General features: G+C 63.7%; 54 protein-coding genes and 1 pseudogene (1 of these 55 cut by a window edge). 13 read left to right on the top strand and 42 right to left on the bottom strand.

The genetic code is table 11. The features are described from left to right. The 3 genes from ftsH to A985_RS0116300 all read left to right on the top strand — a co-directional run. Positions 1-1524, top strand: partial view of an ATP-dependent zinc metalloprotease FtsH gene (ftsH, locus tag A985_RS0116310; RefSeq protein ID WP_017234470.1) — the 3' portion only. Its footprint begins 423 nt before the window's first position; the window shows 1524 of its 1947 coding nt (coding positions 424-1947); its start codon lies beyond the left edge, outside the window; its stop codon occupies positions 1522-1524. After that, complete coding sequence (gene ppk2 / locus A985_RS0116305) at positions 1496-2302, top strand: polyphosphate kinase 2 (RefSeq protein ID WP_017234469.1); 807 nt, start codon at positions 1496-1498, stop codon at positions 2300-2302. Before ftsH ends, ppk2 begins: the two co-directional genes overlap by 29 nt. Before the next feature lie 201 nt (positions 2303-2503). Next, positions 2504-4120, top strand: a complete 1617-nt coding sequence (locus A985_RS0116300) for a methyl-accepting chemotaxis protein (RefSeq protein ID WP_017234468.1) — start codon at positions 2504-2506, stop codon at positions 4118-4120. Positions 4121-4154: 34 nt separating this feature from the next. Here A985_RS0116300 and A985_RS0116295 read toward each other — a convergent pair whose 3' ends face one another. The 10 genes from A985_RS0116295 to A985_RS0116250 all read right to left on the bottom strand — a co-directional run bounded on the left by A985_RS0116295 (position 4155) and on the right by A985_RS0116250 (position 13386). Further along, on the bottom strand, positions 4155-4361 hold the full coding sequence (locus A985_RS0116295) for a dodecin family protein (RefSeq protein ID WP_017234467.1): 207 nt from the start codon (positions 4359-4361) through the stop codon (positions 4155-4157). A gap of 165 nt (positions 4362-4526) precedes the next feature. Beyond that, positions 4527-5180, bottom strand: coding sequence for a nitroreductase family protein (locus A985_RS0116290; RefSeq protein WP_017234466.1), 654 nt, complete (start codon positions 5178-5180; stop codon positions 4527-4529). 164 nt (positions 5181-5344) lie between these two features. Beyond that, on the bottom strand, positions 5345-7150 hold the full coding sequence (locus tag A985_RS0116285; RefSeq protein WP_017234465.1) for an adenosylcobalamin-dependent ribonucleoside-diphosphate reductase: 1806 nt from the start codon (positions 7148-7150) through the stop codon (positions 5345-5347). Positions 7151-7166: 16 nt separating this feature from the next. Next, entirely contained in the window at positions 7167-7670 is a 504-nt protein-coding gene (locus A985_RS0116280) for a BCAM0308 family protein (protein ID WP_026132038.1), read from the bottom strand. 246 nt (positions 7671-7916) lie between these two features. Next, a complete protein-coding gene (locus A985_RS0116275; protein ID WP_026132037.1) occupies positions 7917-9185 on the bottom strand; it encodes a putative glycoside hydrolase in 1269 nt (422 codons plus the stop codon). Further along, a complete protein-coding gene (locus A985_RS0116270) occupies positions 9178-9987 on the bottom strand; it encodes a polysaccharide deacetylase family protein (RefSeq protein WP_017234462.1) in 810 nt (269 codons plus the stop codon). The genes A985_RS0116275 and A985_RS0116270 overlap by 8 nt, the downstream gene beginning before the upstream one ends. Continuing rightward, the gene (locus A985_RS0116265; protein WP_017234461.1) at positions 9984-10361 is read right to left on the bottom strand and encodes a TraR/DksA family transcriptional regulator; all 378 of its coding nucleotides are present in this window, start codon (positions 10359-10361) and stop codon (positions 9984-9986) included. The genes A985_RS0116270 and A985_RS0116265 overlap by 4 nt, the downstream gene beginning before the upstream one ends. A 13-nt stretch (positions 10362-10374) precedes the next feature. Continuing rightward, positions 10375-10725, bottom strand: coding sequence for a YqjD family protein (locus A985_RS0116260; RefSeq protein ID WP_232424650.1), 351 nt, complete (start codon positions 10723-10725; stop codon positions 10375-10377). Between the two features lie 173 nt (positions 10726-10898). Beyond that, positions 10899-12689, bottom strand: coding sequence for a DNA polymerase/3'-5' exonuclease PolX (gene polX, locus A985_RS0116255; RefSeq protein ID WP_017234459.1), 1791 nt, complete (start codon positions 12687-12689; stop codon positions 10899-10901). Between the two features lie 70 nt (positions 12690-12759). Further along, positions 12760-13386, bottom strand: coding sequence for a phosphoribosyltransferase (locus A985_RS0116250; RefSeq protein ID WP_017234458.1), 627 nt, complete (start codon positions 13384-13386; stop codon positions 12760-12762). A 366-nt stretch (positions 13387-13752) separates the two neighbouring features. On the opposite strand from A985_RS0116250, the gene A985_RS0116245 reads away from it, so the two are divergent. Beyond that, positions 13753-14538, top strand: a complete 786-nt coding sequence (locus A985_RS0116245) for a helix-turn-helix domain-containing protein (protein WP_017234457.1) — start codon at positions 13753-13755, stop codon at positions 14536-14538. A 64-nt stretch (positions 14539-14602) separates the two neighbouring features. Here A985_RS0116245 and A985_RS0116240 read toward each other — a convergent pair whose 3' ends face one another. Further along, positions 14603-15250, bottom strand: a complete 648-nt coding sequence (locus A985_RS0116240) for a response regulator transcription factor (protein WP_017234456.1) — start codon at positions 15248-15250, stop codon at positions 14603-14605. A gap of 465 nt (positions 15251-15715) precedes the next feature. On the opposite strand from A985_RS0116240, the gene A985_RS28240 reads away from it, so the two are divergent. After that, complete coding sequence (locus tag A985_RS28240) at positions 15716-15880, top strand: hypothetical protein (RefSeq protein WP_017234455.1); 165 nt, start codon at positions 15716-15718, stop codon at positions 15878-15880. A 64-nt stretch (positions 15881-15944) separates the two neighbouring features. Further along, positions 15945-16289 (top strand): hypothetical protein, encoded by a 345-nt coding sequence (locus A985_RS0116230; protein ID WP_017234454.1) that lies wholly within the window; start codon positions 15945-15947, stop codon positions 16287-16289. Between the two features lie 51 nt (positions 16290-16340). Here A985_RS0116230 and A985_RS0116225 read toward each other — a convergent pair whose 3' ends face one another. Beyond that, positions 16341-16769 (bottom strand): Hsp20/alpha crystallin family protein, encoded by a 429-nt coding sequence (locus A985_RS0116225; protein WP_017234453.1) that lies wholly within the window; start codon positions 16767-16769, stop codon positions 16341-16343. Between the two features lie 125 nt (positions 16770-16894). Next, positions 16895-18145 carry an MgtC/SapB family protein gene (locus A985_RS0116220; RefSeq protein ID WP_017234452.1) on the bottom strand — a complete coding sequence of 417 codons (1251 nt, stop codon included), beginning with the start codon at positions 18143-18145 and terminating at the stop codon, positions 16895-16897. Between the two features lie 167 nt (positions 18146-18312). Between A985_RS0116220 and A985_RS0116215 the strand changes: the two genes are divergently transcribed. Further along, a complete protein-coding gene (locus A985_RS0116215) occupies positions 18313-19272 on the top strand; it encodes a universal stress protein (protein ID WP_017234451.1) in 960 nt (319 codons plus the stop codon). 61 nt (positions 19273-19333) lie between these two features. Here A985_RS0116215 and A985_RS0116210 read toward each other — a convergent pair whose 3' ends face one another. From A985_RS0116210 to A985_RS0116200, 3 genes are all read right to left on the bottom strand, one after another. Next, positions 19334-19795, bottom strand: a complete 462-nt coding sequence (locus A985_RS0116210) for a universal stress protein (protein ID WP_017234450.1) — start codon at positions 19793-19795, stop codon at positions 19334-19336. 55 nt (positions 19796-19850) lie between these two features. Then, positions 19851-20324, bottom strand: a complete 474-nt coding sequence (locus tag A985_RS27135; protein ID WP_017234449.1) for a pyridoxamine 5'-phosphate oxidase family protein — start codon at positions 20322-20324, stop codon at positions 19851-19853. 66 nt (positions 20325-20390) lie between these two features. Further along, positions 20391-21044 (bottom strand): BON domain-containing protein, encoded by a 654-nt coding sequence (locus A985_RS0116200; RefSeq protein ID WP_017234448.1) that lies wholly within the window; start codon positions 21042-21044, stop codon positions 20391-20393. 314 nt (positions 21045-21358) lie between these two features. On the opposite strand from A985_RS0116200, the gene A985_RS25835 reads away from it, so the two are divergent. Then, on the top strand, positions 21359-22186 hold the full coding sequence (locus A985_RS25835) for a universal stress protein (protein WP_157211495.1): 828 nt from the start codon (positions 21359-21361) through the stop codon (positions 22184-22186). A 62-nt stretch (positions 22187-22248) separates the two neighbouring features. Here A985_RS25835 and A985_RS0116185 read toward each other — a convergent pair whose 3' ends face one another. The 6 genes from A985_RS0116185 to A985_RS0116160 form a co-directional block, all read right to left on the bottom strand. Continuing rightward, positions 22249-23562: an NRAMP family divalent metal transporter gene (locus A985_RS0116185; protein WP_157211494.1), complete on the bottom strand. Its 1314-nt coding sequence runs from the start codon at positions 23560-23562 to the stop codon at positions 22249-22251. 74 nt (positions 23563-23636) lie between these two features. Further along, complete coding sequence (locus A985_RS0116180) at positions 23637-24674, bottom strand: nitroreductase family protein (protein ID WP_017234444.1); 1038 nt, start codon at positions 24672-24674, stop codon at positions 23637-23639. 203 nt (positions 24675-24877) lie between these two features. Beyond that, positions 24878-26020: an ABC transporter permease gene (locus A985_RS0116175; RefSeq protein ID WP_017234443.1), complete on the bottom strand. Its 1143-nt coding sequence runs from the start codon at positions 26018-26020 to the stop codon at positions 24878-24880. A gap of 31 nt (positions 26021-26051) precedes the next feature. After that, positions 26052-27137: an HlyD family secretion protein gene (locus tag A985_RS0116170; protein ID WP_017234442.1), complete on the bottom strand. Its 1086-nt coding sequence runs from the start codon at positions 27135-27137 to the stop codon at positions 26052-26054. Beyond that, positions 27134-27841, bottom strand: coding sequence for an ABC transporter ATP-binding protein (locus A985_RS0116165; protein ID WP_017234441.1), 708 nt, complete (start codon positions 27839-27841; stop codon positions 27134-27136). Before A985_RS0116165 ends, A985_RS0116170 begins: the two co-directional genes overlap by 4 nt. 86 nt (positions 27842-27927) lie before the next feature. Then, positions 27928-28437, bottom strand: coding sequence for a hypothetical protein (locus A985_RS0116160; RefSeq protein ID WP_157211493.1), 510 nt, complete (start codon positions 28435-28437; stop codon positions 27928-27930). Positions 28438-28860: 423 nt separating this feature from the next. Between A985_RS0116160 and A985_RS0116155 the strand changes: the two genes are divergently transcribed. Both A985_RS0116155 and A985_RS0116150 read left to right on the top strand, forming a co-directional pair. After that, positions 28861-30465, top strand: a complete 1605-nt coding sequence (locus A985_RS0116155; RefSeq protein WP_017234439.1) for a thymidine phosphorylase family protein — start codon at positions 28861-28863, stop codon at positions 30463-30465. Beyond that, positions 30462-31370 (top strand): ribose-phosphate diphosphokinase, encoded by a 909-nt coding sequence (locus A985_RS0116150; RefSeq protein WP_017234438.1) that lies wholly within the window; start codon positions 30462-30464, stop codon positions 31368-31370. The genes A985_RS0116155 and A985_RS0116150 overlap by 4 nt, the downstream gene beginning before the upstream one ends. Positions 31371-31423: 53 nt before the next feature. Here the strand turns inward: A985_RS0116150 and A985_RS0116145 are convergent, their stop codons facing one another. Both A985_RS0116145 and A985_RS0116140 read right to left on the bottom strand, forming a co-directional pair. Then, complete coding sequence (locus A985_RS0116145; RefSeq protein WP_017234437.1) at positions 31424-32458, bottom strand: zinc-dependent alcohol dehydrogenase family protein; 1035 nt, start codon at positions 32456-32458, stop codon at positions 31424-31426. A gap of 24 nt (positions 32459-32482) precedes the next feature. After that, positions 32483-33325, bottom strand: a complete 843-nt coding sequence (locus A985_RS0116140; RefSeq protein WP_017234436.1) for a universal stress protein — start codon at positions 33323-33325, stop codon at positions 32483-32485. 229 nt (positions 33326-33554) lie between these two features. On the opposite strand from A985_RS0116140, the gene A985_RS27130 reads away from it, so the two are divergent. Continuing rightward, positions 33555-35540: a PAS domain-containing sensor histidine kinase gene (locus A985_RS27130; RefSeq protein WP_017234435.1), complete on the top strand. Its 1986-nt coding sequence runs from the start codon at positions 33555-33557 to the stop codon at positions 35538-35540. A 6-nt stretch (positions 35541-35546) separates the two neighbouring features. On the opposite strand, the gene A985_RS0116130 is transcribed toward A985_RS27130, so the two are convergent. The 6 genes and pseudogenes from A985_RS0116130 to A985_RS25825 all read right to left on the bottom strand — a co-directional run bounded on the left by A985_RS0116130 (position 35547) and on the right by A985_RS25825 (position 39304). Then, the gene (locus tag A985_RS0116130; RefSeq protein ID WP_039830436.1) at positions 35547-36539 is read right to left on the bottom strand and encodes a zinc-dependent alcohol dehydrogenase family protein; all 993 of its coding nucleotides are present in this window, start codon (positions 36537-36539) and stop codon (positions 35547-35549) included. Between the two features lie 36 nt (positions 36540-36575). Continuing rightward, the gene (locus A985_RS29850) at positions 36576-36950 is read right to left on the bottom strand and encodes a helix-turn-helix domain-containing protein (protein ID WP_369751585.1); all 375 of its coding nucleotides are present in this window, start codon (positions 36948-36950) and stop codon (positions 36576-36578) included. A 36-nt stretch (positions 36951-36986) separates the two neighbouring features. Further along, positions 36987-37364 (bottom strand): annotated as a pseudogene (locus A985_RS29845) (cyclic nucleotide-binding domain-containing protein); the annotation flags it as partial. 151 nt (positions 37365-37515) lie between these two features. Further along, a complete protein-coding gene (locus A985_RS0116120) occupies positions 37516-38160 on the bottom strand; it encodes a response regulator transcription factor (RefSeq protein WP_017234432.1) in 645 nt (214 codons plus the stop codon). Positions 38161-38328: 168 nt separating this feature from the next. Beyond that, positions 38329-38796: a universal stress protein gene (locus tag A985_RS0116115; protein WP_017234431.1), complete on the bottom strand. Its 468-nt coding sequence runs from the start codon at positions 38794-38796 to the stop codon at positions 38329-38331. 4 nt (positions 38797-38800) lie between these two features. Next, entirely contained in the window at positions 38801-39304 is a 504-nt protein-coding gene (locus A985_RS25825; RefSeq protein WP_017234430.1) for a universal stress protein, read from the bottom strand. A gap of 285 nt (positions 39305-39589) precedes the next feature. Here A985_RS25825 and A985_RS0116105 point away from each other — a divergent pair, with 285 nt between their 5' ends. Further along, on the top strand, positions 39590-41047 hold the full coding sequence (locus tag A985_RS0116105) for an MBL fold metallo-hydrolase RNA specificity domain-containing protein (protein ID WP_017234429.1): 1458 nt from the start codon (positions 39590-39592) through the stop codon (positions 41045-41047). Next, positions 41037-41336: a DUF1488 domain-containing protein gene (locus A985_RS0116100; protein ID WP_017234428.1), complete on the top strand. Its 300-nt coding sequence runs from the start codon at positions 41037-41039 to the stop codon at positions 41334-41336. The genes A985_RS0116105 and A985_RS0116100 overlap by 11 nt, the downstream gene beginning before the upstream one ends. Before the next feature lie 56 nt (positions 41337-41392). On the opposite strand, the gene A985_RS0116095 is transcribed toward A985_RS0116100, so the two are convergent. The 12 genes from A985_RS0116095 to A985_RS29370 form a co-directional block, all read right to left on the bottom strand. Beyond that, entirely contained in the window at positions 41393-42421 is a 1029-nt protein-coding gene (locus A985_RS0116095; protein ID WP_017234427.1) for a zinc-binding dehydrogenase, read from the bottom strand. Positions 42422-42467: 46 nt separating this feature from the next. Continuing rightward, positions 42468-43148 (bottom strand): DUF4286 family protein, encoded by a 681-nt coding sequence (locus A985_RS27125; protein WP_017234426.1) that lies wholly within the window; start codon positions 43146-43148, stop codon positions 42468-42470. 38 nt (positions 43149-43186) lie between these two features. Continuing rightward, a complete protein-coding gene (locus A985_RS0116085; RefSeq protein WP_017234425.1) occupies positions 43187-44557 on the bottom strand; it encodes an aromatic acid/H+ symport family MFS transporter in 1371 nt (456 codons plus the stop codon). A gap of 25 nt (positions 44558-44582) precedes the next feature. Beyond that, entirely contained in the window at positions 44583-45725 is a 1143-nt protein-coding gene (locus A985_RS0116080) for a porin (RefSeq protein ID WP_017234424.1), read from the bottom strand. Between the two features lie 187 nt (positions 45726-45912). Next, positions 45913-46824, bottom strand: a complete 912-nt coding sequence (locus tag A985_RS27120; RefSeq protein WP_017234423.1) for a LysR family transcriptional regulator — start codon at positions 46822-46824, stop codon at positions 45913-45915. An 82-nt stretch (positions 46825-46906) separates the two neighbouring features. Next, on the bottom strand, positions 46907-48175 hold the full coding sequence (locus A985_RS0116070) for a nitrate/nitrite transporter (RefSeq protein WP_017234422.1): 1269 nt from the start codon (positions 48173-48175) through the stop codon (positions 46907-46909). Positions 48176-48185: 10 nt separating this feature from the next. Further along, positions 48186-48989 (bottom strand): peptidylprolyl isomerase, encoded by an 804-nt coding sequence (locus tag A985_RS0116065; RefSeq protein ID WP_017234421.1) that lies wholly within the window; start codon positions 48987-48989, stop codon positions 48186-48188. 73 nt (positions 48990-49062) lie between these two features. Further along, positions 49063-49746 carry a respiratory nitrate reductase subunit gamma gene (narI, locus tag A985_RS0116060; protein WP_017234420.1) on the bottom strand — a complete coding sequence of 228 codons (684 nt, stop codon included), beginning with the start codon at positions 49744-49746 and terminating at the stop codon, positions 49063-49065. A gap of 24 nt (positions 49747-49770) precedes the next feature. Next, entirely contained in the window at positions 49771-50496 is a 726-nt protein-coding gene (gene narJ, locus A985_RS0116055; protein ID WP_017234419.1) for a nitrate reductase molybdenum cofactor assembly chaperone, read from the bottom strand. Between the two features lies 1 nt (position 50497). Beyond that, positions 50498-52024 carry a nitrate reductase subunit beta gene (narH, locus tag A985_RS0116050; RefSeq protein WP_017234418.1) on the bottom strand — a complete coding sequence of 509 codons (1527 nt, stop codon included), beginning with the start codon at positions 52022-52024 and terminating at the stop codon, positions 50498-50500. Next, positions 52021-55782: a nitrate reductase subunit alpha gene (locus tag A985_RS0116045; protein WP_017234417.1), complete on the bottom strand. Its 3762-nt coding sequence runs from the start codon at positions 55780-55782 to the stop codon at positions 52021-52023. The genes narH and A985_RS0116045 overlap by 4 nt, the downstream gene beginning before the upstream one ends. 317 nt (positions 55783-56099) lie before the next feature. Continuing rightward, positions 56100-56637 (bottom strand): ATP-binding cassette domain-containing protein (locus A985_RS29370; RefSeq protein WP_232424649.1); only part of this gene is annotated, 538 nt, incomplete at its 5' end.

Here is a 56637-nt window from a genome sequence, read left to right as displayed (position 1 = left end):
CGCGTCGGCGGCGCCGCGGGGGGCATGATGGAGATCGGAAAGAGCAAGGCCAAGGTCTACATGCAGCAAGAGACTGGCGTGACTTTCGCCGATGTCGCCGGCATCGACGAAGCGAAGGACGAACTCGCCGAAATCGTCAACTTCCTGAAAGATCCCGACCGCTACCGGCGCCTCGGAGGCAAGATTCCCAAGGGGGTGTTGCTGCTTGGCGCCCCCGGCACCGGCAAGACACTTCTGGCCAAGGCGGTCGCGGGCGAGGCGGCGGTCCCGTTCTTCAGCATCAGTGGCTCGGAGTTCGTGGAGATGTTTGTCGGCGTCGGGGCGGCGCGAGTTCGTGACCTCTTCAACCAGGCCGAAACCAAGGCCCCCTGCATCATCTTCATCGATGAACTCGACGCGCTCGGCAAGACCCGTGCCCTTGGCACTTTTACGGGCAACGACGAACGCGAACAGACGCTGAACCAGTTGTTGGTCGAGATGGATGGCTTCGATACCAACAAGGGCGTCATCATCATGGCGGCAACCAACCGGCCCGAGATTCTGGACCCGGCGCTGTTGCGCCCCGGGCGCTTTGACCGCCATGTTGCGCTGGACCGCCCCGACCTCAAGGGTCGCGAGGAAATTCTCAAGGTTCACGTCAGGCACGTCGTCCTGGCGCCCACCGTCGAGTTGTCCGTGCTCGCGGCGCGCACCCCCGGCTTCGCTGGCGCCGAACTCGCCAACCTTGTCAACGAGGCCGCGCTGCTGGCCGCGCGCAAGGGCAAGGATGCCGTAGAAATGGTCGACTTCGACGAGGCGCTGGACCGCATCGTCGGTGGCCTGGAAAAGAAAAATCGCGTGATGAACGCCCAGGAGAAGGAGACCATCGCTTACCACGAAGCCGGTCACGCCATTGTGGCGGAAATGCGCCCCCATGCCGACCGCGTGTCGAAGGTGTCCATCATTCCACGTGGCGTGTCGGCGCTCGGCTATACCCAGCAGACACCTACCGAGGATCGCTATCTGCTCAAGCAAAGTGAGCTGCTCGACCGGCTCGACGTGCTGCTCGGCGGGCGCATGGCTGAGCAGATTGTTTTCGGCGACGTGTCCACCGGGGCCCAGAACGATCTACAGCGCGCGACGGATATTGCGCGCCAGATGATTACCCAGTTCGGCATGAGCGAGCCGCTTGGGCTGGCCACTTACGAGGATATGCCGAATCCGCTCTTCAACGGCATCGGCATGATGCCGCACGAGCGCAGGGCGTGCAGCGAGGAAACCGCGCGACTGATCGACGCGGAGGTTCGGACGATTCTGGCGCAGGCCAGCGCCCGGGTGCGACAAACGCTTCAGGCCTGTCGCCCCAAGCTCGACGCGTTGGCTAAACGCCTCCTTGTCCAGGAAGTCGTAGGCCGCAGCGAGCTTGAGCTCCTGCTGTCCGAAAAGGTGACTCAGTTATCGCCCACGAGGCCGTCGGGGCCCGTGGTGTCCGTGCAGCGCGAATCGGGGCACCCGCATGAAGACGAAGACACGCGATCATCCTGACGAGGCGGAGGTCAGTTCCGTCACGGCGGACGACTACGAGCGGGAGCTGCGTTTGCTGCAAATTGAACTGGTCAAGCTGCAGCGGCACTTCCTCAGTCATGTGAACGAAAGAATTCTGGTGATCTTTGAGGGGCGCGACGCCTCCGGGAAGGACGGCACCATCAAACGGATCGTCGAACATCTGAGCCCGCGGGAGACACGCGTGGTCGCGCTTGGAAAGCCCTCCGACCGCGAACGTGGCTCGTGGTACTTCCAGCGGTACGTTGCCGAACTCCCCGCCCCCGGCGAATTCACGCTGTTCAATCGCAGTTGGTACAACCGCGCAGGCGTCGAGCACGTCATGGGGTTTTGCACCAAGACGGAGCATGAAGAATTCATGTCGAGCGTCGGGGCATTTGAAGGCATGCTGGTGCGCTCGGGAATACGCCTTATCAAGTATTACCTCGACATCACCAAGGACGAGCAGCAGCGGCGCATTGCGTCGCGGCGTCGGGACCCCCTCAAGCAGTGGAAGGTCAGCCCCATCGATGAACAAGCGGTAGCGCTGTGGAAGAAATACAGCAAGGCGAGAAACGAGATGTTCTCCCGTACGAACGACAGCGTGCCGTGGAATGTGGTCAGCGCCGACGACAAGCGGGTCGCGCGCCTCAATGTCATCAAGGACCTGCTCACGCGCCTGCACTACGCCGGCAAGGACACGAAGCTGATTCGTCCGAATCCGGACATCGTGTTTCCTTATGCCGAGGCGCATCTGCTGAGCGGCGCGATCGCGAAGTAATGCGGCGCCAGTGACGACGTGGGCGTCCGCGCCCCCGGCAATTCAGTCTATGAGCGAAAACACCCGCAGACGTTTGCGTCACCTGTCGATAGAGTGTCGGCCAACTGACTTGCAAAGCGTCCGCCATTCGTGGCGCGCCATCGCGATGCCGCGCTCCCAAAGTCAACCTCTTGTCCCCCACTGCCAGTCCTGGAGGTAGTCGTGCACCGTTTTACCCTGAACACCAAACTGTTGTTGGCCTTGGGCCTGATGTGGATCAGCCTCCTGGTCATTTGCGCCTGGGGCTCGATCAACACGCGTCAGACCATGTTCGCGGAGCGCGAACTCGGCCTCAAGAACGTCGTGGATTCCGCGACCAGCGTGATCAAAAGATATGCAGATGCTGCCGACAAAGGCACGCTCACCAAAGCCGAAGCACAGCGCGATGCGATCGCCGAAGTGCGCGCCATGCGCTTTGGCGACAGTGGCTACCTCTCCATTTCCGACACCCACGCCAACGTGGTGATGCATCCCATCAAGCCGGAATTGGATGGCAAGAACCTCTCCGACTTCAAAGATTCGTCGGGCCAATACGTGTTCCGGGAGATCTCCAACGTCGGCCGGGCCGGAGGGGGGTACTTTACTTACCAATGGCCGAAGCCTGGTCACGATAAGCCGGTTGGCAAGATCAGCCGTGTCGGATACTTCGCGCCGTGGGACTGGTGCATTACAGGCGGGGTCTACACCGACGACATCAACGACGCCTTTTACCGCTCTCTCGCCGAATGGGCCGGACTGCTGGTCGTGCTCGGCGCCATTGTCTCGGCGGCGATGTTGTTGATCATTCGCAACATCAAGAAGAGCCTGGGCGGAGAGCCGCACTACGCCGTTGAGATTGCCGGGCGCATTGCCCAGGGCGATCTTGCCATGACGATCGAAACGCAGCCCGGCGATACCACCAGCCTGCTTGCCGCCATGCGCGCCATGCAGGAAAGCCTCTCGTCCACGGTCGACCGTATTCGCGGCGGTACCGAATCGATCACGTCGGCCGCACGCCAGATCGCCGCCGGCAACACCGATCTGTCGGCGCGTACCGAAGAACAGGCGGCGTCGTTGGAGGAAACGGCATCGTCCATGGAGCAACTCACCGCCACGGTCAAACAGAATGCCGACAATGCGCGGCAGGCCAGCGCGCTGGCGGTGAATGCCTCGGAAATCGCAGAGCGCGGCGGAAATGTCGTCGGACAGGTCGTCGGCACGATGCACGGCATCTCGGACAGTTCGGGCAAGGTCGTCGACATCATCAGCGTGATCGACGGCATCGCGTTCCAGACGAACATTCTTGCCCTGAATGCCGCCGTGGAAGCGGCGCGCGCCGGCGAGCAAGGCCGCGGCTTCGCCGTGGTGGCCGGCGAAGTCCGAACCCTCGCCCAGCGCAGCGCTGCCGCCGCCAAGGAAATCAAGGCGTTGATCGAGAGTTCCGCTCAGCAAGTCCGCGAAGGCTCGGTGCTGGTCGGGCAAGCGGGCCAGACCATGACGGACATCGTCCAGGCAGTGAAGCGAGTCACCGACATCATGGGCGAGATCTCCGCCGCCTCCAGCGAGCAAAGCCGGGGCATCGAACAGGTCAACCGTGCCGTTACGCAGATGGATGAGGTGACGCAACAGAATGCCGCCCTGGTCGAAGAGGCTGCCGCCGCCGCCTCGTCCATGGAGGAGCAGGCAACGCGCCTGCAAGAGGCCGTAACCGAGTTCCAGATCGCGCCCGCGCCCGCCTCCGCAGCGCAGCGAATCACCGAGCGCCCCTATCTGGTTGGGGATAAAAGGCTGGCAGCGTGAGGCCGGAGGTCGTCCAGGCAAGCTCGCCCTGCCACTACTCGAGTTTGAAACTCAGCTTTGCGGTGATTCGATAGTTGACGATCTTGCCGTCGGCCACCTCGGCCGAAAAGTCCTCGATGTAGATGGATTTGACATCGCGAAGGGACTTTTGGGCCGCGGCGACGGCTTTCGTCGCCGCATCCTCCCAACTCTTGGGGGATTCGGCGAGCACTTCGATAACTTTGACGATGTTTTTTGACATGACGGCTCTCGCAAAGGTGCATGGCAGCTCGTGGGATGTCTCCCGGCCAAGGTGTGCGACTGCCATGAGCCAAGCATGGTCGCTGGCGCATGCGCCGTGTTGACCGATGTCAAACGCATCCGCTCGCCGCTTCCCCGCCCAGCAACGCCAGCGACACGGATTGCGTTATCCCGTCACCCTCGGATGGCCCACCGTCTGGGCCAGCACCGGTATCTCGTCTTCGTTGAGCGACATGGCGTTGGCCAGCATTCGATGATTCAACCAACCGCGCACGACGCACGCCAGTCCGGCTGACGCACAGTACAGCGACACGTTCTGCGCAATCGCGCCCACGGCGATGCCGGCGAACGAATCCCGTTGTGACTGAGGAAACGCGTCGGCGCGGGCGTGATTGACTACGTACACCAGATCGAGCGGCGCCTGACCGACAAAGTCCTGGTAGCCGGTGAGATTGCGCGCATCGACGGCATGCTTGAGGTGCAGTTGGTGCGACGCCGGGTCATAGCGATACACGCCCTCGGGCAGGGCGACGTACACGTCGATCTCGTTCACGCCGCGCGCCGACGGCGCAGTGCGCCCGCCGGTATCAGCGCGATTGACGCCGTCCGCCGCCCACAGCAGATCGCCGAGTTGCTGGCGGGAAAGCGCGGTCGGCGCAAAGTCTCGCACGCTCTTGCGACGTGCCAGTGACATCATCAAGCTGGCGCCGCCTTCGAGACTCGGCGGCGGCAGCGCTATGAGCGGCAGTGACTCACTGGCGAGCGGAACAGGAGATGCATTGCGCACGACGGCGTACGCAGGAAGCTTGGCCTCATTCATCGTGGGAACCCTCGAAAGACCGATGGCGGGCAGTCATGCCCGGCTGTTTCGAGCATAGGCAGTCGATCTCGGTCGGCCTTGATACGGGTCAACGAGCGGCGAAGCCGCAGCGGGCTCCGGGCCGCGGATTGCACCGTTAGCGCATTCGGTTCATTCAGTGTCGCTCAGCAAAAGCATGCCGGGCGCCCTGCCGACGCCGGCAACACCGAAAGCACCTCGTCCGCACCAGGCTCAGGCCGGAAAATCGTCACGCCTTTGAGTCCGAATTGCCACGCACGATAGAGCAGATCTCCGACGCGCTCGCGTGACACCCCGCTGGCGACCAGCACCGTCTTCGAGATGCCGGCATCGATGAACGGTTGTATTGCCGCCACCATGCGCAGGTGATCGTCGCCGCTCACCTGACTGGCAGTGACGAAGTAGTCCGGCAATGCCGCCGACTCGCCACACAAGGCACGGAAGCGTCGGTAGGCGTGATTCTCGATACGGTATGCGCGCGGTGCCTGATGCCGCAAGCGCAACTGACGCTGGTACGCCAAGGCGAAGGCCGGCTCGATACCGCTTGAGCAGTTGCCGCCGAACGCCAGACTGACGCTGCCTGTGGGGGCTATCGACAGCAGATGGCTATTGCGCAGCCCATAACGCGCAATCTCGGCGCGCACGGCATCCGGCAACGCCGACGCAAAGCTTCCCGTCGACAGGCTGCGCTCGCCGCTGAACAGCGGATACGCCCCGCGCTCGCGCGCCAATGCCGCCGACGCCGCATAAGCGTTGTCGCGCAGGCATCGCCCGATGGCGCTGGCGAGGTCCCTGCCCTGCGGCGCGTCGTAACGCACACGCATCATCGTCAGCGCATCGGCCAGCCCTGTGACGCCCACACCGATCCTTCGCTTGCTTCGGGCTTCGTGTCCATGCTCCGGTAACGGCCATCGCGTGACGTCGATTGCGTTATCGAGCATTCTGACCTGGACATGGACGAGCCGTGCCAGACCCGCAAAGTCGAACGTCGGCATTCCCCCCACGCCGAACGGATGCCTGACTCGCCGCGACAGATCGATCGGACCGAGCACGCAACTCCCCCACGCCGGGAGCGGTTGTTCACCGCATGGATTCGTCGCGGCAATCGATTCGATGTCGGCAAGGTCATTGGATTCACGGATCGTGTCGATGAACAGCAAGCCCGGCTCGGCGCTTCCGTGGGCCGCGTCGACGATCCGCGCCCACAATTGCCGTGCGGGGACCCTGGCGTAGCACCAGTTGCCGTTATCGAGCAAATGCGCGCCCGCCGCCAGTCGTTGCCGATTGGGGGCCGCACGATGCTGAAGCCGCCACTCGGTATCGCGGGCAACGGCGTGCATGAACTCGGCGGTCGCCGCCACCGACACATTCAATGTCGCCCAGCGCCGGCGTCCGCGCTTGGCATTGATGAATTCGTCCAGATCGGGGTGATCGCAGCGCAACACCGCCATCTGCGCGCCGCCGCGCGTATCGGTCAAGGCCAACGATTGGCAGGCCAGATCGAACCGATCGATAACGTCGCAAACATCGCCCGTGCCATGATCCGACGCACACACCAGTGCGTCGGCGGGCGCCACTGACGAGAAGTCGTACCCGACACCACCGCCCATGCGCAGGGTCGTCGTGGCCTGCGCGAGCGCGCGCGCGATGTCGGTCTGACGCGCCACGGGCACGTCCGGACCGACGATCGGGTGCACGAAGCAGTTCACCATCGTGGCGTTTTTGCCGGTGCCCGCATTGGCCATGATCCGGCCCGCGCCGATCGCGCCCCGCAGCATGTTGCCGTAGAAGTGCCGTGCCGCATCGCCACGTCGATCCGGTGGCTCGGCCTCGGCCAGCGCGCGCGCTACCCGTCGGAAGACATCGTCGCGCGCCGCCTCCCCCGGCGCAAGATAGCGATCCGCCAGCACCGCATCGCAGACCGTCGACGCCGAATCGTGAATGACCGGCATGGGGATGGCTCCTGCGTCAGGATCGATGCCAGCGCACGTGAAGTTCCGATTCCGCGTGCCCGTAGTCGAGATCGAGCTTCCCGCCATAGGCATGGTGAATGGCATTGCCGATATCGCGCGCAATGTGCATTCCGGTGGTCGTGATCGCCGTACCGTCCTCGCCCGACGTGATCGCCATCACGCGCTCCATCGGATGCTCCCGGTGCAGCCGCTGCGCGCGGTGATTCACCAGACCGAGAATTTCCTGTCGATGCGCGGCCTCGAAGGTGCCATCCAGTACCAGACGGGCCGCGGGCACGCCGTCGGCGCTTCGATGACAGGCCGAGCAAGTGACGGTGGCCGCATCGGGCGGCACGGCGCGCCATTGCCAATGCCCGCGCAGGTAGACGGCGTGACACACCGGGCAAGCCGCGAGTGCGGGGGACGCTGAGGGTTGCTTGTAACTGTCGGGGACGTGCTCGTCCGGAAAACGATCCCACCTTGTGGGCCGGACCATGGCAGACCTAGCTCTGACTTTCATGTTGTGACTCCTTGAAACGCTGGCGCAGGCTCGTGTCGAATGTGCGTCCGCCGCAGACGCCACCGGGACATGCCAGGCGGTCGACATCAACGCGACTCGCCATGAGTGCCCGCCAGATATAGATACAGTAAGCGGTTGCGCGCGCGAGAACTTGGCCTGGATCAAATGGCGCGACATCTCTCGCGACGCCTCGTCATGCGAGCGCCTAGGTCCCTCTCGCATGGACCATCGGCACACGCGGCGCCTTCAGCGCGGCAAGGTCATCGGGTCGTATCGATTGCGTGGATTCCACAACATCCACCCGTCGGTCCCCGCCGCCTCGGCCGCATCGATTTGGGCACGAATCTCGGCCGCGCCGAAATTACGACGATCGAAAGCATAGTCCCGAAACGCTTGCAGCCAGGGGCGGAAACGCACGCCGGGCAATCCGGTGCGGCGCATCGCCTGCGCGAGAGAGCGCGACACGATCTCACCCGGATGGTCGGTCGGCGGGTCGGATCCCGGAAGTCCCCGGGTGAATCCTGACGGGTAGAGCATGGGGGACACGTAATCGACCTGCTCGGCGAGGGTTTCGAGCTGCTGCCCAATCGCCGTGTCGTTGAGGTTCCAGCAGACGTAGCCGAAGATATCGACCGACAGGTAGACGTTATAGCGCAGCAAACGCTCGCGCGCAGCGCTCAGGAAGCCGGTGATGGCGCCGACCCGATGTTCGGCGGTGTTGGTCTCATGAAATTGCAACCCGGGTGCGTCCGGGAATCGCAGGTAGTCGAATTGGATCTCGTCGAACCCCATGCGCGCCGCCTCCTCGGCGACGTCAAGATTGTGCGTCCATGCGGCGGAAATCGTCGGATCGATCCATCGGAGCTGTTCGCGGTCACGCCACACGTTGCCCTCGGCATCGCGCACCGCCCACTCCGGATGGGCTCGCGCCAAAGGATCGTCCTTGAAGACCACGATGCGGGCAATGAGGTACAGGCCGCGATCGTGCAGCGATTTCACCAGTGCCGGCAGATCCTTGACCCGTGGCGTATTCGCGGGCACATGCGCCTGCGCACCGATGCCTTCCCGCGCAGGACTGCGATACGGCGTCATGCCGCGATCGCCTTTGACATCGATGACAAGCGCGTTAATGGTGCTACGTTCGGGCAACGCCAGCACGGCATCGAGCAATGCACGGCTCGCGATGCCGTACACGGAGAGATAGACGGCTTTGGGGTGGATGCGCGTCATGGCAACGCTCGCGCGACCTCCCCCGCGCAGCGAGGCTTGCACTCTCGCATACCCCGGCGCGCGCACCGAGACGGCCATCGGCGCCCCCGGCGCCATATCGGGGAGCACGATCTCGCCTTTGCGGTCGCTTATCCAGGCGCGGTCCCCGCTCACGAGCGTCGCGCCCGCAATCGGCTCGCGGGTCGCCACATCGACGACCGTCGCTGCGACGGTGTCTGCCGTGGCCGGCGGCACGGGTTGCAGGCACAGGAGCGAAAGGCTCCAGACGATCCATCGGCTAATCATGATGCGTTTGTGCATTGCGCAACATGCCGCGCAGGCACTTCATGCCGCAGTGCTGCGTCATGAGGTATCGCGGCAACGCCATGGCATTCGACTGCGGCGTGACGGGTTTGGCATCGAGAGAGAACCCATTCGTGTAGCCCTCGTCGCGCGCCATGGCCGCTAATTCAGTATCGTAAATGCCAAACGGCCACGCCAGTAGACGAACGGACCGATGCAGTTCGGCCTCGATCCGATCGCGGGAACGGCGAAGCTGATCGTGCACGAAGCGCCGGTAAGCCGCAGGCGCCAGCCGCGCGCGCTCTGTCTTGAAATTGGGATGCCATTCGGTGTGAGACTCGATGTCGAAAGTCCCCGATTGCGCAAGCGCGCGCAACTGATCCCACGTCATGGCATAGGACGCATTGGAGATGGCCGACGGGTAGACGAAGAGTGTGACGGGTACCGAGCGCCCCTTCAACATCGGCCACAGCACCTCGTAGACGGACCGGTGGCCATCGTCCACGCTCAGGACGAGTGCGCGCGGCGGCAGGTTGTCCTGCCCGCCGGCATGCCAGGCGATGACGTCGGCCAGCGGTACCACCCGATAGCCGTTCTCCTCGAAAAAGCGCAGTTGCGACGCGAAGGTCTCCGTGCGCACCGTGGTCGAATCGGTGACGCGCTCCGCGAAGCGGTGATAGACGAGAATCAGGACGTCATGTTGCGCGGGGGCGGCATTCGTGATGCCAGCACACGTCAAGCCCATCAGCCCGCCGGCCAGGAGGGCAAGCGCGCGGCGGCGAGCGCCCCTGCGCACGCCGGTCACCTCGCGTGATCGATCGCGAAAAGTCGCTCGTGGCGATGCTGACATGCGGCACATCGCTTCGCCGTCGGATACGCCTTCAGCCGGGCATACGGAATACTCTGGCGGCAATCGATGCAGATGCCATATTCGCCACGGCGTATGCGATCCCGTGCCGCTTCAATATCCGAGAGCTGTTGGCGAAAGCGATCGAGCATGGCATCTTGCACGCGTTCGGCGGTTTCCTCGTTCGCGAGGTCGGCGTCGTCGTGGGACTCCGATGCCGAGCGTTCGCCGAGCGGCGATTCGGTGGTGGCCATCACGCTTTGAATGCGTTTTTCCTCCGTATCCATCAGCGTCTCCAACGCGCCAAGTCCCGGGTTTTTGAGGCTTTCCATCGTTGGTCTCCCATCAAAGGCGCAGGTCGGCATCCGACGGCGTACGCCGGCCTCGAGCGATCATGGGGGCCACCACCGCGCCCGCGACGGCCGCCAACGCGGCGATGGATGCCGCGGCCGCTACACTCTGCCAGGGATGGTCGTGCACGTAATGGTCAGTGGTTCGCGCCCATCCCGACACGCGCTGCCGGCTCGTTGTGCGCAGCGTATCGAGCTGTGCGGTCAGTTGCTGAAGCCTGGCAGTGAGTGCGGGACGCGCTTCATCGGACGCCGGATTGGCTTCGTCGGCAATATCACGCAGCAACGCCTTGATATCGGCAAGGAGGGCCTCAGCGTCGTTGACCAAGGTCTGACGGTGATTCATGAATTCAGTCCGAATGTCGTTCATCTCTCGCTCCCATCGAATTCGACAATGCGCCGCCGTGGTCGGCGCGGGCCAGGTTCACTATAGCCATCTGCGCACGGCGTGCCATGACATGGCGCAAATCGGCGTGATCTTCGTGTATGAGGTTCAGGGTAGACGCCCGCCCGCCACGGCTACATCGTCTTTTTGAGCATGGCGCGCAGCCGGGGCAGCGGGCGGGTGTTGAGGACGTCGGCGGCCTCGAGCCAGCCGCGTCTGGCCTGCATGAGGCCCAACGCCAGATGGTTGAAATCGGCCGTGCGGTGCGCGTCCGACGCAATGCTCACCCGCACACCCATCGACTTCGCCAGCCGGCAGCCGGTGTCCCACAGGTCCAGCCGGCGCGGCTGTGCGTTGGCTTCCACGAAAGCACCGCGCTCGGCAAGCGCCTGGAGAACGCGGGCGGCGTCGAACCGGCAAGCGTCGCGCTCGCCGATCAAACGAGCAAAGGGATGTGCGAGGATGCTGAAGTGCGGGTGGTCAATCGCCCGTAACAGCCGCGCGGTCTGCTTGTCGGCGGGTAAATCGAAATGGCTGTGAACCGCGCCAACGACCAGATCGAGCCGCCCCAGCACAGCGTCGGGAAGATCGAGCGATCCGTCTTCCAGGATATCGACCTCGACGCCCTTGAGAATCCCCGGCAATCCGCCCTTTGCATTCAGCGCGTCGATGGCGTCCGCCTGCGCGGCGAGACGGCTGGCGCTCAACCCATGCGTGATGCCCAGACGCGGCGAGTGATCCGTGATGGCCAGGTACTGAAGCCCTTGACGGCCGGCCGCTACGGCCATGGCTTCGAGTCTGTCGACACCGTCGCTTTCGTTCGTGTGGACGTGAAGATCGCCCCGGATCTCGCGGGCTTCGACAAGGCGCGGCAAGGTGCCATCGCGCGCCGCCTCCAGTTCCCCGGTGTCCTCTCGCAACTCCGGCGCAATCCATGGCAGATCGAGCGCTTCGTAGATCGACGCCTCGTCGCGGCCAGCGATTTTTCGCCCTTGCCGGAACACACCATATTCGTTCAGTTTCAGCCCGCGTGCCTGCGCCATCTTGCGAAGCGCCACGTTGTGCGCCTTCGAACCGGTCAGATAAACGAGCGCCGCGCCATAGCTCGACGCGGCCACCACTCTTAGGTCGACCTGCATGTCATTCATCAGCACCGTGCTTGCCCGCGTGCTTCCGGCGGAGATCACCGATCGCGTCTGATCGTAGGCGAGGAACGCGTGAATCACGGCTTGAGGCCGGCCAGACGCCACAGCGATGTCAAGGTCCCCCACCGTATCCCTGCCCCGCCGGTAGCTGCCCGCGACCGCCATCGCCTGCGCGGTGCCGGTCTCGCGCAGATACGCCATGAGGGGATCGACGGCGCGCATCGCGATATCGAGGCTGAAGCGGCGGTGCCGGTCGAGCCGCGCCTGCACGGCGTCAAGCAGGCGCTGTTCCGTGCGCTGCCCGAATCCGGGCAGCGTACCAATGCGGTGTTCACGGGCTGCGGCGGCCAGATCCTCCATCGTATGCACGTCCAGGTCGTGCTCCAGCCTGTGTACACGACGCGGCCCCAGCCCCGGCAGACTGAGCAACGATTGAATCTGTCCAGGCGTTTCGCGGCGCAGGCGCGTCAGTAGTTCGCTTGCGCCGGTTTCAGCGATCTCGCGCATCTTTCCCGCGAGATCGGCGCCGATGCCCGGCAGTGTCGTGAGGTCGATGCCGCGCGCCAGCAGGACGCCCACGTCCTCGGTCAGCGCACCGATCGTCCTGGCCGCATTGCGGTAGGCCCGAACCCTGAACGGATTCGCATTTTCGACGTCGAGGAGGTCGGCGATTTCGTCGAAGATCGCAACGATCCGGTCGTTGGTCACGCCCGCGCGCGGTACCACGGTGGCGGCAATTTCCTTCGCGATGATTTCAGGCTTTTCGGAGGGTTCTCTCACGCCTTGACTCCAGCAGACATGCGGCGCGACACGCAGGACACCGGGTATTGCACAGGCGCGGCGTGGGCCATTAGCGCGAGCGCAGGCAAGCGACGACCTCGTCATCGCTGACTTGGGGAAATTTTCGGTAGAAGGCGCCCACCGCGCTGAAATCGGCCGGTGTCTCCAGACAGATCACTTCGTCGGCATAGGGCGCGATGTCGCGCAAGGCATCTGGCGGGGCCACCGGCACTGCGCATATCAATCGTGCTGGCCCAAGCTGTCGCACCGAGTGCAAGGCCGCGATGATCGATGCCCCCGTGGCGATGCCGTCGTCCACGATAATCGCCAACCGCCCGTCAGCGCTCGTCCGCTGTCTTCCCGGCGTAAAGCGGGCCCGGCGACGCCGGAGGGTGTCGAGTTGCACCATTCGTTCGTGTTCGACATAGGCACTCTCGCCGCCCGCCAGCTTCGCGTATGGCGTCAGGTACGTCCAGCCGCTCTCGTCCACGGCGCCGACCGCCAGTTCAGGATTGCCAGGGGCGCCCAACTTCCTAACCAGCACAATGTCCAGATCGCCGCCGAGGGCATCGGCCACGATGGCGCCAATCGGAACCCCACCGCGTGGCACGGCCAAAATCAACGGGTGCTTGCCCGAGTACGCGTTGAGTGCCTTGGCTAGCTGGCGTGCGGCATCGGCCCGGTCGATAAATGGCATTGACGTTCTCCTCGAACGGCGGCTAAGCGCCCCCATAAGATCATCCTAGTCATCGGGGGCGGCGCCGGTTTAGCCAAGGTCAAGCATTCCCGTCAGGCGTTCGCACGAAACGGTCTGCGTAAGGATTGCCTGACACCGGGCGTGCGTCTGCCTACAAAGATCTCAGCCGCGCCTGCTTTCCCCCCGACGCGGCCGTCGCGATACTTGGTTTCAAGCCCCTACCCCGACGACAAAACATGCCACTTGAGGGCAGCGCCAGACAGCGCGCGAGTGCGGGTAGGCACATGCAGGAAGACAACCGGAACATTGGGCGCCCGGGTGCGCGCAATCGGTGCATGCAGGCCAACGGCTGGCCGGGAGATGGCGATGTACGAATCACATTATTTGGCAGACGCCGAACGTCGCTTCGGTGCCGTCGAGGCGTTTTCAACGGTCAATGACGGCATGTCGAGCGGGCTGATCTCGCATCCCCCCGCCCAGTGCGGTACGTGCGTATTGCGACACCTCTGTGTTGCGTCGAAGCTGAATGACCACGATGCGGCACGCCTGAAATCTGTCGTGCGTACCTGGCGGATGGTCCGGCAGGGCCATGCGCTTTACCGGACCGGCGATTCGTTCCAGAGTCTCTACGCGGTCCGCTCGGGGTCGTTCAAGACCGTGGCGCAGCATTCGCTGGGGCGCCAATACGTGTCGGGATTTTATCTTCCCGGCGAACTGCTCGGGCTGGACGGCATCGTCGCCGAGTCACATCCCTGCGATGCCTTCGCCCTGGAAGATAGCGCCGTCTGTGTGATCCCATTCCAGCCCCTGGAGGTGCTGTGCCGCGAATTGTCGCCGCTCCAACAGCATATTCACCGGCTCATGAGCGCCGAGATCGTCCGAGAGACGGCGCAGATGGTGTTATTGGGCAGCATGAGTGCCGATCAACGGGTCGCGACCTTCCTTCTGAATCTTTCGAATCGCTTCGAGCAGCGAGGGTACTCGCCCCGCGAGTTCACATTGCGCATGACGCGCGAAGACATCGGAAGCCATCTCGGCATGAAGCTCGAGACGGTCAGCCGGTCGTTATCGCGGTTTCAGCGCGGTGGCTTGATTCTGGTTGCGGGAAAGCGGATTACGCTGCTGGACCGCGAAGCGCTTGGCGCATGCTGACGGTGCCGACATGAGGGCGGTCGAACGTGCGACGCCTTGCCATGCGAGCCTGGTCGCGTAGACGTCAGAGGTTATCGCCCTCGTCGAAGAGATGATGGCGAAGCGCGTAGCGCACCAGTTGCACCTCATTGGGCAGCTGCATTTTCTCCATGAGACGCATCTTGTACGTGCTGACGGTCTTGGGGCTGACACACAGCGCATTGGCGATGGTGGTGAGCGGTTCGCCACGCACCAGACGACGATAGACTTCCAGTTCGCGATTGGACAGGCGCCGATGCGGCACGTCGTCGCCATTTCCCTGGAAGCTCGATGCCAACTTGCCCGCGATCGACTGGCTGACATAGGTGCCGCCCACGGCCACATGATTGATGGCCGTGACGAGTTCTTCCGCCGCGCTTTCCTTGGTCAGGTATCCTGCTGCCCCCGCCTGGAAAGCACGTACGATGTACTGCTCCTCCGAATGCATGGTCAGCACCAGTATGCGCAACGCCGGATGGGAATCGCGCAGCAGCCGGATCAGTTCCAGACCGTTTCTTCCTGGCAGCGACAGATCGAGCAGCAATACGTTGGGAGAGCAATCGTTGACCATCAACGGGATCGCAGCGCCGTCCGCCGCTTCGCCGACGACGTCAAACACGCCCGCCCCCTCCAGGATATGTTTGAGTCCGTCTCGCACTACGGCGTGATCGTCCGCGATCATGATACGCGTCATGCCTTGCCTCCGAATTTGGTGGCAACCGCTTCCCTGAGAGGCTGCCCGGCAGAGCCTTCGATTCGCGTACCCAGCGACACCGGCGAGGCGGTGGCACATTGCGGATGAACCGCATCGGACCGATTTTGAGCCATTCAGTGACCTATGCCCCTGATATAGGGCGGCAACCAACGAGCGCAAACCACCCACCGCTCGGGATTGGCTTTTGCAACGGTCTGCGAATGCTATTCCGACCCGCAGCCGTTCTTTTGTTAACTAAAGCGTATTTCTCTCAGCTTTCAAGAGATATTACCGTCCAGGATCGGCAGGCGTATCAGCCGAAAAGATGAGAGGAAACCCTCCAAACAACAAATGGGAAGCACGATCCGGCGTTATTGCATCGAGTAAGTGTACCCAGCGGGCGGTTCGTCCCGGTACACGGGAGAATCGCTGCGAATCCGAGCGCCAAGACGAGCTGATTGGCGAATGAAAGTCGTCAATCCATCGAACACACGCCTGGCGCAGCCGAATGCCGTTTTTTGGGGCGCTGCTGGCGTCGATGCGGTCCTGCGCAACGTTTCCAAGACGCTGCATCGTGACGAATTGACTTGTGTCATGGCGCCTCCCTCGCACAGGCATTACAAATGCTGAATGCAGACGCGCTCGTCAATCCCTCTGGATCGTGCCAGCGATCCCAAGTGCTTATGAGGTTCTCATGTCTACGCTGCGACAACATTACAAGGCATTCGTTATCGAAGCTCACGCGCAACTTGTCGGTTGCGGTGGATTTGCCGTACCGAGCCACGACCGGCGCTATCTGCCTGTGGCGATCGTGCGCGGCGCAACCGCAAAGCACGACGGCCCTCTGTCGGATGGCACGCCGACTGAAGGCGTTGTGATACAGATCACATTGAACGAGCGGTTGGACGCAGACCCCTATCGCGCGCTCCGATGCGCGATCGATTATGCGTGTCAGGTGATCGACGGGCTGCGGTCGCCCGAATTTGAAGATATGCCGCGCGGCGTCGCGTTCATCCCGCTTCCGCAAACGCTGCACTAGCCCGCCTCGCGAGGGTGCCTGAGCGGCACCCTCCCATACCGCCTCTGCGGCTTACTGAATGGTCAACTCCCGTTGACCGGCATCGGCCCGCTTTGGCAGCACCAGTTCCAATACCCCGTCGCGATAATTCGCAACGGCCTTGTCTCGGTCGACCGCCTGTGACAACGAGAAGCTGCGGTACATATCGCCTTCATACCGTTCCCGATGCACGAAGTTGCCGTTGTCCTTCTTTTCCGTGGTGTTGCTGAGGTGCGCGCTGATGGACACCTGATTGCCGTCGAGCGCGACCTTGATGTTTTCCTTGCTCACACCCGGTATATCGGCGCGTACGGTAAATTGCTTGTCGTCCTCTTCGACATCGAGCTTGATTTGCATACGCTTCGAGCTCTCCAGCGCAAGCGGACGCCAGAACGCGTTACGAATGAGGTTCTCGAACGGCTCGTCGAAATTCAATGGATCGAATCGGGTGAGGTTTGCCATAGCTGACTCCGTGGGGTAAGGGGCGCAGTGCGCCCAGGGGGCTGCGATCCATGTCGCACGTTGTCTAATCTAGATCGCGAGCGCGCCGACGAATTGACTGACATCAAGAGAAACCTCGGCGTCGATCATGAAATCGACGGCGCGAAGGCGTACCCGAGCCAGAGCGCGGCGATCACCAGCACGATGCCGGGAACGACGAGCTTCGCGAAACGTGGCCCCCCGGATACGAACGCCGCAATCCCCTTGACCATGGCGTTTGTCGAGGCCCCGGCCAGTATCGGAAGGCCAACGTCCGTGACGCTGAGCCGGCCCTGTTCGGCCAGCGCGGCGGCACTGGCCGCGATGGAATGCGCGTCCGCCAAGCCGCCCACCAAGGCGACCGCCAGCAAGCCCGATTTCCCGAACCAATGCGAGAGTGCCCCCGAAGCGAACATGGCGACGGACACACTCAGGGTCAGCACCAACGCGGACTTCAAATCGATGGCGGTTCCAATGTGGACCATTTGCGGCGTGGCGCACCGGTTCGCGCGCCAAAGCGCCCAAAGGGCGTACGACAGCGCGGCAACGGCGCCAGCGCCGAGCGGAAACGCAAGATGGAGCAACACGGTCGGGAAGACCGTGCCAATCACAATGGCCAACTGCACCATGGTCGAGACGCTGGAGAGCGCGGCTCCCGCGACGGCGGGCAGCAACAAGGCCGGATTTTGCCTGGCCTGCAGGCCCATCGCGCTGATCGTGGCGATACTGGACGCGAACCCGGAAGCGAACCCCGTGACCGGTAATCCCGCGTTCGGCCCAAGCGCGCGTTGGGCAAAATGACCGATCACGGCAATGGAGAGCATGACAACGGTGAAGCGCCATATCGTGGACGGATTGACCGAGTCGAAGACATCGATAGGCCGATTCGGCAGGATAGGCAGAATCACGAGGGCAGCCACCGCGAGCAGAAGCACATCCTGCAACTCGGCTTCCGTCACGACGCGCGTCACGAGCCGATGCAAGTGAAAGCGCACCTGCATCACGCTCGCGACGGCCACGGCGATGGCGATCGTCAAGGCGGGGTGGCGTTGCGCCATCGCACCGAGCAGCAGCGTCAGGATCAGCGAGATCTCGGTCGTGATCCCCGGATCGTCGTGGGGACGCAGGTAGGCGGCGATCAACACGGCGCTGAGCGCCAGCACCACCGCAGCCAGCAGCCAAACGCCCCCCAAGGCCAAGGCGACCGCCCCCAGCACGGCCGTCAGCGCAAACGTCCGGATGCCTGCCGCCGCCCGCTCGCGGCTCGCCCCCTTGCGCCGCTCACGTTCGGCACCGATGAGCAAGCCGATCGCCAGTGCGGTCGCATACGGCAAAATGTCGAGCATGGCTTCGGTCATCGCGCGCCCGTTTATTTCGTTCAGTGCACGGTATAGCATAAGTGACGGGGAGCGTCGGCGCCGCGTCGTGGCGTGCGATGTTGATCGAACGCAATGGCGCTGCCTGTGTACCGTCTATGCTATTAACGATTCATCGATAAGGATCGCCGTGCCCGGCGACTTCGACCATGGAACCTGTCTCCCAACTGCTGTCGCCCCATGGCTTTCCCAAGCCATTCCAGCGGATCCTCGTTGCCGTCGATCCCAGCGGCGCGTCGCTGAACGCCATTCCGTATGCCGGCCATTTCTGTTCGCCGGACACGCAGGTGCTGGTCCTGGGATTCTTCGAGGACCCCGAGGCCTACCTGACGCCCCACTCCCGTACGCCGGCCGATGTCAGCGCCGCGTTCGACGAACTCCGCCGCGACGAACTCGTGGCGCTGGAGGGCGCGCAGGCGGTATTGCAACGTACTGGCGCACAGGTGCACAAGCGGCTGCTCGGGCCTGCGCTGGGCAATCGCGAGATCTCGGCGGGTATTGCCCGAGTGGCCGACGAATGGAATGCCGACCTGGTGGTCGTCGGCGCCGAACCGGCCGCCGGCATCGCCGCCCTGTTGGGCACCAAGGTCTCCGCCGCACTGGCCGAGCACACCCACCGCGCCATCCTCATGATTCCCAAGAAAGCGACGGAATCGTCACTGCACCACGCGCGTCGGATCCTGTTTGCGGTCGACGGTAGCGAGGCATCGCTGCACGCGGTGCGCGTGGGGATGCAGGTGGCCCCGCCGCATTCGAGCCTGCTGGCTATTTATGTCGAGGACCGCGGGGTCGACGTGTCCGAATTGGAGGAATCCCTGCTCACGCCAACGCCCGCCGTCCCCCGGGCTGAAAATGCACTCGCGCAAGCCTCGGCGATCATGACCGAACTGGGCGCCAAGGGGAACATCGAGCGCCGTGTGTCGCACACGCGCCTGGCGGAAGACGTGGCCGCCGCCCTACTCCGGGAAGCGCAGGAATGGGAGGCGGATCTCGTCGTCGTGGGCGCGCAGGATCGTCATGGGTTGTTCTCATGGTTCAACGGTCATGAGAACGAGCGGGTTGCCCGCGCGATCGATCGCCCGCTGCTGGTCGTCAATCAGGCGGGCTGACGCGTCGGGGCGAGCCCCCCGCGTCCCGGGGTTGATCGCACCGCCGCACACCACGCACGCGCTATGGCGCGGGCGACTTGATAATGAGCACCGGCCGGTCGGCTCGCTGCAGCAGGCGGTTGGCCTCGCTACCGAGCGTGACGCGCGCGAGGCCGCGGCGTCCGTGCGAGCCGGTGACCACGAGATCTGCGCCCACCCGCCGAACCTCCGTCAGCAAGCGATCGGCAATGTGCATATGGCTGTCCATCAACGGTAGCGTCGCGAAATCGGCCGCAACACCCTCGCGCGCCAGAATGTCCAATGCCGCTTCCCGAACGGCCAACGTCTCGGCGTTGAGCGCGTTCTGCATGTCGGCCACCGACGGCAGTGCTGCCGCCATCAAGGGAAAATAAAGTGCCGGGTCGACTTCGACGTAAGCGACGCGAAGCCTGGCCCCGAGCGCCTTGGCGAGCCTCGCGGCGTGGATCAGCGCGGTTTCCGAGGGCGGACTGGCATCGAAAGCCACCAGTATGTTGCGGTACATGATTTCTTCCCCTTGTTTTGCATTCCTTCAACCACCGACGCCACGGCTATTCGCGCTATTCGCAGCGACGTTTCGATGGAACGGTAACGATATCGGCGTGACCAAACCCGCGGCTGTAGTCGAGCACCTGAAGCGCCCAGCATTCGAGCTTCACGATGGTGGAGCGACTCGAACCGTGTTCGGGAACGCGCGTCCACGCGTCTGGAAAACGCTCATCGAGCAGTCGCATCGCCAGTACACGCTCGGACGATTCGTCCGGCAAAATTTCGGCAAAGGCGTGGCCCGACAGCGCCTTGATGTCCGGCCATCCCACATAGGGCTTGTAAAGACAGAACGAGACCTGTGCGGCGCGCTCGATATTCGCCATCTTGCGGCTATCGCGCCCGGTGGCGAAATAGATGTCGAGTCCGTGATGGACGAAACAAACGACATCGGACTGCGTGTTCCCGTCCGCCATGAGCGTCGCGAGCGACAACTCCCGACACGAGTCCAGCACGTCCAGAATGACGGCCTCCAGGTCTGCGTTCATCAGGCTTCTCCTGCGTCTATCGTGTTCGCGTTGCGTGTGCCGCCCCATGGGCATTACCCGGCGCGCTTACTCGACCGTTAGCCGATCCACGACGGCGCATACGCCATGCGTGGTCATGGCCGCTCCCCGGATGGCTTCCTTTTCCGCCAGCGAATGGACCGTGCCGGTCAGCAGCACCTCGCCATTGCCCAGGATGGAAATGTCGAGGTGGCGCGCCTCGCGCTGCGCCTGACGCGCCAGCGCGGCGGCGATATGCCCGACAATTTCCGTGCGATGGGGCCCACTGAGCACCTTGATGTCGTTGATGACGCCCTTGACGCCGCGCAACGTACGAACGGCACTCTCGGCCAACACGCGCTGCGTGTAGGTCTCGACGTCGCCGGCCAGGGACACCCAGCCGTTCTCGACCTTGACGTGCATGCCGTCGTCCGGCAGGCCGGCGTGCCACTTCAGCACGGCAAGCGCGGCTCTTGCGATATCGGCATCGGTATGACGATCCTTCGACATCGGCACGACTTCCAGTCCGATCACAATCGCGCGCGCCCCCGCGACCCGCGCCGCGACGCGCTCGGCTTCGCACTTCTCAAAGAAACTCGCGACCTCGCCCGAGAGCGTGACAATGCCGTCGCGCACCTCGACGCCAATCTCGCTGGCATGAACGTTAGTGTCGCGCGCGAGTTCGTCCATCACGTCGCGCTGCAGTTGAGCATCAGTCTTCATGGGGTACTCCGTGCCACAGAATAGGGATGGCGCCATCGCAAACGTCGCTGACAGTTGCGGGTATCGCGCCGGGTTCTTTCACCTTAGCGCCTGAGTGGGCGCATTGCCGGCCTCTCTCGGCAGCGCTTGACCGACATCAATTTCATGCAGGACGTCACGCGCCGCACGCAAGCCGCGCGAGCTTGATTCGCATCAACCCGATGGCGGGAATCTCGCCGCCGAGCGGGCTGGCCGCGTTATAACAAAACATGCCTGCGCGGCAATCCGTCTTGTCGCAGGCGAATGCGCGGGTGACCCATGCGAGGAGGAAGGAAATGAGCTTACGGAGAATTTGTGTCCACATAGACGACACCGCGACGAGCGCGGCACGGCTGCGCTTCAGCGGGCTGCTTGCCCGCCACCATGACGCCAGTCTCGCGGGAATCTACGTGCCCCACCGCCCGGGCGCGGTGCATTCAGGACAACGCGAATCGTCCGGTGACCACTACCGGACGGAGGGGCGCGCTCAGACGGCGTTGCACGCGGCCGAGCATTTGTTCCAGGAGGTTTGTGCCGAACACGACATCGCCGGAGACTGGCATGCGCCGTTCGGCGCGCCGACGACCATCCTGTCGAACTTTGCCAAAGGCACCGACCTGTGCATCGTCGGGCAACCCGACTCACCGGGTGGGGTCGCCGCCCTCGGTGTCGATGGCATCGGCGACATCGTCGTCTCGGCAGGCGTACCGGTGCTCGGACTTCCGCACAACGTGACGCTGCCACAGGAAATCCGGCGCATCGTGATTGCCTGGAACGGCTCGCGTGAAGCCAGACGTGCGATCGGCGACGCCTGGCAACTGCTCGGGCGCGCACAGGACATCTTCGTCGTCGGCATCAACCGCTCCCCGGCGGGCGACGACCCGTCACTGACGGAGATCGTGCACCTGCTGGAGAAACACGGATTGCGCGCGAAGCCGGTGTCGATCCGACAGGACACCGAAGCCAGCGATGGTGTTCAGTTGTTGGCCGTTACCGAGGAGTACGAAGCGGACTTGCTGGTCATGGGCGCCTACGGACACGGCCCGACGCGTGAACTCGTGTTCGGTGGCGCAACACGCACGGTGCTCAAGCACATGTCCACGCCGGTGCTGCTGTCCCACTGACGTGATCCCGCACTGCAGTCGTCGGCGCGCCAGCGCTGTCGGCTGCGGTGATCTCCCACCGACTACATCAGCAGCATCGCCACAGCCGCCGCGCCCATCACTCCGGTAGCCATCCAGCCCAAGACGAGAATGGGCCAACGCGCCGTGAATTGACCCATCACCGATTTCCTCGACGCGAGCAGTAGTACGACAACCATCAGCGGCACCGCCACGACGCCATTGATGACGGCACTCCAGAACAATGCCTTCATTGGGCTGATCGGCGAATACTGGATCGCGGTGGCAGCGAGCATGCTGAGCGCGATAATGCCGTAGAAGCCGTGCGCGGCGCTGGGCTTGCGCTCGAGCCCCTCCTTCCAGTGCATGGCCTCGGCCATCGCATAGGCGCCGGACCCCGCCAGCACCGGCACCCCGATCAGACCCACGCTCACGATACCAACGCTGAAGAGCGCATACGCCAGGTCGCCGGCCAGCGGCCGCAACGCGCTAGCCGCCTGCGCCGCGGTATCGATGCTCCGGATGCCGCTGGCGTGGAGCGTGACGGCAGTCGCCAGCATCACGAAAAAGGCGGTGATGTCCGAGTAGAACATCCCGGTCCAGGTGTCCCATCCGATTCGCCGAAGCTCGCCGCTGGCAGCAACGGCGGCCACGTTATCGTCCTTCAGCGGCAACGCCGTGGGGTCCCGTTCCATCTCCTCCACCTCCTCCGAGGTCTGCCAGAAGAAGAGATAGGGGCTGATAGTCGTGCCGAACACCCCCACAATGACGGCCGCGCTGGCCGAATCGATGGTGAGATCGGGCCACAGCGTACGCATGGCCACCTGTCGCCACGGTACATGCACCGTCAACAGGACGGCGGCGTAGGCGAGCAACGACACGGTCAGCCATTTCAGGAAGACAACGTAGCGGTGGTAAGGCACGAAGACCTGCAGGAGCAGCGAGCCGAGCGCGAAGCCGATGGTCATCCAATGTCGATCGATGCCGCTGGTCAGTTCCGCCACCTCGCCCATCGCGGCCAGATCGGCCGCAATATTGAGCGTATTGGCAAAGAGGAGCAGGATGATCACGCCGCGCAGGACAATCGGCGGAAATGCCGTCTCGATATTGGCGGCAAGCCCTTTGCCCGTGACGCGACCGATGCGCGCGCAGATCAACTGCATGGCCGCCATCAAGGGGAATGCGAGCGGCATGGTCCACAGCATGTTGAGCCCATACTGCGCGCCCGCCTGGGTGTAGGTGACGACACCGCTCGGATCGTCGTCCGCGACGCCCGTGATCAGCCCGGGGCCCACGCGCCTGAGCGGATGCTCGTTCAGCCGTTTGCGCAGCCCCTGTAGCCACATCGACGACCGCTCACCCTGTGTTTCCAGCCCCATTCCCGCCCTCGCGACTCAAGACGCCTCGCGCGCCTGCCCTTGGCGCGGACTCGTGATTTCGGGCAACGTCACACTTACGAAACCGCCGATTCCAGGGCGCGCCTTGGCGCGTGGGCCTGCGAGGGGCCTCGGCCCACGCGCAGCAGGATCTGCGGATAGTCCCCGCTGCCTGTCATGGCACCGATGGCCGAGCGCAATGTCTCGACTTCGATCGGCTGGTTGAGGAACGAGGCATCAAACCCCTGGGACGTGAGCGTCAGTAACACCCGCTGCATGGCCTGCCCGGCCAACAGCCAGTTTTCAGGGTCGTCCGAGCGCGTTGCCAGGCAGACGAGCAAGGGCGAACCCTCCACAAGACGGCGGTGGCTTGCCGCCAGTCCGCCGCCGACGTCAAATGTACGCACGACGGTGGCCAGGATCGGAGACGCGAAGTCGAGCAGGCTTGCCGCGCTTGCCGAGTAGCTTGCCATGCCGTCATCGCGCCGCGCGGCATTGATCCACAATGCCAGTTCGCGGCGAAAGCGCGGATCTCCCAGTTGGATTCGATCCGCCTGATCGATCAGGTCGGCCAGTCGCAAGCGCTCCGCGTCGTTCGCTGTCGGGGCGAGTTGGGCGCCTTCCGCCTCGGCCGCCGCCTGTAGCGACGCGATCGTCGCTTGCGGCAGCGGCGCCGGGTCGAAGGCCTGACGATTGGTCACCCGATTGGGGATGGCCGCGAACAGCGCTGCAATCTGTCCGTCCACGAACCCCTCGTCCGAGATTTGCACACTCGCGAGCACGTCGGGCTCGGCGCTCGATGGCATGATCCGGATCACATACGGGCAACGGAAGTGGCTGAGGGCGACGCGCAGATTGAACAAGGCCGCCCCGCAACTGATCGCCAGCTCGCGGTCATACGTGTCGCTGACCGGCAACGCCCGGGTGCGGTCGGCACACAACAGGACCGTGTCGTCGCTGATCACAAAGCGCCACGGCTGCGTGTTATGCGTGGAGGGCGCGAGGATGGCGTATTGCAGGCAGAATCTCAGCCGCTCGGCGGCCGTCGCGGTTCTGGCGAACGCCTGATCGTCGACGGTCCACGCCTGGCGTAAGTTGTCCTTGGATCGGGGCACGAAAACCTCCTTTGGTCTAGGGCACGACGACACGGGTAGCGCGACGTGAAATCGGCCCGGCAGGCGCTTGGTGAGCGAGCTTATTGAGTTTATCGAGCGTTTCAAGCGTATTGAACGTATTGCCTGAAGTCTGGTGCAATGGCCGCGATTGCGCATTGACGAACGTCAATGGGCGACAGCGCCGCCCGCGAGGCGCCGCGGGCTTATCCACGGAAAATGTCGAACGGCTCGATCCGCAACACTTTGCGAATGCCGATATAGCTGGAAATCGCCGCGATCAGCAGCACCATCGTAAAGGAGAACGCGAGATTCCAGAACGTGGTGATGGCGGCGTAGTTTGGCAACGTGCGCTTGGCAAGGGCAATCACCAGCGTGACCAGGCCCACGCCGATGCCATATCCCGTCAATGCGGTAAATGCGGCCATGAACAGAATCATCTTCACCAGTTCGCTGCCTTTTGCGCCGATCGCTTTCAGCGCGCCGAATTTGTCCAGGTTTTCGAGCACGAACGAATAGAACGTCTGGCCCGAAATGGAGACCCCCACGATGAAACTGATGATGGTCATGAGCAGAATATTGGTACCGATGCCGGTCCGGTACGTGTAGAAGTTCGCAACGCGCTGATTGAACTCGTCCTTGGTGAGCGCGATGTAGCCCAGCTTGGCCACCTGCCGCTTGATGGCCGGGATCGCCGCCGGCGACTTGGGCTGCACGAGAATGTAGGAGATGGTGAAGCGCGTACCCGGGATGTATTCGACGGCCCGGCTGTACGTCGTATAGAGCGTTGGCACGCCGTTCAAACCGTTCGCGGAGACGTTCGCCAGGCCCACGACCACGCCGCGAAAGTCATTGATTTCGAACGTGGTGCCGATCGCCGGATGTTCCAGCTTGGCGATTTCCGGATCGTCGACGACCACGAACGCGTTGTCGGCATAGATGTCCAGAATGTCCCCCTTTTCCATATGCGGGCGGCCAAACAGACTCGCATCGTCGAGGCCGACCACGCTCACCGACTGGTAGACGCCGCTGGCCAGCCTGACCTGCGCGCCACCGATGTACAACGGCGCGGCATATTTGACACCGTCCATGCTCAGTACCGCGTCCAGCAGGAAATTGGGCAGCGGAAAGGCGGAGTTCGGTGTATTGACCGCGGGATCGATGACCCACATCTCGGCGCCGACATTCGTGACGGTCGAGTAGGCACGGTTCAGGATGCCCGCGAACATCGCCGTCATCTGCGTCATCAGGAAGACTGCGAACACGATGCCCACCAACAGGGCCGAGAACTTGGCCTTGTCGTTCACGAGCAACCGGAAGCCGATACGCATGATGCCGGTGGATTGCATGCTCACCCTCCCCGGATATCGGAGGCACCCATCATTGCTGCCCAATGAAGACGTCGACGAGCAGTCCCGGATAAATCCTCGGCAAGTCTGCCGTCTTGAACCGGAAAATGACGGGCAGGACACGCAGATCGACCTTTTCCCGGCGCTGGTTGGCCAACTCGATTTTCGGCGATACGAGCGGCTGTACGCGAACGAACTCCAGCGGTACCTTCAGATCGGTGCCTCGCACGGAGAGCTGCGCGCGGATGTGATCGGCCGCCGGGAGCCGCGACACCAGGATTTCATCGATGTAACAACGTACCGCCAGATAGTCTTGGGGCCCGCCCATGACAATCAGGGGATCGAACCCGGCCGTGTACGTATCGTAGACACCCTGCGAGGAGACATAGCTGCCCACGGTGGCGTTCAGTGCCAACACCACGCCGTCCGATTTGGCCGTGATCGCATATTTCTGCAATAGGGCGTTGGCCGCGCTATAGGCTTGGGACAGCGCGTCATATTGGTGCGCCTGATTGTCCACGTCATAGCGCCACGCGCCTGCGCGAATCAGCGCATATTGGCTTTGTGCGACTTCCAGTGCCGCGCTGGCCTGACCGACCGCGTCGCGGGCCGTATCGAGCACGTCTTTGCTGATCGAGCGGTTGTCCATCTCATAAGAGGCTCGCCGCTTGTCGTACTGGTCCTGCGCGGCCGTCAGATTCGCGCGCGCCTGGTCGACCTGCGCCTTGGCGACGGCCAGGGTTTCCTTCCTTGGCTCAGCCTTCAGTTGGTCGAGCACGACACCGGCTGCGAGCATCTGGGCGTGCAGCTGTTCGGTCGTGGCCCGTTGAACCGCATCGTCGATACGCAGCAACGTCGCGCCAGCGCGCACCTTGTCGCCTTCATGCACAAGCACCTGAGTGATGACGCCCGAGACCTCCGGGTACAGGTTGATATTGGCGCCCCCGCCCTGCTCGCTTTCCACGATACCGGTCGCGTAGATCGCGGCCGGATACGGATTGCTCACCGGCGTGAAGACGGGCGCTTCCGGCTTACGCTCGATCGAGAAAACGTAAGCGCCCAGCACGGCGGCAAGAATGCCCGCGCCGGAGACAATGAAGAGCCATGGGTTTTTCACGAAAGCCCCCCAGTCGCCGAGACGATGCGTCCGTCCTCCATATGAATGATCCGGTCCGCGTATTCGTTGATGCGGGCGTCGTGCGTCACGATGACGATGCATCGGTTCCGGTCCAGGACCTTCTGCTTGACGAAAGCGATGATCATCCGGCCCGTATCGCCGTCCAGCGACGCCGTCGGCTCGTCGAGCACCAGTATCTGAGGGGCGCCGATGATCGCCCGGGCAATCGCCACGCGTTGCTGCTCGCCGCCCGAGAGCTTGACGGGCACCACCTCGGTACGGTCCTTCAGTCCGACGATCGCCAAACTCTGGCGGGCCGCCTCGAGCGCATCGTTCCAGTTCCTGTGCTTGAGAATGAGCGGTATCGCCACATTTTCCGCGCTCGTCAGCCTCGGGAACAGGTGATAGTCCTGGAACACGAATCCGATCGTGTTCAGCCGAAAATCCGCCAGATCGTCTTTCGACAACGTCCAGATATCGCTGCCGCCCACCCACACCTTGCCGGCGTCGGGACGCAGGATGCCGGAGAGCAGGCTAAGGAGCGTGGTTTTCCCGCTTCCCGACGGTCCGACGATGAAGAGCATCTCGCCAAAATGGGCGACCAAGTCGACGGCATTGACGGCCGTCGTGCGGGCCGGCCCTTCCCCGAACCCTTTGGTCAGTCCGGTGGCGACGATGGCTTCGGTGACGGGTGCGCCGGGCATATGGATGAGCTTCCACGGTGACGAGCGAGCGTAGCGTCAGGACGCGAGGGGGACTCACGCGATCAACGACGACGCCCCGCCGCCGATCAGCCGCGCGCGGCGTTTTGCGCCGACGCCGCCGGCCTTGCCCTCGGCGCGCCCTGATCGACCGGATCCGAGAGTGAGCCGAACGCGCTCATCGCCGTTTGGGTCAGTTCGCCCCACGCCGTCCACCAATTGGCGGGGCTTTGCGTATCCATCGCCTCGCCTGCCGTCTCGGAGAACACCTGTTGCCATGCCTTCTGCGCCGCTGAGTACTGCTCGGCCCAGACCGTGGGCCCGCGGGCACTCATTTTCACCAGCCCTTGCCAGATCAGGTTCTGCATTGCCAACTGCTGATTCATGAAGGCAAGCTGGCTATTGAAGAGCGCGCTGAAATCCGACGCACTTTCCAGTGCACTGGCGAACGCCTTGTCGGCCTCGATCAGACCTTCGTCGGCCTTTAGCTGCATCTGCCGCAGACACTGCACGTTCTCAACCCAGTTCCTGTGAGCATCGAGCGCCGCGAACACTTGCGCCTTGCACAGACTCAAGGGGGGAGTCAGGGCCTTGGACATCGTCGCGTCTCCCGAATGGATTGCGGGTCACACGACGTGACCGCAACGCGCGAAAAAAATCGCCCGCCGAAGCGGGCAGAAACCCAACTTGCCTGCGTTCGGAACGGGGCCGTATCCGAACGCAAGTGCCGGAGGACCGGCAAGATCGGGTGTCGCTTGCGTCGGTTGTGTTGGAACCGGCGATGTCTCCACGATAGTCCGTTGCCGCGGCCCAGGCCTTGACATATCTCAACGTCGGCCGATGCGTTGTTCACAAGAAACACGGGGAGAGGCACCGTTTGATGCACGTCAACGTCTCACCGGACACCCGCCGCCTACCGCGCCTGCCGGCACTACGCTGGGAAGCTAAGGCACCGCTGATATCCGCCCTGAATCCGCGCTGACGGGACGCGCGTCCGTAGCGCTCTGCAAGGAATACGCACTGTGTCAGACGACATCGAGAAGTCACCGGAAGCAGAGGCCGTCGGTCGTCCCGATCTGCGAGGCTCGTCGCCGGGAGAAGCCGATACCCACGCCGACCTTCCGTTCACCGGACGCCGGCTGCGCGCCCGCAGCGTCCAAATCGACACATTGCGCGAAGCCGTTGCCTACCTTCGGCGCGATAGCCTGATCTGCCGCTCGGAAGGTTTCGCGGCGCAGACGCGTCTGCAGCTTGAATACGGGGCGGCAAGCGTCGTCGCAACGCTACAGACCGTGACGGGCGATTGGGTCGAACTCGACGAGATCGGTTTGAGCGAAGCCGCCCTGGCCGCGCTCGACGTGTCCGAGGGCGAATGGGTGCGCGTGCGTCACATGCCGCCGATCGAGTCCTTTCGCCACGTGCGAGGCCGGATGTTCGGCGAAGCGTTTACGCCCGCAGAACTCGATGAGGTGATCGGCGATATTGCCGCCGGCCGCTATTCCTCCATCCATATCTCGGCATTTCTGACCGCATGCACGGGGAATCGGCTCTCGGACGACGAGATCATTTCCCTCACGCGCGCGATGGTCGCCACGGGCGAAACCCTCCATTGGCAGGCGGAATGTATTGTCGACAAGCACAGCATTGGCGGGCTGCCAGGCAATCGCACCACCCCGATCGTGGTCGCAATCGTGTCATCGCAAGGACTGATCATGCCGAAGACGTCGTCTCGCGCGATCACGTCGCCCGCGGGGACCGCCGACACCATGGAAACGCTGGCCCCGGTCGATCTGCGTGCCGACGAGATGCGCCGGGTCGTGGACGCCGTCGGAGGGTGCATCGTCTTTGGCGGCGCGGCGGGCCTCAGCCCGGCCGACGACATTCTGATTCAGGTGGAGCGCCCGCTCGATCTGGACAGCGAAGCGCAGATGATGGCGTCCATCCTGTCGAAGAAGCTGGCCGCCGGCGCCACGCACGTGCTGATCGACGTGCCGGTCGGCCTGACCGCCAAGATTCGCTCTCAGTACGCCAGCACCCTGTTTTCCGAACGGCTGCGCACAATCGGCCGGGCGCTCGGACTCGATGTTTCGACCTATGTGTGCGCGGGCGACCAACCGGTCGGCCGCGGCATCGGCCCCAGTCTGGAGGCGCGCGACGTGTTGTCCGTGCTGCAAAATCGCAGCAACGCCCCGGCCGATCTCGCGGACAAGAGCGTGGATATCGCCGGCCGACTCCTGGAAATGGGCGGCAAGGCCCTGCCGGGCGAAGGCCAGGCATGTGCACACCGCATTCTGTCCAGTGGGCTCGCGTGGCGGCAATTCCAGAGAATCTGCGAGGCCCAGGGCGGCATGCGCGAGCCATTGGTCGGGCGGCATAGCAAACCCGTAACGGCCCGCCACAGCGGCGTGGTCACCGCCATCGACAATCGCCATCTGGCGCGGGTGGCAAAGCTGGCGGGCGCACCGGCCGCGCCGAGGGCGGGGGTGGTCTTCGAAGCCCCCATCGGAACCCACGTGGTTTCGAGACAGCCCTTGTTCACTATCTATGCGGAAAGCGAGGGAGAACTCGACTACGCGTACGAGTACGCGTGCCGCTTTCCAGCCATCGTCGCTGTGGGGGAATCATGAAGGATGTCGTGGTCTATTCCATGCCCGGAGATGAGTCCGTGGCACGATCGCTCGCTCACGCCGTTGCTTGTCCGGTGCAGCGCCTGGATATCCATCGCTTTCCGGATGGCGAACAACGGGTGGCGCTCGAAGGGCCTCTGAGCGGGAAGGCGGTCGTCATCGTCTGCGCGCTCCACCGCCCCGACGCCAAGATATTGCCCCTGATTTTCGCGGCGGACACCGCGCGAGACCTCGGCGCGCGGAGCGTCGTCCTCGTGGCGCCGTACTTGTGCTATCTGCGTCAGGACGCCCGGTTCCATCCGGGTGAATCCGTGTCCGCCTACAGCTTCGGCCGGCTACTCAGCGCCCACATCGATGGCCTGGTGACGATTGAGCCGCACCTGCACCGGCTTCCGTCGCTCTCGGCGGCCTATGCCGTTCCGGTGCGCTCTCCTCATGCCGTCGCCGCCACGGCCGAGTGGATCTCGGCGAACGTGCCGAATCCGCTTATCGTGGGGCCGGACGACGAAAGCGAAGCGTGGGTGGCACAGATCGGCGAGCGCATCGGCGCGCCATCGGTCGTCGCACACAAGACCCGAGAGGCCGACGCCAAGGTCAGTGTCCGGTTGCAGGTGCCAGCGACGTTGTCGAAACGCACGGCAGTCATCGTCGACGACATTCTGGCGAGCGGGCAAACGATGGTGGCCACCGTCAAGGCGCTGGTTCGCGCCGGCTTCGGCAACCCGGTCTGCATTGCCGTGCATGGACTGTTCGACGGCATCAGCGTCGACGATCTCGTCGCCGCTGGTGCCAGCCGGGTCGTGACGGCCAACACGGTGCCGCACGCCTCTAACGCCATCGATGTGACGCCGGCGCTGGCCGAGGCGTTGCGCGACCTGCTCGATACACTTCCGAAAGCGCCATGATCGGCGGTGGCGGCAGGCGGACGAGACATCCGCGCTGCCGTTCGCCGCGCACCTCACGGCGAGATGATGACCTTTAGCGCATGCGTCTTCGCGGCGTCGCCGAACGTCCGGTACGCGTCGAGAATTTCGGCAAGCGAGAAGTGGTGGGTGATCAGCACGCCGGGAGAAAGGCGTCCCGATTGCACGGTCTTGAGCAACATCGGCGTCGCCGCCGTGTCGACCAACCGGGTCGTGATGCTGATGTTCCTGTCCCACAGCGATTCGAGGTGTAAATCGACCTTGCTGCCGTGCACCCCGACATTCGCGATGACGCCCCCGGCGGCGACGATCGCCTGGCATAGCTCGAACGTCGCCGGCACGCCGACGGCTTCGATGGCCGTATCGACCCCGCGCCCGCCGGTCAGGTTGCGGATGGTCTCCTCGGCGGCGTGCCCGGGCGACAGCACCGTCGTGGCGCCGAGTCGCGTTGCCACTTCCAGCCGCGAGGCATCCGGATCGACGACGATCAGTTGGGCGGGCGTGAAGAACTGCGCGGTCAACAGCGCCGCAAGGCCGATCGGACCTGCGCCGACAATCGCCACACTGTCGCCCGGTTTGACTTTGCCGTTGAGCACGCCGCACTCGAATCCGGTCGGCAGAATATCGCTGAGCATGACCAGCGCTTCGTCATCGATGCCGACAGGCGCATGGTAAAGACTGGTGTCGGCATGTGGCGTGCGGACATATTCGGCTTGTGTGCCGTCGATCCGATTGCCGAGAATCCAGCCTCCGGCGGCGCAATGCGAATACATGCCACGGCGGCAAGCCTCGCACTTCCCGCATGAGGAGATGCAGGAAATCAGCACCCGATCGCCCGGCTTGAACGCGCTCACCGCTGCGCCTGTCTTGACGACCTCGCCCACGCCTTCATGCCCCAGGATTCTCCCGGGCTCCACCGTCGGCACGTCCCCCTTGAGAATATGCAGATCGGTACCGCATATCGTCGTCTTGGAAACGCGGACGATGGCATCGGTCGGCGCGATCAACTCGGGTATGGGTCTGTCCTCCAGCGCGATTTGCCGTGGACCGTGAAATACCAGCGCTTTCATGTGCAATCTCCATTTCGCATGGCGTCAGTGCGACATCAGCACCGGCACCGTCATGGTTTCGAGCAGCGTGCGAGTCACCCCCCCGAGCACCCATTCCTGCATTCGCGAATGGCCGTAGCCGCCCATCACAATCAGGTCAATATTCATGTCGGCTGCGCGCGAGAGCAAATCCTCGCCCACCGCGATGTCGTTGGCGCCGCGCTCGGGTGTCACTCGCACATTGACGCCATGACGGGCAAAGAACATCGCGATATCGAGCCCCGGGATCGGCCCAAGGGCGTCCGGTTTGCTTCCTCGACTGACGTGCATCACATGGACGGTCTTCGCCGCCTGCAAGAAGGGCATGGCGTCGGCGGCGGCGCGCGCCGATTCGCGCCCGCCGTCCCAGGCGAGCAGAATGTTATTGAACGCACGCGGTACCTTGCCCGCGTACGGCAGGATCAGGACAGGCCGGCCAGCGGCGAGCACGACCGACTCGACGAACCCCATGGCCGGTATCGTTTCGGGGTTGCTTTGGTCTTCCTGGCCGACGATCACCAGATCCGCATAGCGCGCATGGGTTTGCATCTCGCGAATCGTGTCGAACCGGGGCGCCAGCCACTCGGGACTGACCGCCTGACGGCGACATATCTCCATGAACATCTGCTCCGCCTGCTCAAGTCGCCTGGCGTCGCTCTCCGGCGATGACGGCGGCGGTACCCCCATGCCCCCAATATCGGTGACGTCGGAAAACAGTGGCATGTGGAACGGCAGGTAGATGCCCGTGAGGTGGGCCGGTAGCCGACAGGCAAAGTCCACGGCAAGCTCGACGCGTGCGCGGGATTGCTGACTGTTATCGACGTGTACAAGCAGCGTCCGGTAGGTCATGGTGACTCTCCAATGGGGGCGATCACCTTGTACTCTAGTTCGACGCCGCCCCCCCTCCGTTGACGCGGATCAAGGCCTGACTTGACGCCGCCGCCGATTTTTCGTCCGCGATCCGGGGTTTTGCGCTCGTCATGCGCGATGCCTTACGGATTGATTAGGATGGGAAAATTGCGCCAGCAGTGCTACAAAGACGAAATCCTCGGCATGAGAACCGACAGGGGCAACGTACATGGCCAAGTTGACGTTTCGTGGGGCAATACGATCGCTTTCGCAGCAGATCGATGGCATCACCCTCGCCCTGCTGTGTTCGATCTGCCTCGCGCTTGCGGCATGGAACTGGGTCGCCGTACGCACCACGATGCAGGCCAACGTCGACGCGCGATTCGACTTGCGCACAACAGCCGCGACGGACAAGCTCGCGATCGCCCTCTCCGCTTATCGCGACACCTTGCATAGCGCGCTCGACCGGCTGGCGATGGCGCCTCGCCCCGACGAAAATGCCTGGGGAGCGTATGCGCAAAACATGCGGGTGGCGGAGCGACTGCCGGGTCTGGTGAGCTTCGCCCGGTGTCAGCGCACGGGCGACACCATCGAGCGCGTCGTCGCCTACGCCATCGGCGATGACACGGTGTTCGGCCCGAGCGGTTCGATGGCACTGCCAAGTGGTACAAAAACAACGGGAAACATTTTCACGCGGACATCGCCGTCGACGGGACGCGCGTATTGGATTTTCCTGTCCGACACCAGCCGCCCGTCGGTATGCGCCTACGCCGTGGCGGATATCGACGCGCTCGTACACGTTGCCATCGGGCCGCTTCTCCATGACATTGCGTTGACCGTCAGTACCCGGGACGGCGCGAACCCACCCACCCCCATCTTCGACAGCCTCTATCCTCGGGCGCCCGGCGAGCCCCGCCCCCCCGCTGACTACCAAACGCAGGCGAGTCTGCCGTACGGGGAAAAACCCGCACTGTTTCTCACCTTCACCGCGTCCAATGAATTTGCCTCGCTGCGCGGGGCCGGCGTGGCCAATTGGGCCCTCGGTCTGGGGCTGTTCATGACGGCGGTGACGACGTTCGCGTGGGCCCTCGCCTTGCTGGCGCGACGTCACGCGCAACGGCTCAGCGAACGCGACGCGGGGGACAAGCGACGCTCGGAAAGCCGTCTTTTCAGTGTGATCCAATCCGTGCGCGAGGCCATCATCACCATCGACGATCAGCAACGGATTCAGATCTTCAATCCGACGGCGGAGAGCGTGTTCCGATGCAGCGCCATGGAAGCGATCGGCGAGCCGCTCGCGCGGTTCATCCCGGCGCGGTTTCGGGAGGCGCATTATCAGCATATCGAGCGTTTTGGCATGACCGGCGTGTCGGAGCGCCTGATGGGGCGAGGCCGGCCGCTCTGGGGATTGCGCTCGGACGGCGAGGAGTTTCCGATGGAAGCGTCGATTTCGCAAAGCGCCGACGCGGCCGGCAAGTTCTATACGGTGGTGTTGCGTGACGTGACCGAACAACGGCAAATTGCGAACGCGCTGCAAACGTCTCGCACTGAACTCGAAAAGCTCAATGCCCGTCTCGAAGCGGTTCGGGAGGAAGAGAAGCTACGGGTCGCCCGGGAGTTGCACGACGACCTGGGCCAACGGCTCACCGCCTTGAAAATGGACACGGCGTTGCTCAAGCGCGCCCTGGGCGATCAGGCCCCCGTCAGCGGCGATGTCAAAAGAATTGAGCAATCCATCGACGGTATGGTCGCCGCAGTGCGCCAAATGGCCGCCGACCTGCGCCCCCCGATGCTCGATGATTTGGGGCTCGGTCCCGCAATCGAGTGGTACACCCGGGACTTTGCACGCCGGTATGGCGTGGCCGTCGATTTTACGGAGGCCCACAGTCTGCCCCCGATTCCCGCCCCGGTCGCGACGGCGCTGTTCCGGATTGTTCAGGAGTCCCTCAACAACGTCGCGAAACACGCCAGGGCGACGTCGGTCACGATCGAATTGTCGTGCGACCGGGAATGCCGGCTTCGAATTTCCGACAACGGTCGCGGTCTGCCGCCAACGCGCCCGAAATCCGATTCGCTCGGCTTCATCAGCATGCGCGAGCGGGCGCGCTTGCTGGGCGGCACGCTGGAAGTCCGCAGCCCATCCGAGGGCGGAACGGTTGTCACCACCGTGATTCCGCTGGAGACGTCGGCACCGGCGCACTCGCGCGACGCCTGAATCCGGCTATGGCGCGCGAATCTGGAGTACCGCGGCACCTGAAAAGGCGCCGCTACGAAGATCGCTCAAGGCGACGTTCGCCTGTTCGAGCGGGTAGATTTTCGTCGTGACGTGCAACGGGATTCGTTCGGCGAGCGCCAGAAACGCCAGCCCGTCGTCCCGCGTCAGATTGGCGACCGATCTGACCTGTCGTTCACCCCAAATCAGCCGGTAGGGGAACGCGGGGATATCACTCATGTGGATGCCAGCGCACACGACGGTGCCGCCCCGATCCACAGCCGCAAGGGCTTGCGGGACAAGATCGCCGACCGGAGCAAAGAGGATCGCCGCATCCAGACATCGTGGTGCCGGCGCGTCGCTCGCGCCCGCCCAGCAAGCCCCGTTGGCCAACGCAAAAGCCATCGCCGCTTCGTCGCCGGGGCGTGTGAAGGCATAGACTTCCCGCGATTGGGCTTGGGCGATCTGGGCAATCAGATGGGCGGCGGCACCGAAGCCGTACAGGCCGATCCGTCGTGCATCGCCCGCCATGCTCAGCGACCGGTAGCCGATCAACCCGGCACACAACAGCGGCGCGGCGGTGGCGTCGTCATAGCGCGCTGGCAGCTTGAAGGTGAAGCGGGCTTCGGCCACCGCGTATTCCGCATAACCGCCGTTAAGCGTATATCCAGTGAAACGTGCGGCCTCGCATAGGTTTTCCCGATGACTCTGGCAAAACCGGCATTGGCCGCATGTCGCGCCTAGCCAAGGCACGCCGACCCGATCCCCGATCTCCAGTCCGCGAACCTCTGCTCCCAGCGCCGCCACCGTCCCGACAATCTCGTGCCCAGGGATGATCGCGTCGGGCACGTCCGGCAGGTCACCGTCCACGACGTGGAGGTCGGTGCGACACACGCCGCACACGCTCACGCGCACCAAGACCTGCGTGGGCCCTGCGACAGGAATCGGGATATCCACGAGCGCGAGCGTGCCGTCCCGCTTCGACAACTGCATTGCTCGCATACGTGCGTGCCAAGGAAACGGGGAAAAGAGATGCGGCTAATGCGACAGGGCCGCCATCTCGCCCAGGCGCTTGGTATCTAGCAGCGTGATTTCGCGTTGCCTGACGCGCAGCGCATTCTGCGCCTGCATGCGCGAGAGCATTCGGCTGACCGTTTCCAACTGCAGGCCGAGGTAGCTGCCGATCTCCTCGCGCGTCATGCGCAGCAGGAACGAACTGGGGGAGTACCCACGAGCAGCGAGCCGCGCCGAGACGTCCAGCAGGAAGCTGGCCAATCTGGCTTCGCCGCGCGCGGTGCCCAGGCGCAATAACTGGTTCTGCTCTCGCACAATGCCTGCCGCGATCAACCGATGCATCTGTCGCATGATCATGGGCACTTGTCCCGCAGCGGCTTCCAGATCCGCGAACTTGATCGCGCAGACCTGGCTATCCTCCAGCGCCACCGCTTCCGACACCTGCCGGCCACTGGCGATGGCGCCCAGCCCAAGCAGCTCCCCGCCCATCATGTACCCCGTGACTTGTTCCCGGCCGTCCGGATGCATGATGACCGTTTTGAACGAGCCCGCACGCACGGCGTACAGATGTTCGAGAGGGTCGCCCGGTCGAAACAGCACTTCACCGCGGCGAATGGTACGACGCACCCGGGTCACGCCGTCCAGGCCGCGAGCAGATGCATCGGAAAGGCCTTCCGGCAGGCAGAGCTGACGCAGGAGGCAGGTGCTGCACCGGGGCACACCGTCATCGATATCGTTGAATGCCCGATGCACGCGAATGCTCTGTGCGTAAGCCTCGGGGGCGGGATCGAGCGGGCGGAAGGAAGCATACATGGCGGACTCCGGCGGACTGGCCTGTGCAATCGACGCCTTCAGTATCGGAGACGGACACCGGAAAGAAAATAAGCGCGCGACGCGATCTTTTGTCAGCCGTGATGGCGCTCTGTAGGCCGTGGCTGACAGACCGCGCTGTAAAACCGCCCGGTCAGAGGCTGTCCCGTAACAAATTGTGCTTGATCGCGTAATGGACCAGATCGGTCTGGCTCCTGAGGTCGAGCTTCTGCAACACGCGAGCCTTGTAGGTGCTCACGGTCTTGGCGCTCACGCACAGGGTATCGCCGATATCGCTCACGCTCAGACCCCGCGCCAGCATCAGGAACACGTCGAATTCCCGGTCGGACAGGCGCCGATAGCCCGGCGTATCGCCAACGGCACTTGCCAGGTCCTGTGCGATCCGCTCGGCCATCGCCAGACTCAGATACACGCCACCGGCAACGACTTTCCTGACGGCGAGCACCAGCTCGGACGGCGCGCTTTCCTTCGTCATATAACCGGCGGCGCCCGCTTTAAGCGCGCGTACGGCGTACTGTTCTTCGCCGTGCATGGTAAGCACGAGAATCGCCAGCCGAGGAAACGAAGCCTTGATCTGCACGATCAAGTCGATGCCGCTACGTCCGGGCATCGAGAGATCCAGCAGCAGAACATCGCAGGGGGTCTGCTCGAGGAGCGCCATCGCTTGTGCGCCATTCGCGGCCTCACCCACAATCTCCAGATTCTCGCTGCCGGCCAGGATGCGCTGCAACCCGGCCCTGACCAACGTGTGATCGTCCGCTACGATAATGCGAGTCATGCCCCGTCCCCTGTGTCGCGTACTGGATTCGGAGGTATCGCCTTCGCGATACGCGCGGGTGTATGAGATAGCATATCCATCCGACCAATTCTACACGCGTGGGCCGTTCGCGATCATTTCGCGTCATGCCGAGCGTCTGCGACCGCGCCGACCGCCACCGACGAACACTCACGCCGCCGCACTGCCCGCGTCGGCCGCAGCCGGGGGAATGAGGATGACGGGGCGCTGCGCCTGTCTCGCGCAGTTCTCCGCCACACTCCCCAACGCCAGACGTTGAACCCCGCGCCGGCCGTGCGTGCCGATGACGATCACATCGGCCTGGTCTTCATCGGCCGCTACGTTGATCTGGTGCGCGACATCGCCCCCGAGCGGCAGGAGTTCCCGTATCTCGACGTCACCGTCAACGCCCTCCCCCTTGAGCCGTTGGGTGGCCGTATCGTGAATCGCTTTGCCCTGTAGCCGCATCGCTTCGATAAAGGGAAACGGATCGGCATCGGCCACGTAGGCCACCGGGATGTCCACGACAAACACGACGTGCAGGTGCGCGCCACGCGCCTTGGCGAGCGCCAGCGCATAGTCAAACGCCTTATCGGCCGTGGGGCTGCCGTCGATGGCGACCAGGATACGTTTCAACATGATTTCACCCCTGATCGGTGGCGGTTGCCGCCGTGGACGGGCCTTGCGGCGATGGGGCGGGCCCGGTCACCAACATGACAGGCCGATGCGTTTGGCGAAGCACTTGCTCGGCAACGCTGCCCATCAAGAGCCGCCGCACGCCCTTGCGCCCGTGCGTGCCGAGCACCAGGAGATCGGCGTGCCACCGCTCGGCTTCCCGAATGATGGCGTCGGCAACCGTGCCGCCCCAGGCGCGCAGATCGATGGAGCGCGTGTCGGCCTGGATCCCTTCTTCACGCAGTGTCTTGTAGGTATCGCTCAACGTCTGCTGGTTCTCTGAAATCAAGGCGTCGCGGACCGCTTCCAGATCGATATGAGAGGCGAACGCCGCCTGATAGTGGGCGAAAGGATCGTCGATCACACTGACCGCCCGAACGACGTCGTCGGGCATCGCGAATCGGATGGCTTCATGCAGGGCGCGCCAAGACGTCTCGCTACCGTCCGTGGCAAGCAGGATTCGATGAGGCATTGCGTCGTCCTCACTAAGGTCAATGGGTGAACTCGACGACAGGTCGGGGCACAGCGAGCGCGAAAAACGCGGTAGCAGCGAAGTTCGCGCGCGGGCCGAGTCAACCGTTTGCCATCGTGACGATTACACGGTAGCGGCAGTTAAGCGAGCGATGGGCGAACGCGAACATGGTCCTTGATACACATCAACGTCCACGGCCACGTCGCGGGCTGATCCGGCACCGGCGGACTATCCTGCCAATACCGGGCGCCATGTGGCTTCCCGGACATCGTGCGAGGTGTTTTCATGCAGTTGCGCTTCTTGGGGGCCGCCGGCACCGTGACCGGTTCCAAGACCCTGCTTTCGGCCGCCGGCAGGCAAATTCTGATCGACTGCGGCGCCTTTCAGGGTGTGAAGAATTTGCGCGCTCGCAACTGGGCGGCGCCCGCGTTCGACGTCCAGCGCCTCGACGCCGTGGTGCTCACGCACGCCCATATCGACCATAGCGGTTACCTGCCGGTGCTCGCGCGTTATGGCTACAAGGGTCCGGTCTACTGCACATCCGCAACGCGCGATTTATGCGAGATTCTGCTGCTCGACAGTGCGCGACTCGAGGAAGAACAGGCGGCGTTCGTGAACCGTCACGGAAAATCCAAGCATCAGCCTGCCCTCCCGCTGTTTACCGCTGAAGACGCACACCGCGCGATCGCGCTGCTCAAGCCGCTGCCATTCGATACGCCGTTTCAAGTGTCCCCCGAGATCACGCTGCACTTCTGGCATGCCGGCCATATTCTGGGCGCGGCGATGGCGCAGTTCAATGTCGGTAGCCGGAAGCTGCTGTTTTCAGGCGATCTGGGACGGCAGGACGATCCGATCATGCTGCCCCCGGCAGTTCCCGAGTCACCGGATTTCCTGGTGCTGGAGTCGACGTATGGGGATCGGCTGCACGACCGGACCGATCCCGGTGCGCAACTGGCGGACATCCTGAACCGAACGTTCGCCCGGGGAGGCACCGTGATCGTGCCGGCGTTTGCCGTCGGTCGTGTGCAGAGCCTGCTTTACTGGATTGCGAAGCAGAAGGCGTCCGGGGGCATTCCGGACGTGCCGGTCTATCTCGACAGTCCCATGGCGATCAATGTCACGAACACTTACGCGGCGCACCGGACCGATCACCGGCTGAACCCGGTCGAATGCGCGGAGATGTGTGGCGCGGCGACGTTCGTCTCCGGTGTGGAGCAGTCGAAATGGCTCGATACCCGCGCCGTCCCCTTGGTCATCATTGCGGGGAGCGGCATGGTCACTGGCGGGCGTGTGCTGCACCACCTCAAGGCGATGGCAGGCGACTGGCGCAACACCGTGCTCTTTACCGGCTTCCAGGCGCCCGGCACCCGCGGCGCGACGCTGGTCAGCGGCGGCAGCGAGGTCAAGATCTTCGGTGATTACGTTCATGTGGGTGCCGAAGTCGTGCAGCTCGACACGCTGTCCGCTCACGCCGACTACAACGAGACGCTCGCCTGGCTTTCGAAATTCGACAAACCGGTCCGGCACATCTTTCTCAATCATGGCGAGCCAGCCGCGTCAGACAGCCTGCGCCGGCGGATTGCGGAGCGCCTTGGCTGGCCTTGCCATGTCGTGGAACCGATGGAACAGGCTTACCTGGAGGGAGACGAAGCCATTCCTGGCCACACCCCCACCGCAACCGGCGAGTCCGACGAACGCCACCGCCGCCCGCGCGCATCCGAGGAGTTGGGTCATGAAGATTGAGTTTCCGCACGTCGCGCCGGCCTATAACGGCGACGACCTGACGATCGAGTTCGCGGCCGATCTTAACCACAAGCGTGTGCTGTGTGCCATCTCCGCCGAGGCGCTGGAGGATCACTTTGGCGCGAAATCGTGCAACGTCGACGATCTGATGGCCGCATTCCGAGCGAACCGACCGGCCATCGAGAAGATGACCGAGCGCTATCTCGGGCTCTGCCTCGGCGCGCCGGTCTTGTTGCGCAGCGGCCATTTTCGCTGGGGCATGGAGTGCCCGCCATCTCGGGATGGCTAGCGTGCCCGAGTCATGCTCGCACGCGCGAGGACTTCGCGCACCTATGCCACCCTGCGTCAGGGAACGAGTACGATCTTGGACCCAATCTTCCGGCGCGCCATCTCGAATCCCTCGATCGCTTGCGCGAGCGGTAGCCGGTGCGTGACCATCGGCACCAGCGAGGCATGATTCGCGATAAGGAAGTCGCGCACCTCTTGCCAGGTCGCGCGTGACGCACGGTAGGTCCCACGAATCTGATGGCGCATCCGGACCAGCTTCGCGCCGTCGAAGCTGATCGGCTTGCCGTGAATCCCGCACACCACAAATACGCCCGACGGACGTAGCACGTCGAGACCAGCCTGCACCGCTGCGCCAACGCCCGTCGCTTCGATCACGACGTCGTATTCGCTGCCGCCCAACGTCGCGCGCATGGCGCCTTCTTGCGCCCCCTCGAGATCCAGTGTCGCGTCGATGCCGAGCGCGCGGGCCGTTGCGAGGCGTTCGGCGTCGTTATGTCCGACGATCGCCACCTGCGCGCCACGGGCCTTCGCCAGCACCGCGATCGCCTGACCGATCGTCCCGGGGCCCATCACCAGCACGCGGTCGCCTGCACGCACTTCCGCCGTCTTGATCGCCGACAGCCCAATGGACAGGGGCTCCGCGAGCGATGCGACACCCGCATCGATCTCCGCCGGAAACGTCAGGCAATTCGCGGCCGGCACCCGTACGCGCGGCGCAAAGGCACCGTCGCGCAACATGCCAATGCCACGGCGGTCGCGGCAATCATCGAGGCGACCGGCGACGCAGTGCTCGCAGACGCCGCATTCGACCGAGGGGATGACGAAGACGGCATCGTCGACGCGCAGCGTGTGGACGTCGGCACCGAGCGTTGCGATGCGGCCAGCGAATTCGTGGCCTAACGTCACCGGGAGCGCGCCTCGCAGGAAATCGTAGCCACCCGACCAGTCGTAGATGTGAACGTCGCTGCCGCAGATTCCAGCGGCAGTCACGTCGACAATGACCTCTTGCGCGCTTGGCTGTTCGGGTTCGGGAACATCGCGCCACTCGAGACCGAAGGCGGCGCTCGCTTTTTGCAGGGCTTTCATTGAGGAACTCCGGAAAACATCGTTCGTTGTCACTGCCGACGGCGCGTCAGCGGGCACGGCGTAGCGAGTCGTCGACATCTGCGTGACCAATCGCAAAAATCAGCGAATACACGTCGACGCTGGGGGGCTGCGAGACCGACAGCGCGTCGTTCACCAAGGCACGAATCGCCGAGCTCAAGGTGCCGGCGGCCTGCAGGTCTTCCGTCTCGACAAGCAGGACGTGCGTAGGCGTCTCGGACGCGGTCCAGCGAGCGAACGCATTCGGCTGCGCGGCGAAGACCGCCCCCAGGTGGGCGGCGACCGCGCCGTCGAGCGCGGCGCAGGCGGTAATCAACTCGGCTACGGCGGGTGCCGCCGGTGCTGCGGCGCGAATTCGGACGCACGCGAGCGCACCCCCTGTGCCGCGCCCCGCCGAACCGAGCGTGCGGCACGGCGCCCGCAGAACGTCGGTCAACGTGTCGCGCATATTGGCAGACCACGGTGTCGGCGCATCGATCACGTTCAGATAGGCTTGCGACTCGAACACTTCGGGAGCCGTCACGCCATAGGCGGTGAAGTATTCCCGTTGCCCCGACGCCGCGTGCCGGTAGCGTCGCCCTTCGATGAAGCCGTCGATGCCGACGCGTTCCGGCACATGCTCACGCATGTGCCAGCGGTTGTATTCCTGCGCATGCTGGGGCGCAACGTCATTCCAGAGCGCCAGAAACGCCGGGCCGGGAAATACCATGAGTCGTTTGTCCAGTTGTCGATAAAGGGGCCGCGCGTTCAGCGCGTCACGGGCGTCAGCACCGGTACCGGCTCGCGCCGGAGCGGTGGCATCGCAAACATGCAGCAGGCGGCAAGCAAGGCGGGAATGCCGACGATCAGGAACAGCACGGGATACGCCATGCCTGAACCGAGCAATATGCCGCCGATGCTGGAGCCCAGCATCGAGCCGAAGCGACCAATGCCCGTCGCCCAGGCCACGCCCGTGGCACGGTTCGCCGTCGGGTAATACGTCGCCGCAAGGCCGTTGAGGCCAACCTGCGTGCCGCTGATGCAAACACCCGCCAGGTATACGAGCGGCGCGAGCATGGCAACTTTGCCGAATGTCTGGCCAACACAAATCACAGTGACGAAGGCCACGGCATAGGCCACGCCCAGTACGCGTGTCGGCTTGGCACTGTCCATGACGCGTCCCAGCAGCAAACCGCCGGTCGTACCGCCGATGGACCACAGCGCGGTGATGAGTGCCGCGTTGCGCATGGAGCCACCGGCGTTGGTGATGATGGTCGGCAGCCAGCTTGCCATCAAGTACAGCACGGACAGTCCCATGAAGAAGGTCGCCCACAACAGCAACGTGCCGCGCGCATAAGGCGCCACCAGCAACTCGCGCACCGGCGAGCGGCTCGGCTTCGTCTCAAGGGCAACGAAGGTCGTCTGCAACGTCACGTCATCGGGCGCGATTCGGCGTCCAAGCGCGCGGAGGCGCTCCTGCTCATGCGGGCGGCGCAGTGCGAGAAAACGCATCGACTCGGGCAGCAGCGCCCACAAGACCGGCAACAACAACAGCGGCAACACGCCACCCACGAGCACCATGGCGTGCCAGCCGTGCCGATCGATGATCTGCGAGGCCACCACGCCGCCGACGGCGGACCCCATCGAGTTGCCGCACATCATCAAGGTGATGATGGACAGCTTGCGCTTGCCCGACGCGTACTCGGCCGTGAGCGTGACGGCGGCAGGCGAAGCCCCCCCGATGCCCGCGCCGGCGACGAAGCGCAGGATCGACAGTTCGGTAACGTTCGTTGCGAACAGTGTCGCCAACGTCGCCAGGCCGAAGGTGGCGACCGACGCGAGCAACACGAGCCGGCGACCGCGCCGGTCGGCCAGCGGTCCGAACACCAGTGAGCCGGCCATCATGCCGAGCAGCGCCGACAGAAAGATCGGTGAGAGTTGCGCCACCGACAGGCCCCATTCGCGCCGCACCGAAGGCGCGATGTATGCCGCCAGTCCGATGTCGATGCCGTCAATGGCGACAATCAGAAAGCACAGGGCGACGACGCGCCACTGCAGCCGCGACATTCGGCGTCCATCGAGGAACGACTGAAGATCGAGCGGCGAATGGGCGTTCGGAAGATGAGTAGTCTTTGACATGCGAGTTCAGGCCCCTTCGATATCGTCAGAACAGCTTGCGCAATCCGACGCGCACGGCCAATTGGTTGGGGGTTGTCGACGCGTTCAACCCGAAGATGTCGGCCACGGCGGCCTTGCCCGTTGAATCGTGCCCGCTTGCGTGCTGCCAGACGAGAATTCCGTAAACGTAGGTGGTCTTGGAGAAATTGTAGGCGGCCCCGCCTTCGACGGACTGATAATGCCCACCCGGCGCGAAGCTGTACTGGTAACCGACGCCAGCCATTGTGTTCGCCGAGAGGTTGTAGCCGTAGTTGATCTGATAGTTGTTGAAGACAGCGTTGGGCGGTGCCGATGGGTTGGCCGCAGTGCGCACGATGTCGAGAAAGCGCACGTTCTCGTACATGGCCGAGACCTGCGAACGACCCCACGTGTATTTCGCCCCACCGCCGACGACCTGCTGGCTCGTGGCCGTGACGTAGTTCTGGAAGATCGGGTTGGTGACCGGGTTGCTATAGGCGGCACCGGGCTGTGCCGCACTCGTCGCGCCGAAGATCGACGTGCCGGGGGTGCGCATGTTCATGTACGCACCGCTGATCAACAGGCCACCGCTCGTGTACGAAGCGCCTGCGCCGTACGTCCGGTCCTTGGCAAAATCGCCCGCCGCATTCCCGAACGAGAACATCGTGCTGAATTTCAGACCGCCGTAGGTCTGACTCTCGTATTTGACGACGTTATTGATCTTGTTGTAGTTCCACGAGCCGTCGATGTCGCCCAACGTCGCGCCAAGTCCCCCGGCAAACATGAACGAGGTGGACAGCGGTACGAAGTAGTCGTTGGTCATCGAGTACTGATGACCGATGGTCAGCGTACCGAGTCGCGCGTCGGACAGACCGACGAACGCCTGACGTCCGAACAACGTGTTGGCCGGTTGCGCGGTGCCGTTCATGATGTTGAAGCCGGCTTCGAGCGTGAAGATGGCCGACAGGCCACCCCCGAGATTATCGACACCCCGCAAGCCAAACTTGTCACCGGCGCGCCCGCCACTCGCGGCCTGCCAGGCCGAGCTGCCGCCAGTGTTGTTCACGTAGGTCATGGCGGCGTCGACCGCGCCATAGAGTGTGACGTTGCTTTGCGCAAACGCGCTCAGCGAGCATGCCGCGAGCGGCAGACAAGCGATCCAGTGCTTCAAGGTTGTCTCCTATATCTCTTATTTTCTGTCGGATGTCGCCGGGCATCGGGCATGCCGTACACCGGTCGGCCAGATCATGGCCGAACGGGGCGCGCAGACATAGCAGCGGAGTGGAAGTTCAGAACACGCGATTTGGAAATAATCGCGCTGCGCCCTCAGGGCGAGGCAAGCGATACGGCGGCGGGGCTCACAGGTCGGTCCCTTGCGCCTTCAGCCTCGCCAGTCCTTCGACGAGAAAATCCAGCAGCGCATGGAACAGTTTGGGATTGTGATGGTTCGCTGGACGCAACACCTTGATCCAGTAGTCGGGTAGTCCGAACCCCGGAAGAATCTGCACCAGCCGACCCGCCAGAACGCTGTCGCGCGCCCGATAGCGCGGCAGGATCGCCACGCCCATGCCGTCGACGCAGGCGTTGTGCATGGCGTCGATGTCGTTGGTCGCGAAGCCACCGTCGACAGTGACCTGGATGTCGCCGGCACGCGCATCGGTAAACGTCCACGTGCGCACGGTGTTCTGGTACGAGTAGAGCAGGCAGCGATGGCCGGGCAAGTCGGACGGATGCTCGGGGGTGCCTTGGTGCGCCAGATAATCGGGCGACGCGTAGACGTGGCGCTTGAACGGACACAAGGGGAATGCTTCGACGCCCTCGTAGGTCACGGGCAGGCCCGTGATCACGAAATCGAAGTTCTCGAGCACGGGGTCGACGGCGCGGTTGGCCAGTTGCAGCTCGATGCTGGCTTTGGGATGAGACAGGAAGAACGCGTTGAGCAGCCTGCCGAGGAAGTGGTTAGTGAACGATGCAGGTGCCTTGACGCGCAAACGCCCGCCAAGCGAGCGTTCATCGACCACGGCGCGTTCGGACAGTCGCTCGTAGGCGGCCAGGAATTCGCGCGCTGCGCCCAGCATGTCGCGTCCCGAGGCCGTCAGGGTGAGGCTGCGGGTGGTGCGCTGGAAAAGCAGCACCTTGAGCTCTTTTTCCAGCGCACTGACCCGCTTGGTCACCACCGGCGCCGACACGTCGAGCCTGCGCGCGGCCGCGGTGAAGCTGCCCATGTCGGCCACCGCGAGGAACGCTCGCACGTTCTCTACACTATCCATCGCTCCATACCTCTCATCTTCTTATGGAGGTGAATTGTATAGATAGCCGCTCCCGTCGCCCACGAACGCCACCCCTGCCCGCCTACATCACCCTCGCGCGTCGCACTTCAGAGATATAAATCAGGATCAGCGAGACCCAAACGACGCCATAAAGGAGCATGAAACAACTCGAGCGAATCTTGACGATGTCGAGCAGCGCGCCGAACAGGATCGGCAGCAGGAACCCGCCCAGGCCACCCGCCAACCCCACGATACCGGTCACGACGCCCATGTTCTCGGGAAACTCGTCCGCCACGTACTTGAACGTCGAGGCCATCCCGAAAGCGAACACGGCACCCAGCACGAACGCGAGCATCACGAAGCCCACCACGGATACGCTGATGTGGAACGTTTGCGGTCCCTGGATCGTGTAGATCACGAAATCGGTCTTCGGATACGACAGCAGGAACAGGCAGATCCAAGCCACCCACAGGCACCACCACGTGACCGCGTGCGCGCCGAACTTGTCGGCGAGCACGCCGCCGACCGCCCGCAGCACCGAGCCGGGCAGCGAAAAGCCGGCTGCCACGGCCGCGGCCATCACCACCGTCATGCCGTATTCGGCCTTGAGATACTGGGGAATCCACAGCGACAACGCCGTGAAACCGCCGAAGGTGATCGAGTAGTACTGACACAACCGCCATACGCGTGCATTGCTCAGAACCTTGAACGACGCCAGGATCGAACCGCCCTTCTTCCCCGCGCCCGGGTCTGGCGCGGACGCCAGCCAGAAGATCACTGCCGTGACGAGCAGCACGACCGCATAGATGCGTGGGACCGCACGCCAGCCGTACGCCGCCTCCAAGCTCGGCGTGATGAACAGGTTGACGGCCGCCCCGGCCGTGCCTGCCCCGAAAAAGCCCATCGCGAATCCGCGCCTGTCCGGCGGGAAGAAGCGCGCGACATAGGGTGTACCGACGGCGAACGACGCGCCCACGCACCCAAGAAATAGCCCGATAACGAGGAATTGCCACAACTGCGTCGCGTAGCTGACGACATACACGGGAATCGCGCACGTCACCAGCAACACGGTCATCACGAGGCGCCCGCCAAAGCGGTCCGTCCAGATCCCGAGCGGCAGGCGCATCACTGCGCCAGTCAGCACCGGCGTCGCCGTGAGCAGACCGAATTCTGTGCTGTTCAGGCCAAGGTCCTCGCGCAACTGGATGCCCAGCACGCCGAACATCATCCAGACCACGAAACAGACGAGAAATGCGAACGTACTCGCGAACAACACCGAGTACGCCTTGGCGCCCGGCGCGGGCAGATTGCCGGCAACCGATGGCGATGCGGCAACGCGTGCGATATCCATCCCTTCTCCTTTATTGGACCAGCGGCCCGTCGGCGCTCGCAAACGTCACGCCTTCCAGGTCGGCTTGCGCGGCCAGCAGTTGCACGTACTGACGCGTGGCGCGCAGGCGCACCTGCGCCGTTAGCATCGTGGCGATGTCGTCCTGGACGGCCTCGAACGGAATCAGCGCACCCGGCACCCGGTGATCGATTCGCACCAGATGAAAGCCGAAGCGGGTTTTGATCAGCCGCGGCAGAACGCCGATCTCGTCCGAACCGAAAATGCCTTGCGCGAACTCCGGCACGCAGCTCGTGCGCTCGAGCTGGCCAAGGCTCCCGCCCACCTGCGCGGACGGACAGTTCGACCGCTCCGCCGCCATCGTTTCGAACTGGTCGGGCGCTTGCAGGATCGCGTTGAGCGTCTCTTCCGCCTTGGCGCGCACCAGCGCGAGCGGTGCTCGACCGGTCACACCGAACAGAATATGGCTGGCGTGCACCAGTTCGCCGCTGGTGAAGCGATCGCGATGCTGCTCGTAATAACGACGCGATTCCTCGGCGGTGGCCACGGGCGTCGCGACTTCCTTCGCGAACACCGCATCGGCCATCGCATCGGGCCGGTCGGCGTCGATGGGCAGCCCCAACTCGACGGCACGCTGGCGCACCAACTCGCGGATCGCGAGCGCGTAGCGGGCCATCGTCTCGGCATCGGCCGTCGGATCGGCGCCGGCGATCGGCGCGTCGGCAAGTTCTGCCGCCGCCTCGTCGATGGCGCTTGTGGGGATCTCGACACCGTTCACGCGCAGCGGCGCGCGGGCATCTGCCAACAAGGTTTGCATGTTGAGGGTCCTTGGCCGTAGGGACGTTATTCGACGCTTATCGACGTTCAGGTGCAACCATTAACGCCGCGCCTCAGCGCTTGCGCACCAATTGATACGGGCGGATCAAATAGACCACGGACGCCAGACCGCTCCAGATGTGCACCATGCGCGTGAACGGCGATACGAGGAAGATCGTGAAGCCGAGCGCGATATGCGCGCGATAGGTCAGCGGCACGCCTTCAAGCAAGGTCGCCACGCCCGGCTGGAATGTCACGATGCCTTTCACGTAATCGGTCAGTTGCTCGAACATCGCGCCGTCCATGTGCCGCATGGAGAGCAACACCGTGCCGAGTCCGAGCGCGAGCTGAATCCAGAGCATGAACACGATGACAATGTCCCACGTGCGGCTCGTGGCACGCACGCGCGGCGTGCCGATGCGACGGGCGATGAGGATCGTCAGGCCGATGATGGCCACCACGCCCGCGGCTCCGCCACCCACCATCGCGATCAACTGGTGCTGCGACGCGTTCAGGAACGGCGAAACGAGCCAGTGCGGCGCCAGGAATCCGGCGAAATGCCCGGCCACGACGACCAGCACGCCCCAGTGAAACATATTGCTGCCCAGGCGCAGCATGCCGTGCTTGAGCAATTGCGACGAATCGCTCTTCCACGAATACTGCTCGCGGTCGAAGCGGATCAGGCTGCCGATGAGCAGCACCGTCAGGCAAATGTACGGATAGATGCCAAACAGAAACTGATGAAAGAAAGCTTGCATGGTCACACTCCTTGCTTTCCGAACTCAGCGCCCGGGACGGCGCGCATGGAACTGAATCGGTTCACCGACGGTATTGCCCTGCCCGCTCGGATGGCCCGCGCCCATGAAGCGCACCGGGGCATCCTGATAGCTGGCGTCGATGGCATCGTAGTCCGCCGCACGCGGAATATGCGACGCATCGTCGACGTGTTCGGGCGGCGTCTGCGTCTCGCGCTGCGCCGCGGTTGCACCGCTCAGCCAGAGCAGCGCGCGCGTGAGTCCGGCATAGGGCGATCCGCGTTTGGCGAGCCCGGCATCGATGGCCTGCAGGAGATGCTCGATGTCCTTCAGACGCGCCAAGCCTTCCGACTCCGGCAGGACCCCGACGTATTCGAGAAACGCGGGCAGATAGTCGGGCAGTTCGCCGGGCGCCAGATAGATGCCGCTGCGCTCATAGGTCTGCATGAGGTCGACCATCGCCTGCCCGCGATCGCGCGACTCGCCGTAGACGTGTTCGAACAGGTAGAGCGACGTCACGCGGCCACGGTCGAACTGCGCCACGTAGTTCTCCTGCAACGTGAGCAAATCGCGCTCGCGCCAGTAGGCAAAGAACGCGTCGAGCTCACGCCGCGCGGCGCCGCCAATGCGCGGACTGCCCAGCAGCGTCTGCTCGATCTCGGGCAATGCGAGGGCCACTTCGTCGTCCGGGTAATGCAGCAGTGCGCCGAGCAGGCGGCACTGCAAGCCGAGGGGGGTATCGGAGGCGGACATCTCAAATCTCCTGAATCGGAATGGTCCGCTTGTTCTTCTTGACCGGGTTGAACAGGTTGCCTGTGTCGTTGCCCGACGAGCATCCGTTGCCAAACGAAAAACCGCATTCGCCATGCATGTCGAACGTGTTCTCGGCGTATTCGCGATGGGCAGTCGGAATCACGAACCGGTCTTCGTAGTTGGCAATCGCCAGATACCGGTACATCGACTCCACCTGAGCGACGGACAGACCCGCCTGGGCCAGCACGTCGTCGGCCTGCACGCCGTCGACGTGCCGTGCGCGCATGAACGCGCGCATGGCGAGCAGGCGCTCAAGGGCTAGCTTCACCGGGGCTTCGTCGCCGGCGGTCAGCAAATTCGCGAGATAGCGCAGCGGAATGCGCAGCGACGCCACGTCGGGCAGCGCGCCGTTCATGCCGAGATCGCCGCTGTTGGCCGCGGCGTTGATCGGCGAGAGCGGCGGCACGTACCAGACCATCGGCAGGGTGCGATATTCCGGGTGCAGCGGGAACGCGATGCGCCAGTCGACCGCCATCTTGTAGACCGGTGACGCCTTGGCGCCTTCGATCCACGCATCGGGCACGCCGTCGAGCCTGGCCTGCGCGATCACCGCCGGATCGTTGGGGTCCAGGAAGACCGACAATTGCGACTCGTACAGGTCTTTCTCGTCGGCAACACCCGCCGCCTCGCTGATGCGGTCGGCGTCATAGAGCAGCACACCGAGATAGCGAATGCGGCCCACGCACGTCTCCGAGCAGACGGTCGGCTGCCCCGCTTCGATGCGCGGGTAGCAGAAGATGCACTTCTCGGCTTTGCCGCTGTGCCAGTTGTAGTAGATCTTCTTGTACGGGCAACCCGACACGCACATGCGCCAGCCGCGGCACTTGTCCTGGTCGACGAGCACGATGCCGTCCTCCTCGCGCTTGTAGATCGAGCCCGAGGGGCACGATGCGACACACGCCGGGTTCAGGCAGTGTTCGCACAGGCGCGGCAGGTACATCATGAAGGTGTTCTCGAACTGGCCGTAGATGTCCTTCTGCACCGCTTCGAAGTTGTAGTCCTGCGAGCGTTTGGCGAACTCGCCGCCGAGAATCTCTTCCCAGTTCGGTCCCCACTCGATCTTCTCCATGCGCTCGCCGGTGACCAGCGAGCGCGGCCGCGCCACCGGCATGGCTTTCGCATCCGAGGCGGTCTGCAGATGACCGTAGTCGAATGTGAACGGCTCGTAATAATCGTCGATCTCCGGCAGATGCGGATTGGCGAAAATGCTGGCGAGCAGCTTGAGCTTGCCACCCTGCAGCGGTTCGAGCTTGCCGTTGGCCTTGCGCGTCCAGCCGCCGCGCCAGCGTTTCTGGTTCTCCCAGTCTTTCGGATAGCCGATGCCCGGCTTGGTCTCGACGTTGTTGAACCAGGCGTATTCCATGCCTTCGCGGCTCGTCCAGACGTTCTTGCACGTAATCGAACAGGTATGGCAGCCGATGCACTTGTCCAGATTGAGCACCATGGCAATCTGCGCACGCACTTTCATTGGCGTTCTCCGGTCGGGGGCACGAGCACCTGGTCGGCGGTATCGTCGAGCCAGTCGATACGATTCATCTTGCGCACTACCAGGAATTCGTCGCGGTTCGAGCCGACAGTGCCGTAGTAGTTGAAGCCGTACGAAAGCTGGGCGTCCCCGCCGATCATATGGGTCGGCTTGACGCTGATGCGCGTGACCGAATTGTGAATGCCGCCGCGCGTGCCGGTGATCTCCGAGCCCGGCGTATTCACGATCTTCTCCTGCGCGTGGTACATCATCACGGCCCCGCTTGGAATCCGCTGACTCACCACGGCACGGGCGCACAACGCCCCGTTCGCGTTGAAGCACTCGATCCAGTCGTTGTCCACGATGTCCAACTCGCGCGCGTCGGCCTCCGACATCCATACGATCGGTCCGCCGCGCGACATGGTCAGCATCAGCAAGTTGTCGGTGTAGGTGCTGTGGATGCCCCACTTCTGGTGCGGCGTGAGGAAGTTGAGCACCTTTTCGGGATTGCCGTTGCTGCGCTGGCCGAGCATGTGCGCATAGCTGCCCGTGTCGATGGGTGGCTTGTAGACGCACAGCGATTCGCCGAACGCCCGCATCCACGGATGGTCCTGGTAGAGCTGCTGACGTCCGCTCAACGTGCGCCATGGCACGAGTTCATGGACATTGACGTAACCGGCGTTATACGACACGTGCTCCGATTCGATCCCGCTCCAGGTGGGCGACGAAATGATCTTGCGTGGCTGGGCCTGAATATCGCGGAAGCGGATCTTCTCGTCGGCGCGGGCTTCGGCAAGATGCTTGTGCGACAGGCCAGTGACTTTCGTGAGTGCCTGCCACGCCCGCACGGCCACCTCGCCATTGGTCTCGGGCGCCAGCGTGAGAATGACCTCGGCGGCGTCGAGCGCCGACTCGATGCGCGGCCTGCCGTTCGACACCCCGGCCTCCGAGACCTTGTAATTGAGCTGCCCGAGCAGGTCGATCTCCTCGTGCGTCTCCCACTGAATGCCCTTGCCGCCGTTGCCGAGCGAATCCATCAACGGGCCGAGCGACGTGAATTTACTGTAGGTGTTCGGATAGTCGCGCTTGACGACGACCACGCCTTGCGCGGTCTTGCCCGGCACCGGGTCACACTGCCCCGCGCCCCAGTCCTTCACCTCATACGGTTGCGCGAGTTCGCCGGGGGCATCGTGCGCGATGGGCGCGAGCACCACGTCCGTCTCGTTGCCGAGATGGCCGTCGCACAATTCGGAGAAGCGCTTCGCGATGCCCTTGAAGATCTCCCAGTCGCTGCGCGCCTGCCACGCCGGATCGACGGCGGCCGAGAGCGGGTGAATGAACGGATGCATGTCGGACGTGTTCAGATCGTCCTTCTCGTACCACGTGGCGGTGGGCAGCACGATGTCGGAATACATGCATGTGGTGGACATCCGGAAGTCCAGCGTCACGAGCAGGTCAAGCTTTCCCTTGGGCGCTTCGTCGCGCCATTTGACTTCTTCCGGACGGGCACCGTGGCTCTTGCCGATATCTTCGCCCTGCACGCCGTGCGTGGTGCCCAGCAGGTGCTTCAGGAAGTACTCATGCCCCTTGCCTGACGACCCGAGCAGATTCGAGCGCCACACGAACAGATTGCGCGGGAAGTTGTCGGGGTGATCCGGGTCGGTACACGCCATGCGCAGCGTGCCGTCCTTGAGGGCGTTCGCCACATACTGGCCCGCCTTCGACGGGTCGGGCAGCGAGCGGCCGACATCGAGCGGATTGGTCTGCAGTTGAGGCGCCGTCGGCAGCCAGCCCATGCGCTCGGCGCGCACGTTGTAGTCAATGGGGCGTCCGTGGAACGGCGTCTTATCAGCAAGCGGCGAGAGCAAGCCCGACGGATCGCTGTTGTCGTAACGCCACTGGTCCGTGTGCGCATAGAAGTACGACGTTGCGTTCATCTGGCGCGGCGGGCGGTGCCAGTCGAGCCCGAACGCAAGCGGCGTCCAGCCCGTTTGCGGGCGGAGCTTTTCCTGGCCGACATAGTGCGACCAGCCGCCGCCGGATTTCCCGATGCATCCGCACATCACCAGCATATTGATGATCGCGCGGTACGACATATCCATGTGGAACCAGTGATTGATACCGGCCCCGATGATGACCATCGACTTGCCCTGCGTCTTGTGCGCGTTCTCGGCGAACTGGCGGGCCACCGAAATCACGTCTTCCCGCTTGACGCCGGTGATCGCTTCCTGCCACGCCGGGGTGTAGGGCACATCGTCGTCGTAGGTGTGGGCGATGTGTTCGCCGCCGAGGCCCTGATCGAGCCCGTAGTTCGCGATGAACAGGTCGTAGACGGTTGCCACCAGCACTTCGCCTTCGGTGGTCTGGATGCGGCGCACACCGACATTGCGGCGCTGCACGGAGGCGTGCGACGTGCAGGTGAAATGCGCATGAGGCTGGTTGCCGAAATAGGGAAAGAGCACGGGCACGACCTCGTCGTGGCCCTTCACCAGCGTGAGGCACGGCTGGATGGGCTTGCCATCGGGGCCCTCTTCGCGCAGGTTCCACTTCCCCTGGTTGGCGTCGTCGCCCTGTGCCCAGCGATAACCGATCGAGCCGACCGGCGCGACGAAATCACCGCTCAGCTCATCGATCACGACCGTCTTCCAGTCGGCGTTGTGCGGTTGGCCCAGCGCGCCGTCGAAGTCGGCCGCGCGCAGTTGGCGCTCCGGCACGTAGCCGTCGCCCTGCTTGACCATCCGAACGAGACACGGCATGTCCGTGAAGCGTCGGCAGTAGTCGATGAAGTAATCGCTCTTGCCGGCCAGATGAAACTCGTTGAGGATCACGTGTCCCATGGCGAGCGCCAGCGCGGCATCGGTGCCCTGCTTCGGATGCAGCCACAGGTCACCGAACTTCGCCCCTTCCGCGTAGTCGGGGAAAATCGACACGATCTTGGTGCCCTTGTAGCGCACCTCGGTCATGAAGTGGGCGTCCGGCGTGCGCGTCTGCGGCACGTTCGAGCCCCACATCACAATGAACGTCGAGTTGTACCAGTCGGCCGACTCAGGCACGTCCGTCTGCTCGCCCCACGTTTGCGGCGAGGCCGGCGGCAGATCGCAGTACCAGTCGTAGAAGCTCAGGCAGACGCCGCCAATCAGCGACAGATAACGCGCGCCCGCGGCATACGACACCATCGACATCGCCGGAATCGGCGAAAAGCCGGTGACGCGATCCGGGCCATAGCGCTTGACCGTGTAGACATTGGCGGCGGCAACGATCTCATTGACCTCGTCCCACGAGGCACGCACAAAGCCACCGAGGCCGCGACGGGCCTGATAGGCACGGCGTGACGCCTCGTTTTCCACGATGGAGGCCCACGCCTCGACCGGCGCGAGCGACTTGCGCGCGTCGCGCCAGCGCGACACGAGTGCGCTGCGCACGAGCGGATACTTGAGACGATTGGCGCTGTAGAGATACCAGGAGTACGATGCGCCGCGCGAGCAGCCACGTGGCTCATGGTTCGGCATGTCGGGGCGTGTGCGGGGGTAATCGGTCTGCTGCGTTTCCCAGGTGACGATGCCGCCTTTGACATACACCTTCCAGGAGCAGGACCCGGTGCAATTGACCCCATGCGTCGAGCGCACGATCTTGTCGAATTGCCAGCGTTGACGGTAAGCGTCTTCCCAGTGGCGGTCTTCATCGGTCGTGGCGCCGTGCCCCTCGGAGAACTGGGGACGTGAAGACGTGAAAAAACGAAGACGGTCAACGAAATGACTCATGGCGTTTCCCTGGCATGAGTCGGCGCAAGACTGCGCCGACAGGCGAGCGAAAGCGGGAACGCCACACGATTCCGAAGTGTTGGGGGGCGGTTCCCGCCGGCTTAAGGCAACGACTGCGCAGTCGGGTCTTCGAATACGAGGCGATTATTCTCCTTCGCCTGCGTCACGTAAAGCGCGTCGCATCGAAGGTTTGCGTTGGCTCAACACGTGTCGATATTTCTTGTAGTGCTATATAAGCCGTGCCCCGTGTCTGCTTGACGTTGCCCGCCCGGATGGCGGCGCAAAGCGCTATATCCTTGCTGATATAGCGCTTTGGACTAGGTCCGTCGGGCCAGCACCTCGTCGCGCGGGCCGGCGTCGACAACGCGTCCCCCGTCCATGACCACGAGGGTGTCGAAACGATCGAGCAGACTCGGCCGGTGCACCGACGCGACGATGCAGGCGTTCGGGAACGCTTCATACAGGCGATCGAATACCCGTGCCTCGGCTAGCGGGTCGAGCGCGCTGGTCGGTTCGTCGAGCAGCAATAGCGAACTCCCTCGCGCTGCCAGCGCGCCCCGCGCGAGCGCGAGCCGTTGTCGCTGACCGCCAGAAAGGTTGCCGCCGCGCTCGTTGAGCGTGCTGGCCAGGCCCTCAGGAAGATGCTGGAGGACATCGTCGAATGCCCCCGCATGCACGGCGGCCTGCACGGACTGCGCGTCGGCCGGTTCCCCAAACGTCAGGTTCTCCTCCACGCTCGCCTCGAACACTTCGGCTTCCTGCGGAATCAGTGTGGCCAGCGTGCGCAGATCGGCCCACGGCGTTGACGCGCCGTCGCGCAGCAATTGGCCGTGCTGCGGGAGATAGAGTCCGGCG

It is taken from the genome of Pandoraea sp. B-6 (assembly GCF_000282835.1).
GTDB lineage: Bacteria > Pseudomonadota > Gammaproteobacteria > Burkholderiales > Burkholderiaceae > Pandoraea > Pandoraea cepalis.
The sequence above is the reverse complement of the archived record's forward strand: the minus strand, read 5'-3'. Positions and strand labels throughout refer to the sequence as shown.

What these genes read in the sequence shown, in the direction of transcription:
- ppk2 (WP_017234469.1), top strand. Translation starts at nt 1,496, where the DNA reads ATGAAGACGAAGACACGCGATCATCCTGACGAGGCGGAGGTCAGTTCC.
- A985_RS0116295 (WP_017234467.1), bottom strand. Translation starts at nt 4,361, where the DNA reads ATGTCAAAAAACATCGTCAAAGTTATCGAAGTGCTCGCCGAATCCCCC.
- A985_RS0116290 (WP_017234466.1), bottom strand. Translation starts at nt 5,180, where the DNA reads ATGAATGAGGCCAAGCTTCCTGCGTACGCCGTCGTGCGCAATGCATCT.
- A985_RS0116285 (WP_017234465.1), bottom strand. Translation starts at nt 7,150, where the DNA reads ATGCCGGTCATTCACGATTCGGCGTCGACGGTCTGCGATGCGGTGCTG.
- A985_RS0116280 (WP_026132038.1), bottom strand. Translation starts at nt 7,670, where the DNA reads ATGAAAGTCAGAGCTAGGTCTGCCATGGTCCGGCCCACAAGGTGGGAT.
- A985_RS0116275 (WP_026132037.1), bottom strand. Translation starts at nt 9,185, where the DNA reads ATGATTAGCCGATGGATCGTCTGGAGCCTTTCGCTCCTGTGCCTGCAA.
- A985_RS0116265 (WP_017234461.1), bottom strand. Translation starts at nt 10,361, where the DNA reads ATGGAAAGCCTCAAAAACCCGGGACTTGGCGCGTTGGAGACGCTGATG.
- A985_RS0116260 (WP_232424650.1), bottom strand. Translation starts at nt 10,725, where the DNA reads ATGAATCACCGTCAGACCTTGGTCAACGACGCTGAGGCCCTCCTTGCC.
- A985_RS0116250 (WP_017234458.1), bottom strand. Translation starts at nt 13,386, where the DNA reads ATGCCATTTATCGACCGGGCCGATGCCGCACGCCAGCTAGCCAAGGCA.
- A985_RS0116245 (WP_017234457.1), top strand. Translation starts at nt 13,753, where the DNA reads ATGTACGAATCACATTATTTGGCAGACGCCGAACGTCGCTTCGGTGCC.
- A985_RS0116240 (WP_017234456.1), bottom strand. Translation starts at nt 15,250, where the DNA reads ATGACGCGTATCATGATCGCGGACGATCACGCCGTAGTGCGAGACGGA.
- A985_RS28240 (WP_017234455.1), top strand. Translation starts at nt 15,716, where the DNA reads ATGAAAGTCGTCAATCCATCGAACACACGCCTGGCGCAGCCGAATGCC.
- A985_RS0116230 (WP_017234454.1), top strand. Translation starts at nt 15,945, where the DNA reads ATGTCTACGCTGCGACAACATTACAAGGCATTCGTTATCGAAGCTCAC.
- A985_RS0116225 (WP_017234453.1), bottom strand. Translation starts at nt 16,769, where the DNA reads ATGGCAAACCTCACCCGATTCGATCCATTGAATTTCGACGAGCCGTTC.
- A985_RS0116220 (WP_017234452.1), bottom strand. Translation starts at nt 18,145, where the DNA reads ATGACCGAAGCCATGCTCGACATTTTGCCGTATGCGACCGCACTGGCG.
- A985_RS0116215 (WP_017234451.1), top strand. Translation starts at nt 18,313, where the DNA reads ATGGAACCTGTCTCCCAACTGCTGTCGCCCCATGGCTTTCCCAAGCCA.
- A985_RS0116210 (WP_017234450.1), bottom strand. Translation starts at nt 19,795, where the DNA reads ATGTACCGCAACATACTGGTGGCTTTCGATGCCAGTCCGCCCTCGGAA.
- A985_RS27135 (WP_017234449.1), bottom strand. Translation starts at nt 20,324, where the DNA reads ATGAACGCAGACCTGGAGGCCGTCATTCTGGACGTGCTGGACTCGTGT.
- A985_RS0116200 (WP_017234448.1), bottom strand. Translation starts at nt 21,044, where the DNA reads ATGAAGACTGATGCTCAACTGCAGCGCGACGTGATGGACGAACTCGCG.
- A985_RS25835 (WP_157211495.1), top strand. Translation starts at nt 21,359, where the DNA reads ATGAGCTTACGGAGAATTTGTGTCCACATAGACGACACCGCGACGAGC.
- A985_RS0116185 (WP_157211494.1), bottom strand. Translation starts at nt 23,562, where the DNA reads ATGGGGCTGGAAACACAGGGTGAGCGGTCGTCGATGTGGCTACAGGGG.
- A985_RS0116175 (WP_017234443.1), bottom strand. Translation starts at nt 26,020, where the DNA reads ATGCAATCCACCGGCATCATGCGTATCGGCTTCCGGTTGCTCGTGAAC.
- A985_RS0116165 (WP_017234441.1), bottom strand. Translation starts at nt 27,841, where the DNA reads ATGCCCGGCGCACCCGTCACCGAAGCCATCGTCGCCACCGGACTGACC.
- A985_RS0116160 (WP_157211493.1), bottom strand. Translation starts at nt 28,437, where the DNA reads ATGTCCAAGGCCCTGACTCCCCCCTTGAGTCTGTGCAAGGCGCAAGTG.
- A985_RS0116150 (WP_017234438.1), top strand. Translation starts at nt 30,462, where the DNA reads ATGAAGGATGTCGTGGTCTATTCCATGCCCGGAGATGAGTCCGTGGCA.
- A985_RS0116145 (WP_017234437.1), bottom strand. Translation starts at nt 32,458, where the DNA reads ATGAAAGCGCTGGTATTTCACGGTCCACGGCAAATCGCGCTGGAGGAC.
- A985_RS0116140 (WP_017234436.1), bottom strand. Translation starts at nt 33,325, where the DNA reads ATGACCTACCGGACGCTGCTTGTACACGTCGATAACAGTCAGCAATCC.
- A985_RS27130 (WP_017234435.1), top strand. Translation starts at nt 33,555, where the DNA reads ATGGCCAAGTTGACGTTTCGTGGGGCAATACGATCGCTTTCGCAGCAG.
- A985_RS0116130 (WP_039830436.1), bottom strand. Translation starts at nt 36,539, where the DNA reads ATGCGAGCAATGCAGTTGTCGAAGCGGGACGGCACGCTCGCGCTCGTG.
- A985_RS0116120 (WP_017234432.1), bottom strand. Translation starts at nt 38,160, where the DNA reads ATGACTCGCATTATCGTAGCGGACGATCACACGTTGGTCAGGGCCGGG.
- A985_RS0116115 (WP_017234431.1), bottom strand. Translation starts at nt 38,796, where the DNA reads ATGTTGAAACGTATCCTGGTCGCCATCGACGGCAGCCCCACGGCCGAT.
- A985_RS25825 (WP_017234430.1), bottom strand. Translation starts at nt 39,304, where the DNA reads ATGCCTCATCGAATCCTGCTTGCCACGGACGGTAGCGAGACGTCTTGG.
- A985_RS0116105 (WP_017234429.1), top strand. Translation starts at nt 39,590, where the DNA reads ATGCAGTTGCGCTTCTTGGGGGCCGCCGGCACCGTGACCGGTTCCAAG.
- A985_RS0116100 (WP_017234428.1), top strand. Translation starts at nt 41,037, where the DNA reads ATGAAGATTGAGTTTCCGCACGTCGCGCCGGCCTATAACGGCGACGAC.
- A985_RS0116095 (WP_017234427.1), bottom strand. Translation starts at nt 42,421, where the DNA reads ATGAAAGCCCTGCAAAAAGCGAGCGCCGCCTTCGGTCTCGAGTGGCGC.
- A985_RS27125 (WP_017234426.1), bottom strand. Translation starts at nt 43,148, where the DNA reads ATGGTATTTCCCGGCCCGGCGTTTCTGGCGCTCTGGAATGACGTTGCG.
- A985_RS0116085 (WP_017234425.1), bottom strand. Translation starts at nt 44,557, where the DNA reads ATGTCAAAGACTACTCATCTTCCGAACGCCCATTCGCCGCTCGATCTT.
- A985_RS27120 (WP_017234423.1), bottom strand. Translation starts at nt 46,824, where the DNA reads ATGGATAGTGTAGAGAACGTGCGAGCGTTCCTCGCGGTGGCCGACATG.
- A985_RS0116070 (WP_017234422.1), bottom strand. Translation starts at nt 48,175, where the DNA reads ATGGATATCGCACGCGTTGCCGCATCGCCATCGGTTGCCGGCAATCTG.
- A985_RS0116065 (WP_017234421.1), bottom strand. Translation starts at nt 48,989, where the DNA reads ATGCAAACCTTGTTGGCAGATGCCCGCGCGCCGCTGCGCGTGAACGGT.
- narI (WP_017234420.1), bottom strand. Translation starts at nt 49,746, where the DNA reads ATGCAAGCTTTCTTTCATCAGTTTCTGTTTGGCATCTATCCGTACATT.
- narJ (WP_017234419.1), bottom strand. Translation starts at nt 50,496, where the DNA reads ATGTCCGCCTCCGATACCCCCCTCGGCTTGCAGTGCCGCCTGCTCGGC.
- narH (WP_017234418.1), bottom strand. Translation starts at nt 52,024, where the DNA reads ATGAAAGTGCGTGCGCAGATTGCCATGGTGCTCAATCTGGACAAGTGC.
- A985_RS0116045 (WP_017234417.1), bottom strand. Translation starts at nt 55,782, where the DNA reads ATGAGTCATTTCGTTGACCGTCTTCGTTTTTTCACGTCTTCACGTCCC.